The sequence below is a fragment of the Nocardiopsis sp. NPDC006198 genome (assembly GCF_040613895.1).
GTDB lineage: Bacteria > Actinomycetota > Actinomycetes > Streptosporangiales > Streptosporangiaceae > Nocardiopsis > Nocardiopsis tropica.
The window spans coordinates 1-55,102 of record NZ_JBEXSY010000019.1 but is presented as its reverse complement, the minus strand read 5'-3'; the positions used below and the strand labels follow the sequence as shown (position 1 = coordinate 55,102).

Below are 55,102 nucleotides of genomic sequence, written 5' to 3'. Positions count from 1 at the left end.
CCGCGAGGTCGCCCCGCGGTGCGTCGACGCGCCGTGGGGCGGGGGCGCGCTGGGGTGTGGGGGCGGACGGGGCGCCACGGCCCCGTCCGCCCCGTCTCCGGAGGTTCGCGGCGGTCCTTCTGGACCGACTGCTGTTTGTGGGAGGCTTGTGCGGCCCGGAACCGGGCAGGAACCACACATTTCACCAGCAGCATCGGAGACGACAGCAGTTATGGAGAGCTACGGGGTTCAAATCGGCCTCGTCCTGGTCCTCGTCGTGGTCAACGCCCTCTTCGCCGGCAGCGAGATCGCCCTGATCACCCTGCGCGAAGGACAGATCAAGCAGCTGGCGGAGCGGGGGCCCGGCGGCAGGGCCGTGGCCCGCCTGGCCAAGGACCCCAACCGTTTCCTCGCCACCATCCAGATCGGCATCACCCTGGCCGGCTTCCTGGCCTCGGCCACCGCGGCCGTGGCCCTGGCCCAGCCCCTGGTCGAACCGCTCGGCTTCCTCGGCTCCGCGGCCGCTCCGGTCTCGGTCGTCCTGGTCACCATCGTCCTGACCTTCGTCACCCTGGTCTTCGGCGAGCTCGCGCCCAAGCGCATCGCCATGCAGCGCGCCGAGACCTGGGCCCTGGTGGTCTCGCGCCCCCTGGACCTGCTGGCCGCCCTCTCGCGTCCCGTGGTGTGGCTGCTGAGCGCCTCCACCAACCTGGTCGTGCGCCTGACCGGCGGTGACCCCACCGCCGCCAAGGAGGAGATCGGCGAGGAGGAGCTGCGCGAGATGCTCGCCACCCAGCGCGGCATGACCGCCGAGCAGCGCACCATCATCTCGGGCGCCTTCGAGATCGACGACCGGCGGCTGCGCCAGGTCGTCGTCCCGCGGGGCGAGGTCTTCACCATCCCGGCCCGCACCCCGGCCGGGGAGGCCGCCCTCATGCTCGCCGAGCACGGCCACTCCCGCGCCCCCGTCGTCGCCGACGACGACCTCGACGAGGTGCTCGGCGTCGTGCACTGGTCCGACCTGGTCCGCGGGGAGGGCGCGGCCGGTGAGCTGGCGCGGGAGCCGATGCTGCTGCCCGACTCCCTGGTGGTCTCCCTGGCCCTGCGCCGGATGACCGCCGAGCACCAGCAGCTGGCCGTGGTGGTCGACGAGATGGGCGGCATCGACGGCATCGTCAGCCTGGAGGACCTGCTGGAGGAGATCGTCGGGGAGATCTACGACGAGACCGACTCCGACATCCGCACCGTGGTCTCCAACGACGACGGCACCATGACGCTGCCGGGCACCTACCCGGTGCACGACCTGTCCGACCTGGACCTGCCGCTGAACGATCCCCCCGAGGGCGACTACGTCACGGTCGCCGGGCTGCTCATCGCGATCCTGGGCCACATCCCCAGGACGCCCGGGGAGACGGTCTCCTTCGGCTCCTGGGAGGCCGAGGTCGCCGAGACCAGCGGGCGCACCGTCACGGCCGTGAAGGTGCGGCGCACCGCGACCGCCGAGCCCTCCTCCTGACCCGCACGCCCGGCCGCCCGTGTCGGGCGGCCGGGCGGCACCGGTGCTCCCCCGCGCCCCGCCACGCGCGGCTGGCGTGGGAGCCGGGTGCGCACGAGCCCCCTGCGACGGAGCGTTGCGGGGGGCTCGTGCGGTCGCCGTGCCGTAACCGTTCCCGGGCGGCGGCCGGTCCCCGGCCGTGCTCGCCTCAGCCGCCGCTCACCGCCGCGTCCCGGGCCGTGGCACCGCCGGTGCGGACACCGGCCACGACGCCGCCGTCGACGAGCAGGTCGGTGCCGGTGACGTAGGCGGCGTCCGGCCCGATCAGGAACGCCGTCGCCGCGGCGATGTCGCCGGGGGTGCCCGGACGCGGGACGGCGGCCCCGGCCAGCAGGGCGCGCATCTGCGTGCCGGACGCACCGGCCAGTTCCTGCTCGCCCATCGGGGTGGAGATCACCCCGGGGCTGATGCTGTTCACCCTGGCCCCGCGCTCTGCCCAGGCCAGGCTGGCCGCCTGTACCCGGAGCTGGTTGGCGCGCTTGGCCAGGGCGTACGCCGTACCGGGGTCGCCGAGCGCCTCGTCCTGGAACAACGGCAGTAGCGTGAGCCGATCTGTCGGTGTCGTGGCCAGTGCGGCCTCGGTCTCGACCGGCAGACGGCCCGCGGACAGGGTGCCGGCCATGCTCGCGATCACCACGCCCGCGCCGCCGGGTGCGATGACACCGGCGAACGCGTCGAGGAAGTGGGCGACTCCGAGCAGGTCGACGCGCAGGATCGCCTCCGCCGGGGCCTGCACGGGGGAGAGCCCGGCGGTGTGGACCGCCGCGGTGACCGCCCCGCGCTCGGCGGCCGCGACGGCAAGACGCGTCACCGAGGGGGCCGAGGAGACATCGACCGTGTGCGTGGAGACATCGAGCCCCTCCCCCGTCAGGCGTTCGGTGACCTGTGCCAACAGGTCGCGGTCCACGTCCGCGAGCAGCACGTGCCTGCCGGAGGCGCAGCGTCGTGCGATCGCCTCGCCCATGCCTCCGGCGCCGATGATGACCAGGACGTCGTTCATGATGGTTCGTTCTCCTTCTCGCTGCGGGGGCGGGCGGTCTTCGGATGCTCCAGGCGTCCCGCTCGGCGGCGGTGCGCGCGTGGTCGGCGAAGGACCGGGGGGTGTCCCCGTACACGCTCCACACCACCGGTGACGGCCCCGCGCGCCGGAGCGCCCGTGGGGATGCAGGCCGCTGGTCAACCGCACCCCATTCTCGGGCACCCCGCGGGCGTGCTTCTCGGCGGCGTCGTCCTGCGCGCCCAACGGGGGTAGCCGATCCGGCAGCCGGTGGTGCGGGCGATCTCGGCGGCGTGGTCGTCGGTGACAGCGGCACGGTGTGCCCGTGGGCGGGTCAGGACCACTCGTGCGAGGCGATCCCGGCCCCGTGGGCACGGGTCTCTCCACGGGCGTGTGCGCACACCTCCCGCCGACAAGCGCGCACCGCCCACGGCGGCCCGGGGCCCTGCTGCACCGGGTGCGCCTGCACGGGCAGGCGCACGGAACCGGATCCGACGCCGAGTCCGCACCGCGTTCAGGGCACGGTCGTACCTCTGGCGATGCTCATTCCAGAAGCGGACGGCCGCCCGCCACTCCTCGACACGCCCCACCCCGCCGATTTGCCCCTGACACCGGTGTCAGGGCCTAACTTGACCGGGCAACGCGTCTGCCGGCAGGGGCAAGGGCTCCGGTCGGCCACCACGAGGGAGAGGAACCGGCGATGGCGACGACTCTGGGGATCATCGGCAGCGGGAACATCGGGGCGGCGGTCGCGCGCCTGGCGGTCGCGGCGGACATCGACGTGGTGATCGCCAACTCGCGCGGCCCGCAGACGTTGAGCGGCCTGGTCGGGGAGCTCGGGCCCCGCGCGAGCGCCGGCACCGTGGAACAGGCCGCCCGCGCCGGGGAGGCGACCGTGCTCAGCATCCCGCTGACCGCCTACGGCTCCCTGCCCGAGGGGCTGCTGCGCGGGCGGACCGTGCTGGACACCGGCAACTACTACCCCCACCGCGACGGCCGGATCGCCGAACTCGACTCCGAGGAGGCGACCACGACCGAACTGGCCCAACGGCTCCTGCCCGGCGCGGTGCTGGTCAAGGCCTTCAACAACATCATGGCCCACCACATCCCCCAGCTCGCCCGCCCCGCAGACGCAACCGACCGGAGCGCCCTGCCCATCGCCGGTGAGGACACCGGCGCCAAGGAACGGGCCGCGGCCCTGATCGACCGGCTGGGCTTCGACACCGTCGACGCCGGGACCCCTGCCCAGAGCTGGCGTTTCGAGCCCGAGTCCGATGCCTACACCCAGATCTATCTCGCCGACCCCGATGTGCCGCTCGAGCGGATGATGCAGGCCCCGGCCGCCCCGGTGCCGGCCGACGAACTGCGCGCCGCCCTGGAGGGGAGCCGACGGGTGAAGGTGGCCGAGCGCACCTTCTGACGGTTCACACGGAGGCCTTCGCCGTTCGGGAGCGGCGAAGGCCTCCCGGTCCTCCTACCTGTCCTGTTCGATGAGGCCGGGGGTGTCGTGCACCACGACGCTCTCGGCCAGCGGCACCCGCCCCATCCGGTACTCGCCCGAGGGCCCCTTCGGGTCGGCCGACCCGAAGGAGATGCCGAACAGCAGCTTCATCTGCGCCTCGACGCCCAGGGACTCGCGCACGGTGTCGGCGTAGAAGCCCAGCATCGTCTGCGGGATCCCCGCCAGGCCGCGCGCCTCCAGGGCGAGCAGGAAGGTCTGCGCGTACATGCCCACGTCAGCGGCCACGCGCACCCCGTCACCGAACCGGGGCAGGAACAGCAGCGCCACGTGGGGGGCGCCAAAGAACTCCAGGTTGCGCAACGAGGCCTCGCGGCGCCCCTCGGTGTCGGAGCGCTCCACCCCCAGGGACCGGTAGTAGGCCGCGCCCTGTTCCTTGGCGCGCCGGAGGTAGGCGCCCTCGCCGAAGTCGGCGTAGTCGAAGCTGAAGTCGGCCGAGGTACGGCCGGCCCGGTCGGCCTCCAACAGTTCGGCGCTCAAGGCCTTGCGGCGCTCCCCGGAGACGATGTGCACCTGCCAGGGCTGGGTGTTGCAGTTGGAGGGCGCCCTCTGGGCGTCCTGGAGCACCGCACGGATGTCGGCCGCGGGCACCGGGTCGGGCAGGAAGCCCCGGACCGAGCGCCGTGAGTGCACGATGTCGGTGAAGGAGCGGGGACTGGCGGGCACAGCGGTTCCTCTCGAGCGGGGTCGTCTCACACACCCTCCACGCGACCACGTCCCGGTGGTGCCTTGTGGGCGTGGCGCTACCCTAGGACCTGACACCGGTGTCAGGGGCAAATCGGAACGGAGGCATCCCGTGCGAATCGGGGAACTGGCCGAGCGGACCGGGGCCAGCGTGCGCTCCCTGCGCTACTACGAGAAACAGGGCATGCTCTCCAGCGAACGCAGCGCCAGCGGACAGCGCCACTACGACGAGGCGGCCGTGGACCGTGTGCTGCTGATCCGCCAGCTCTTCGCCGTGGGCATGAACAGCACGACCATCGCCGAACTGCTGCCACACGTCGTGCCCTCCGGGCAGAGCTGCCCGCCGCAGGTGCTGCGCCGACTCACCGCCGAGCTCGACCGCATCGACGCCCGGGCCGACGAACTCGCCCGCACACGCCAGACCCTCAACGACATGGTCCAGGCCACCCGACAAGCCATGCGCGACACCTGACCACCACCGCCCCGGCGCCGGGCCACCGCAGCCCCCCGCACCGGGCACCGGGCACCGAGTCTGCGCGTCCTCCTCCGTTCACCCGCACGGATCCTCGGCCCGGACCGCGCGGCGGACGCGGTTCCTCGGCGACAGGATCGGCGGAGAAGAGCCAGAGCCCGACAAGACGACGTGGTCGAACCCAGCGGAGCCGGCCGGGCACACCTCTCGCCGGTGGCGCCGAACCCCTCGGAGCACAGCCGGATCACGACGACGGCGCCGGAGAGGCTGTTCCACAACGGCGTCGGGCTTCGGCCCCGGGGCGCCGAGCTGATCCTCCACGCGAAAACCCCGACTCCCCCGGGTCGAGCGCTCCAGCAACCAGGACACCTCCATCGTTCTTGGTTTTTCTGATGGACAAAATACCTCATATTGGCTAATGTGACCCTGCGGATCCTCCGCGCCCCGCACATCGGTCCCGTGCCCCGTCCTGCGGTTCCCGTCCACGATCCACCCCAGCCGGGGCGATGTCCCCGTGAAAGGCCGACCATCCATGAAAATCCTCGTTCTGCCCGGTGACGGCATCGGCCCGGAGATCACCGAAGCCACCCTGGAGGTCCTGAACGCCGTGGACCGCCGGTTCTCGTTGGGGCTCGCCCTGGAGAGCGCCGACATCGGCTTCGCCGGCCTGGAGTCTCAGGGGACCACGCTCCCCCAGGCCGTCCTGGACCGGGTCCCCGAGGTCGACGGGGTGGTACTGGGCCCCGTCCAGCACTTCGACTACCCCGACAAGGCAGCGGGGGGACTCAACCCCTCCGCCGAACTACGCACCCGCTTCCAGCTCTTCGCCAACATCCGGCCGTGCCGCTCCCACCCGGACTTGAGTATCCTGCGCCACCCCATGGATCTGGTGATCGTGCGGGAGAACACCGAGGGCTTCTACTCCGACCGCAACATGTACGCGGGCGGCGGGGAGTTCATGCCCGACGAGGACACCGCGTTCAGCATCCGCAAGGTGACCGCCGCGGCCTCGCGGCGGGTCGCCCGTACCGCCTTCGAGCTGGCCCGGGGCCGACGCAAGAAGGTCACAGCCGTCCACAAGGCCAACGTCGTCAAGCTCTCCGACGGGCTGTTCCTGCGTGAGGTGCGCAAGGTCGCCGAGGAGTACCCCGACGTGGAGCTCGAGGAACTGATCGTCGACGCCGCCGCGGCGCTGCTCGTCCGGCGCCCGCACACGTTCGACGTGGTGGTCACGACCAACATGTTCGGGGACATCCTCTCCGACGAAGCCTCGGAGCTGTCGGGCAGCCTCGGTCTGGGGGGATCCCTCAACGCGGGGACCGACATAGGCGTGGCCCAGGCCCAGCACGGCTCGGCCCCCGACATCGCGGGCAGGGGAGTGGCCAACCCGACCTCGCTCATTCTGTCGGCCGCGATGCTCCTGGACTGGCGCGGCCACAGGGACGGGAACACGGCCTTGACCGAGGCCGCCGCCACGATCGAGGCCGCGGTACGGGAGAAGCTCTCCGACCCCGCCTCCCGTACCAAGGACATTGGCGGGGACCTGGGGACGGCCGGGTTCACCGCGAGGGTCGTCGAGGTGATCGAGCACTCCACCATCGCTTCCACCGAGCGAGAGAACGGGTGAACACCGTGCCGACCAGTACCAATCCCCACACGGGGGCGGAGTTCGCCACCCACGACTTCCACTCCCCCACCCGGGTGGAGGCCGCGCTGGACGCCGCGGTCGAGGCGCAGCGCCGATGGGCCGCGGTCCCGGTCCGCGAGCGGACCGAACTCCTCGTCTCCGTGGCACGGGTGCTGCGTGAGGGGCGAGAGCACTACGCCCGCACCATCACCCTGGAGATGGGCAAGCCCGTCACCGAGGCGCGGGCCGAGATCGACAAGTCCGCCCGCACACTGGAGTTCTACGCCGACAACGCGGAGCGCTTCCTCGCGTTCGAGGAGATCGCCTCCGACGCCGCGCACAGCGGGGTCCGGTTCGACCCCCTCGGCGTGGTCCTGGCGATCATGCCCTGGAACTACCCCTTCTGGCAGTTCTTCCGCTTCGCGGCGCCGGCCCTGGCCGCGGGCAACGCCGCCGTGCTCAAGCACGCCAACAACGTGCCCGGGTGCGCTCTGCTGCTGCAGGAGGTCATGGACCGCGCCGGCACGCCCCGGGGCCTGTTCTCCTCCCTGCTGGTGGACACCCCGGCGGTGGCGCCGCTCATCGCGGACGACAGGATCGCCGCGGTCACCTTCACCGGGTCGACCCAGGTCGGATCGGTCATCGCCTCCCAGGCCGGGGCTGCCCTGAAGAAGCAGGTGCTGGAGCTGGGAGGGTCGGACCCCTTCATCGTCCTGGCCGACGCCGACCTGGAGGCCGCCGCGGCCACCGCCGCCCGGTCGCGCTTCAACACGGTCGGCCAGAGCTGCGTCAACGCCAAGCGCTTCCTGGTCGTGGAGTCGGTCGCCGACCGCTTCGTGGAGCTCTTCGTCGAGGAGGTGCGCGCGCTCGTGTGCGGCGACCCCCTGGAGGAGGAGACGCAGATCGGCCCGATGGCACGGGCGAACCTCCGCGAGACCCTGCACGAACAGGTCCTGCGCACGGTCGGCGCTGGGGCGAAGCTCCTGGTGGGCGGCGAGCTGCCTCCGGGGCCGGGCTTCCACTACCCGCCCACCGTGCTGGACCACGTCGGCACGGACAGCGCGGCCTTCACCGAGGAGACCTTCGGCCCGGTGGCCGGGGTGACGCGCGTGGCCGACGCCGCGGAGGCGGTCCGTCTGGCCAACGCCAGCGAGTACGGGCTCGGCGCCGCCGTCTGGACGCGCGACCCCGACTTGGGCCGGGAACTGGCGGGCCGGATCGAGGCCGGCGCGGTGTTCGTCAACGGCCAGGTGGCCTCCGACCCCCGGCTGCCCTTCGGCGGCGTCAAGAGATCGGGGTACGGCCGGGAGCTCTCGGTGTACGGCATCCGCGAATTCGTCAACGTCAAGACCCTCTGGATCGGACCGGTGCAGCAGTGACCTCCTCCCCCTCATCCCAGCCGGCGCACGTGCTGCGACCGGACGAGCTGCCCTCCAAGGACCGGGGGGCCGGGGCCAGGACCGTCCCCCTGGTGACGTACGCGCGCGGGGCTACGTCCTTCCTCAACGGCACGACAGTCTTCGAACCGGGCGCCGCGATCGGCCACCACACCCACAACGTGGTGGAGTCGGTCATGGTGATCCAGGGGCGGGCGATCGTCGACATCGACGGCGAGCGCACCGAGCTGCGGACCTTCGACACCACCCTGGTCCCGGCCAACATCCCCCACCACTTCGAGAACGCCTCCGTTACCGAGCCCATGCGCATCCTGTGGACCTACGCCTCCGTGGACGCCACGCGCACCCTTCTGGACTCCGGTGAACACGGACGTATCGACGGCGAGTCCACGGGCGAGAGGGTGTCCGTGCGTGCCGCCGACGCGGTGGTCGAGGTCGCCGACCTGCACGTGGCGCCAGGCCACGAGGGGGCCTTCGAGGAGGCGGTCGCGGAGGCCTCGACCCTCTTCCAGCAGGCCGCAGGCACCCGAAGCCTGGTACTGGAGAGGTCGCACGAGGATCCGTCGCACTACCGGCTGGTCGTGCGGTGGGAGTCCGTCACCGACCACACGGAGGGCTTCCGAGGGTCGTCGGCGTTCACCCGGTGGCGGGAGCTCGTCGGCCCACACCTGTCCACCGACCCCGTCGCGGAGCACTTCCGCCACGTGCTGACGGGTTTCTGACCGGACCGCGCTCCGCCCTGTCTCAGGGTCCGGTCCCCGATGGTGTGCCCCGGGGCCGGGCCCCGCAGGCGGCCGGACAGGGGCCCTCGCGCGACGTGCGAGGCCACGGGCGCCGGGTATGCCCGGCGCTCCCTGGAAGAACGGAAAACCCACGGCACCAGGCCCGGTCACCCGAGTCGTCCGTCCAGTGACGGAAGATCGTCTCGGGGGCGAAGGCTCTCCCGCACCGGCCGCGGAAGAGACCGTGGACCGGGCACGAGAGCAGGCACGACTGCGGATCCGCGGTTACGCCGAGGGGTCGCTCGGCGCGGCCGGGGCCGACGCGGTCCCCGGCCCCGCCACGGCCCGCCTCAGGGGCCGGCCGTCTTCTCCTCGCCCACCGTCTCCAGGTGGCGGCGCAGGTACTCCGAGGCCTCCGGGAGGCGGTCCTCCAGCAGCAGGTCGGCCAGGTGGACGTGCTCGCGACAGCGGATCACGGCCCGCTCGGGGACCAGGGTGCGCCGGTACTCCATCAGCCTGCGGAGGCGGTTGACACGGGCCAGGCTCTCGACGAAGAAGTCGTTGCCGCTGCCCAGGGTGACCGTCTCGTGGAGGCGGGAGTTGAGGTCGAAGAGTTCGGAGCCGGAGACCTCGTGGACCCGCCCGTCCACCAGCTCCTGCTGTTCCCTGCGCCGCTGGAGCAGGGCTGTGCGGTCGACGGCGTAACCGGGTTCGAGAATGGCGGCGGGCTCCACCAGCAGGCGGAAGCGGTAGCTGTCGCGGTAGGCCTCCAGGGAGGTCAGCATGGGCGAGAACTCCCACCCGTACCCCGGCAGGGCCTCGATCCACCCCTCGGTGGAGATCCGACGCAGGACCGGGGTGAGCTGGCCGCGGGTGGCGTCGTACCGCCGCAGCAGCGCGTTCTCGGTCACCTGCCGGGGCAGCTCCCCCTGGAGCAGGTCCTCGGCGATGCGTGTGTACAACTTCTCGCTCTGTGCGTCGTGGGCTGGCGGGACGGGAGGGGGCGTCGCTCCGGCAGCGCCGGAGACGACGTAACCGCCCCGGTCGGTGCGGGCGACCATGCCCTCCCGCTCCAGCTCCTGGAGGGCGCGCCGCACCGGGGAGCGGGAGACCCTGAACCTCTCGGCCAGGGACCTCTCCACCAGGCGGGCGCCCTCGGCGAGTCCCTCGTCGCTGATGTGGGAGAGCAGTTGTCGGCGGATGAGGCCGATGAGGGGGGTGGAGCCCTTGTCCTCGGTGTCCGCCATCGGCCTCTCTCCTTGCCACGTCACACGCCGTCAGTCCTTGCGCTCCCCGGTGGGCGCGGGGGTGGGCCGTTCCTCGGCGGAGACGGTGGGTGTGGAGCGGTTGCGCCGCAGGGCCAGAACCCCCACCACCGCCATCCCCGCCACGAGGACGGAGTAGAGCCCGATGGTGAGCGGGCTGCTGACGAAGAACAGGGGATCGCCCTGCCCGGCACTGACGGACCTGCGGAACTCGGTCTCGGCCAGGGGACCGAGGATGACACCGATGAGGACCGGTGCCAGCGGCAGGTCGAAGCGGCGCATCATGAACCCCAGGAGCCCGAGGCTGAGCAGGAGCACCAGGTCGGCCACGGAGGAGCTGATCGAGTATACCCCCAGCACCGCTAGAACCCCGATGCCCGCGTACAGGTAGGGGGCGGGCACCTTGAGCAGGTTGGCCCACAGGGGCGCGAAGGGCAGGTTCAGCGCCAGCAGGATGAACAGGCCGAGGAACAGGCTGGCGATGAGCGCCCAGACGATGTCGCCGCTGCGCTCGAAGAGGAGGGGGCCGGGCTGCATCCCGTACTGCCGGAACGCGGCGAGCATGATGGCGGCGGTCGCCGAGGTGGGGAGGCCGATGGCCAGGAGGGCTCCCATCGCGCTGGCGGCGGTGGCGTTCCCTGAGGCTTCGGGGCCCGCCACGCCCTGGATGGCTCCGCGGGTGCCGAAGTCGGTGTCGCCGCGGCGTCGGGCCAGGCGCTTCTCGACCGTGTAGGCCAGGAACGAGGGCACTTCCGCCCCGCCGGCGGGGATCGTGCCGAAGGGGACGCCGATCGCGGTGCCGCGCAGCCAGGCGGGCAGCGCCTGGCGGATCTCGGTGCGGGTCAGCCAGGGACGCCCCGAGCCGATGACGCGATCCCGGTCCTTGCGCCGGTGGATCCGGGAGGCCAGGAAGAACACCTCGCCCAGGGCGAGGAGTCCGACGGTGACCACGACGATGGAGATCCCGTCGAAGAGGTAGGGCACGCCCAGGGTGAAGCGGGAGGTCCCCGAGACGCCGTCGACGCCCACCAGCGCGATGAGCAGCCCGATCGACAGGGACGCGACGCCCTTGACGAAGGACTCGGCCACGACCCAGGAGATGGCGACGAAGGCGAACAGGGCCAGGGCGAAGTACTCGGCCGGGCCGAACATCGCCGCCATGCGGATGATGTACGGGGCCAGGACGACGACGAGCGCGGTCGCGATCAGTCCGCCGGAGAAGGCGCCCAGGGCGGAGGCGGCCAGGGCCTTGGCGCCCCGGCCGTCCAGGGCCATGCGGTGCCCCTCGATCGACCCGGCGATCGCGGTGGCGTTGCCCGGGGTGTTGAGCAGGATTCCCGCGATGGAGTCGCCGAACAGGCCGCCGTAGTAGACGCCGGCGAACATGATCAGGGCCCCGGTGGGTTCCAGGGCGAAGGTGACCGGCAGCAGCAGGGCGACGGCCATGGCCGAGCCCAGGCCGGGGAGGACGCCCACGGCGGTTCCCAGGACGGCGCCGAGGAAGAGCCAGAGCAGGTTCACAGGTGTCAGGGCGGCGGCGAAACCGCCGAGGAGGTCGTTCAGCTGATCCATGGGAGAAGGCCTCCGATGACGCCCGAGGGCAGGTTCAGTCCGAGGCCGATGGAGAAGGCGATCTGGACGGTGCAGGAGAAGACGAGGGCCACGGAGGCGTTCAGGAGGTGGTTGCGTGTGCCCAGGGCGCAACTGACCGCCCAGAACAGGGCCGCGGCGCTGAGGATCCAGCCCACGGGCCGCAGCAGGAGGACGAAGGCGACGAAGGCGGACGCCACGAGGAGGAAGGTGCGCCAGTCCACCCGGGGGTCCTCCCCCGGCTCCGGCTCGGCCTCGGTCCGCGCGGTGGCGGGGAGGCCGGGCCGGCGCCGCTCCCGCGCCACGACGCGCACGGTCACGCCGATGCCGCTGACGAGCAGCATGACCGCGACGATCGAGGGGAAGACCTGGGGACCGGGGCTGGAGTCGCCGATGACCTCCATGGTCGCGGTGTTGTAGGCACAGAAGGCCGCCAGGGCGTAGAGGAGGGCCGCCACCCCCAGTTCGGCGTAGTCGCGCTTGTGGGCGGGCGGGGCCGCTTGTTCGGGCTCGGTGTGCGAGACGGCGGTCACTGTGCCCCTCCGGAGAGAAGTCGTCGGGTGGTCTCGACCTCTTCGTCGATGAAGTCGGTGTAGTCCTGGCCTGTCAGGACGGTCTCCTGCCACTGGTTGCGTTCGAGTGCGCTCCGCCACTCCTCGGTCCGGACGAGGTCGGCGACGACCTGTTCCAGCTCGGCGGCCTGGTCCGCGGAGATGCCGGGTGGCGCGACGAAGCCGCGCCAGTTCGACGTCACCGTCTCGATGCCCTGCTCGCGGAAGGTCGACAGGTCGATGCCGGCGACCGCTTCGGGGGCGGTGATGCCGATGCCGTTCATGGTTCCGGCCCGGATCTGGTCGCTGAGCTCGGCGTATCCGGAGACGCCGGCCGCGGCGGTGCCCGAGAGCAGGGCTCCCAGGACCTCTCCGCCTCCGGAGTAGGCGAGGTAGTTGACGTCGTTCGCCGGGATGCCGACCTCCTGGGCCAGCGCGAGGATCGCGAGGTGGTCGGTGTTGCCCAGCGCGCCTCCGGCGATGGGGTGGCCCCGGGGGTCCTCCTTCCACGCCCGGAGGAACTCGGCCGCCCCCGTGGGGTCGTAGGGAGAGTCACCGGGTGTGACGATCACGGGGTAGTCCGTGGTCACCGCGCTGATCGGGGTGACGTCGTCCAGGGTGGCCGTGCTGTCGGCGACCTCCACGCCGCCGACCATGGCCGAGCCGACGACGAGGAGCACGTCGTCGCGGTCCTCCATCTCGACCAGCGTCTGCAGTCCCACCGTGCCCGAGGCTCCGGGGATGTTGAGGACCTGGACGTTGCCGGAGATGCCGTTGGAGCGCAGTGTCTGCTGTGCCTCACGGGCCAGGAGGTCGTAGCCTCCGCCCGCGGAGCCGGGGACGATGAGCGTCAGACTGCTTCTGGGGCCTCCGCTGCCCTGGGTGGTCGCCGCGTCGACGAGCGCGACGGGGACTGTCACTGCGAGCGCGACGGCAAGGGCCACGCTCTGGATTCTCAGCTTCATCGTGGGTGGAGTCTCCCGGTCAAACGAACAGGTCAGGTGAAGGTTGGCGTCGAGCCCCCGATCATTTTTGGTACTATGTCACCACGAAATGCCAAAAGCAAGCTTCTTGTGTGATTCTCGGAACACGCCCGTATCACGTAGGACACAAGGGGAGGCCCCGCCCCCGCCGGCGGTCACGCCGTGGCGCGCCCGCCCCGCACGGTTCCCGCACCGGTCGCGCCCCGGCTTGGTATACAGGTCGACATACCCGGCAGGACCGACCGTCTCCGCACGCCGGTGGTCGACGCACCGCGCGCGGTGCCGTCTCGACCCGGGGCGGGGAGCCCACACGAGCGGCAGGAAGACATGGCAAGCAAGACCGAGAGCGTCTACCAGCGCCTCAAGGACGAGATCGAGGCGTTGACGCTCCCTCCCGGGGCACGCCTGAGCGAGCTGACGGTGGCCGAACGCTTCGGGGCCTCGCGAACGCCCGTGCGCGAGGCGCTCCGGCGCCTGGCCCGCGAGGGGCTCGTGGACTTCGTTCCCGGCGAGGTCGCCAGGGTCTCCCCCATCTCGTTGAACGGCGTCCGCGAGCTGTTCGAGTTCCGCATGATCCTCGAGCCCTCCGCGGCCCGCATGGTGACCCTCGACGGGATGTCCGACCCGGAACGGGTGTCGGCCTTCCGGCCGCTGGCGGCCGAGTTCGAGACGATGCGCCGGCGGGCCGGGGACGAGGCGTGGGAGGACCTGCACAGCCGCTTCTACGAACTCACCGAGAGGTTCGACCAGCACCTGGTCGCGGCCACGCGCAACCCGTTGCTGGCTGAAGCCGTCGTGCAGTACAGGGGACAGAGCAAACGGCTGCGCAAGATCGCCCACAACGACCCCGAGCACCTGGCGGAGTCGGCACGGGAGCACCTGCGCATGTGCACGGCCGTCGTCGAGGGCAGGCCGGAGGCCGCGGCGGAGGAGGTCGGCCGCCATCTGGCCGAGACCCTGCGCGTCATCATCGACGAGCTGGTGCGGAGCCACGGCCGCCCGCGGACCGACATCCACCTGTGAAGGGACGGGCCCTCGCGCCCGGGCCTGTCCGGGACGCCTGAGACCGGGGGCCTCCGGCCATGCCCCCGAGGGGTGTGCGGCGGGCCCTCGCGTCCCGCCGCACACCCGTCGGCGTGAGCAGCCCGCGACCCCGCCCGGACGCGACCGCGTTCCGCGCTCGCCGCCCGTGCTCGCCTCCCCGTGCGGGCCGGGGATGCGGGCCCCGGACACACCGCTCCGGGACTGCGATGTACAAGCCTGTATACTGGTCGATATACAGAGCTGACGTGAGGAACGAACATGCCCGCAAGCCGCCTGGTCACCGCAGGCCCGTACACGGATTTCGGTGAACGCGTACTCCTGGCCCACGGCGTTCCCGCCGCGGACGCCCGCCTGCTCTCGGACAGCCTCGTCAGGGCGGAGCTGTGGGGGCACTCCTCGCACGGCATGCTCCGCCTCCCCTGGTACACCGCACGACTGCGCAGCGGCGCGATGAGAGCGGTCACCGAACCCGAGGTCGTCTCCGACTCGGGGACGATGCTCGTGCTCGACGGCCGGGACGGCATCGGCCAGGTCCTGACCGCGAACGCGGTGGAGGAAGGGGTTCGACGGGCACGCGAGCACACGCTCTCGGGTGTGGCCGTGCGCAACTCCAACCACTTCGGCACCGCCGCCTACTTCACCCGCCGCGCGGCCGAGCAGGGGTGCGTGGCGATCCTGGCGACCAACGCCAGCCCCGCCATGGCCCCCTGGGGCGGCAAGGAGAAGAGCATCGGCACCAACCCGTGGTCGCTGGCCGCCCCCGGGGGGCGCTACGGCCCGGTGGTGATGGACATCGCCAACACGGCCGTGGCCCGGGGCAAGATCTACCTGGCCGGGGAACGCGAGGAACCCATCCCCGAGGGGTGGGCGGCGGACTCCGAGGGACGGCCCACCACCGACCCGCGCAAGGCGGTCGACGGACTCATCCTGCCCATGGCCGGCCACAAGGGGTACGTCATCTCCTTCATGTTCGACGTCCTGGCCGGGGTGTTGACGGGCAGCGCGTTCGGGAGCTCCGTCGTGGGCCCCTACTCCCCCGAGGGGCGCAGCGGCTGCGGCCACCTGCTGCTGACCATCGACGTGGCCTCGATGGCGGACACCGGGGAGTTCACCCGCCGGGTCGAGGCCTTGGTGGAGGAGACCAAGGCCGTCCCGCTGGCCGCCGACGCCACGGAGATCCTCTACCCCGGAGAACTCGAGGAGCGCAACGAGCGGGAGCGGTTGCGCACCGGCATCCCCGTGGCCGACCAGACCTGGGCCGCCCTGGAGCGCCTGGCCCGGGAGACCTCCGTGCCCCTGCCCGAGCCGCTCGCCCCGTGAACCGTCCCGCCCCCGGATCAGAGAAGGACACAGCCATGATCGCCCTCATCGTCTCCCTCCAGGTCAGGCCAGGAGAACTGGACGCGTTCACCGCGGCCATCACCGAGAACGCCCTGCGCTCCTTCACCGACGAGCCCGGATGCCTGTACTTCGACGTCACCGTGGACGAGGCCGACGACCACCACTTCCTCTTCTACGAGCTCTACCGGGACCAGGCCGCGCTGGAGGCCCACCGGGGCGCCCCCCACTTCAAGCGGTGGCGCGAGGCGGTGGCCCGCCACGTCGTCGAGGGGAGCCAGCGCAACACCGTGGCCACACGCCTGCTGCACCACGCCTGACACCCGCCCACCACAGCCGAGGAGCCCCATGCCCAGCACACCCCGAGACCCCAACCTGCTGATCGATCCCGAGCGCGTCACGGTCTTCGACCGCGGCAACGGCGTCTCCACCACGCCCTACGTCGGCAAGTGGAACTCCGGGCAGGCCACGGTGACCACAGGCGTCACCGCGTTCGCGGTGGGCACCGGCCTGCCCCTGCACAGCCACAACTGCGAGGAGTCGGTCCTGATCCTGGAGGGGTTGGCCACCGCCGAGATCGACGGCGAGTACTTCGACCTGGAACCGGGCCAGGCGACCTGGGTCCCCGCCGGGGTCCCGCACCGCTTCCTCAACCGGGGCGGGTCGGTCATGCGCATCTACTGGCTCTACGGGGCCAGGGACGTCACCCGCACCATCACCGCCACCGGCGAGACCTTCGAGCACCTCTCGGAGAACGACAGGGGCGGACAGAGCTCGCAGTGACCCCGTCACGGCAACCGAAGGAGAAACCCGCCATGACCACCCCGACCATCACCACGGTCGACCCCGCCACGGGCCGGCCCGTGGGCGCCTACGACACCTACGACGACGCGCGCATCGACGCCGTCGTCGCGCGCAGCGCCGAACAGGCGCGGCGCTGGGCGGCCCGCCCCGTGGCGGAGCGGGCCGTCGTACTGCGACGGATCGCGGACCTGCTGCGCGAGGGGCGCGAGGACTACGCCGCCCTCATGACCCGCGAGATGGGCAAGCCCCTGGCCGAGTCCCTCGGCGAGGTCGACAAGTGCGCCCTGACCGCCGACTACTACGCCGACCACGCCGAGGCCTTCCTCGCCGAGGAACCCGTCGACGTCGCACCGGCCCGCGCGTGGGTGGCCCACGAGCCCCTGGGCGTCGTGCTGGCCGTCATGCCGTGGAACTTCCCCTTCTGGCAGGTCATGCGCGCCGGCCTTCCCGCACTGGCCGCGGGTAACGGGATGGTCCTCAAGCACGCCGCCAACTCCACCGGCAGCGCCCTGGCCCTGGAGGAGCTGCTGGGAAGGGCCGGGGCCCCGCAGGGGCTGCTCGGCGCCCTGGTGGTCGAGGAGCCCCGTGTCCCCGGGGTCATCGCCTCCCTGGTCGCCGACGACCGGGTCCAGGCTGTCACCCTGACCGGGAGCAACCGCGCCGGCTCGGCGGTCGGCGCGCTGGCCGGCCGCGAGGTCAAGAAGTCGGTCCTGGAACTGGGGGGCTCCGACCCCTTCGTGGTGCTCGCCGACGCCGACCTGGACCTGGCCGTCCCCGCCGCGGTCCGCGCCCGGTTCACCAACGCCGGCCAGAGCTGCGTGTGCGCCAAGAGGTTCATCGTCGAGCGGACGGCTTACGAGGAGTTCGTGCGGCGCTTCGTCGCCGCGGCGGAGTCCCTGCGGGTGGGCGATCCGACCGATCCCGCGACCCAGATGGGCCCCCTCGCCCGGGAGGACCTGCGCCACGCGCTGCACGACCAGGTGGAGCGGTCGGTGGCGGCGGGGGCCGAACTGCGCACCGGCGGCGGCCCGTTGGACCGCGACGGCTACTTCTACGCGCCGACGGTCCTGACGAACACGGGTCCGGGTGTGCCGGCCTTCGACGAGGAGACCTTCGGACCGGTTGCGGCCGTCGCCGTGGCCGAGGACGAGGACCACGCGGTCGAGCTGGCGAACGCCACCGTGTACGGGCTCGGCGCGAGCGTGTGGACCGCCGACGCGGAACGGGGCGCGGCCGTGGCCCGGAGGCTGCGGTCGGGAGCCGTGTTCGTCAACGCGGTCGTGGCCTCCGACCCCCGGGTCCCGTTCGGCGGTGTGGGCAGGAGCGGCCACGGGCGCGAGCTGGGTCTGGCCGGCATCCGGGAGTTCACCAACACCCGCACCTACTGGAGCGCCGCCTGACCGTGTCCGGCGGGGCGGGGCGGTGGAGCACGGACGCGCTCCACCGCCCCACCCCGGCACCGCTCCTCGGATCCCACACCGCCCACCGACACAGATTGGTTAACCAATATTGCCTCTACAATGGGTGAGGTCGACCTGACGCCCTCCCGCCCGCAGCGCCCGGCGGGCCGGGGCCGACGGCCGAACCGCCGCTCGCCCATCGCTCTTCACAGGAGGCTGCGTGTCCGACGGTCTCGTCATCCCCGGCGACCCGGGCGGGGACAACGACGCCGCCTCCGTGACGAGGAAGCTGATCAGGCTGCTGTCCTCGGGCCAGGTCAGCCCGGGCCAGCGCCTTCCCGCGGAACGCGTGCTCGCGGACGAACTCGGCGTCAACCGCCCCACGGTGCGCGAGGCGATCCGCTCCCTGGCGTTCCTCGGACTGGTCGAGGTCAGGCGGGGCAGCGGCACCTACTACCTCGGACCGTCCAACGACCTCCTGTACAGGCTGTTCGAAACCGGCCTCATCACCGGCGAGCGCAAGGCCCGGGACATGCTCCAGGCGCGCGCGCACCTGGAGGTCCTGCTGGCGGGCCTGGCCGCGGAGCAGGCCAACGACAACGACGTCGCGGTCCTGGCGGACCGCCTGGAACAGATGCGCGTGAGCTCCCCGGAGGGCTTCCCCGAGGCCGACGTGCGCTTCCACCTGGCCATCGCCGAAGCCGCGCGCAACTCCACCCTGCGCGACATGCTGCGGGGACTGCGGACGATCATGCAGCACGGCTGGGTGGGCCGCACCGTGCAGGCCGCGGCCACCATACGCATCGCCTACCAGGACCACGTGCCGATCTTCGAGGCCATCGAGCGCCGCGACCCGGCGGCGGCCCGCGAGGCGATGTCCCAGCACATGAAGGGCGCCACGTCGCGCCTGCTCTCCGCCCTGGAGGGCCAGACCGACTAGGGCGCCGCCCGCATCCCTGCCCCCGCTGCTCGCGGAGGGCCGCGGCGCCCACGGGCCGCCGGCTCCGACCGCGGGCACGTGCCGCCATGCCTTCGAGGAACTCCTCCGGCACTCCGCGCGCCCGGGCTGTCACCGCGCTGAACAGGCACGTCTCACTTTGCTCACATTTGGTTAACCAAAAAAACACCCTCTTCGAGCAGCATAGCCCCTCCGGCGAAGCACGGCTCGTTCCCAGGTGGGCCAGAAAACCCCTCCCACCGGGCTTTTCTTCCGCACCATGAGCCGACGACACCTCCGAGTGACGATCGGTACACACCATCGTGACTCTTGACATGCGCAAGAGAGACACTAGCCTCACCTTATTGGTAAACCAATTAACGCGTTGTTGTCATCGTCGACATCTCACGCAACCAACCTCCCCCGGCCCCGGCAGGTGGACGGAACCCCAGGAGCCCCGCCCCTCACGCCGCGCGAACCGCCACAGCGAGGACGGCAGGGGCGGCCCGCGGCCGCTGCGTACGGGCCCGCGAGCCGGTCGGACCAGGATTCCTCCGCCCCGTTCCCCCTGGGCCGAGACCGCTTCAAAGGAGTGACAATGCTCGTAGCGCTGGGCTTCGCGATGGTGGCGCTCTTCATGTACTTGGTCATGGCCAAGAAGGCGACGCCGATCGTGGTACTGATCCTGGTGCCCGTGGTCTTCGGCCTGTTCGCCGGAGCGGGCCTCGGTATCAGTGACATGATCATGGAGGGCCTCCTCAACCTCGCCCCCACCGCGGGGATGATGTTCTTCGTCATCATCTACTTCGGCATGATGATCGACGTCGGGCTCTTCGATCCGCCGGTCCGCTGGATCCTGAGATTCGTCGGCCACGACCCCGTGCGACTCGTGATCGGCACGTCCCTGCTCACGTCGGTCATCTCGCTCGACGGGGACGGCTCCACGACCTTCATGATCGTCACCGCCGCCCTGCTCCCCCTGTACCTGAGGCTGGGCCTGAGCCCGGTCACCCTCACCGTGGTCGCGGCGCTCTCCAACGGCGTCCTCAACACCCTGCCCTGGGGTGGTTCGACCTCGCGGGCGGCGGCGGCCCTGGGCCTGACCCCGACCGAGATCTTCGTGCCGATGATCCCCGCCGTCATCGCCGGCCTGATGGCGACGCTCGTGCTCGCCTGGATGCTCGGACGGGCCGAGCGCAAGCGCATCGGATCCCTCAGCCTGGGCCGCGAGGACGACACGGATACCTCCGCCGGCCCGACCGGCGGTTCCCCGGCCGGCGCTCCCGCGACGGACGCCGGTCCGCAGGTTTCCACCGCGACCTCCCTGGCCGGCGTGATCGACCGGCCCAACGCCAGGCCCCGGCTCCTCCTGGTGAACCTGCTGCTGACCGTCACGGTCATGACCGTCCTGGTCGCCGACGTCGTCGAGCCGGCCGCGCTGTTCATGGTGGCCACCGCCCTGGCCCTGGTGATCAACTTCCGCCGTGTCGAGTCACAGCTGGAGCAGATCCAGGCCCACTCCTCCAGCGTCATCGCCGTGGTCGGGATGATCTTCGCCGCCTCGGTCCTCACCGGGGTCATGAACGGCACCGGGATGATCTCGGCCATGGCCGAGTGGCTGGTCGGCGTCATCCCCGCCTCCTGGGGGCCGTTCATGGCCACCATCGCGGGAGTGCTGAGCATCCCGCTGACCTTCGTGCTGACCAACGACGCCTTCTACTTCGGCATCCTGCCGATCCTCGCCGAGACGGCGGGCCACTACGGCATCAGCCCCGTGGAGGTGGCCCGGGCCTCCCTCGTGGGGCAGGCCCTGCACCAGTCGAGTCCGCTGGTGGCGTCCTTCCTGCTCCTGATCGGGTTCGCCAAGGTGAACATGGGCCAGCACCTGCGCATGGCCCTCTGGCGGGGCTCGGCCGTCGCGCTCGTCATGCTCGTCACCGGCGGCCTCGTCGGGGTCTACCCGCTGCTGTGAGGTCCCCGCACGCACCGGCCGCGGCGGGGCCACGGGTCCCGGGTGGTCCGTGGTCGCCGCGCCGGCCGGTGCGTGCGGCCGGGCGGCGCCCGCTCAGCTGATCTTGCGCCGGTAGGTGGCCATGGCGAAGGCGTACGCGACGACGAGGATGCCGACGCACCAGGCCAGGGCGGTCCAGACGTCGTCGCCGACCGGTCGGCCGGTGAGCAGGTCGCGGATCGTGTTGACGATGGACGTCACCGGCTGGTGTTCGGCGAACCAGCGCACCGGGCCGGGCATGGTGTCGGTGGGCACGAACGCCGAGCTGAGGAACGGCAGGAAGATGAGCGGGTAGGAGAAGGCGCTCGCGCCCTCCACCGAGGTCGCGGAGAGGCCGGGGATCACGGCGATCCAGGTCAGCGCCAGGGTGAACAGGATCAGGATGCCGGCGACCGCGAGCCACGCCCCCACCCCGGCCCCCGACCGGAAGCCCATGAGCAGGGCGACGCCCACGACGACCACGAGGGAGAGGACGTTGGCGACGAGCGAGGTCAGGACATGGGCCCACAGCACGCCCGACCGGGCGATCGGCATGGACTGGAAGCGCTCGAAGATCCCGCCCTGCATGTCGGTGAAGAGGCGGAACGCGGTGTAGGCGATCCCTGAGGCGATGGTGATGAGCAGGATGCCGGGCAGCATGTAGTTCACATAGGAGACCGACCCGGTGTCGATCGCGCCGCCGAACACGTAGACGAACATCAGCATCATGGCGATGGGCATGACGGCGGTCGTGATGATGGTGTCCGGGCTGCGCGTGACGTGGCGCAGGGTCCGTCCGGTGAGCGCGGCGGTGTCGCCGAGGAAGTGCGTTGCCATGGTCGGTCCCCTACTTCTTCTCTAATGCGGTCCGGCGGTCTTCGCCGTCCGTGTCGGAGCCGCCGGTGACCGCGAAGAAGACGTCCTCCAGGGTCGGCTGCTTCTCGACGTATTCGACCTCGGCGGGCGGCAGCATCGCCCTGAGCTCGGCGAGGGTGCCGTTGACGATGATCCGGCCCCGGTGGAGGATCGCGATCCGGTCGGCGAGCTGTTCGGCCTCGTCCAGGTACTGCGTGGTCAACAGGACCGTCGTGCCGCTCCCGGCGAGGTTCTTCACCGCCTCCCACACCTCGACGCGCGCCTGGGGGTCGAGCCCGGTCGTGGGTTCGTCCAGGAAGACGACCGGCGGGTTCCCGATGAGGCTCATGGCGATGTCCAGGCGGCGGCGCATGCCGCCCGAGTAGGTCGACACCCTCCGCCCGCCCGCCTCCGTCAGCGAGAAGCGGGAGAGCAGGTCGTCGGCGATCGCGCCCGGCTCCTCCATGTGGCGCAGCCTGGCGACGAGCACGAGGTTCTCCCGACCGCTGAGGATCTCGTCGACGGCGGCGAACTGTCCGGTGAGGCTGATGGACTCCCGCACGTTCGCCGACTGCGCGGCGACGTCGAAGCCGTTGACCGCGGCGGTTCCCCTGTCGGCCTTGAGCAGGGTGGACAGGATTCTCACGACCGTGGTCTTGCCCGCCCCGTTGGATCCCAGCAGGGCGAAGATGCTGCCCGGCGCGACGTCGAAGTCCACCCCGCGCAGCACGCGCAGGTCCTTGTAGGACTTCTCCAGGCCCCGCAGACGGATCGCCGGCTGCTTCTGTGTCCTCGTCACAGGGATCCCTCTTCCTTTCCGGTGTCTTCTCCGGCGGCGCGTTCGATGGCCCCGGCCAGGCGTTCGCGCTCCTTCTTGATCCACTGGCCCTCCGAGTAGTTCGCCAGGAACGTCTCGGCGAATTCCACGGGGTCCTCCCCGACGATCTCCCGGATCGGTGTTCCGGCCGCGGCGCTCTGCTCGAAAAGGTCGATGAGGTCGTCCAGCATCTCCATCAGGATGTCCCCCTTCGTGATCGAGCCGAAGTACATCAGGTAGCGGTCGAGCGCCTCGACCGCCGTGCGGTAGTTCCCGGGAAGCTGTTTCGTGCGCGCCTTGTACTGCCGGTACCGCTTCTTGTCCTCGAACGATCCCGTGACCTGTTCGATCCAACTCGGGGCCATTTTCACTTTCCTCCTTCTCGGAGCTGTTCAAGTCGTTCTGTGAGGAAGCTCCAGGTCCTCCAGAACTCTTCGAGGTATGCACGCCCCTGGGAATTGAGCGAGTACACCTTGCGCGGCGGCCCCTTCTCGGACGGGACCTTCTCGACGTCGACGAGGCCGCGCCGCTCGACCCTGACGAGCAGCGCGTAGACGGTGCCCTCGGCGATGTCGGAGAAGCCCTGGTCCCGCAGCCACGCCGTGATCTCGTAGCCGTAGGCCGGTCGGCCGGACAGGATCGCGAGGACGATGCCCTCCAGGACCCCCTTGAGCATCTCCGTCGCCTGCTTGCCCACGGAACGCCTCCTCTGGCTACTCATCAACACTGACTACTGGTGCATAGTAATACTGACTACCGGTACATAGCAACACCGAATACCGATGAGGGTTGTCCGCGCTGCGAGCACGTGGTGGGGCGCGGCGCGGCCCTGGTGGCCCACCCGAGGCGACGCCGGTGGCCCCTGGCCGGGGCGTCCGCCCCCGCGGCCGGATGCCGGCGGGCGGATCCCCCGGACGGGCTCCGCCCGCCGGTCGGCCCGTTTGCCCCGGGCAACTTCGCCACGTTCAAGGCGCTGGTCTCCGGGCAGCCCTGCCCTCCGGCAGGAGGACGTCCCCCGGTACGGCCCCGGCGGCACCGTCCACGAGGGGCCTTCTCCCTGTGCGGAGAGGCCGCGACGTGCCGAGCGCGACTACTCCGCGGGCAGGACGTCGAACTCGTTGCCCTCGGGGTCGGCCATCGTCACCCAGTCCTGGACGCGGGCCTTCCTGGTGGCGCCCAGCCGGACGAGCCGTTCGGCCTCGGCCCCGACGTCCTCGGCCCACAGGTCCATGTGCACCCGGTTCTTGCCGCTCTTCGGTTCGGGGACCTTGTTGAAGAACAAGCGGGGCGCTGCTCCCGAAACCGGCTGGACGAGCACCGAGGGATCGTCCTCGGGGTCCTCGATCCCCTCTCGTCGCAGTCGTCCGAGTTCCTCTTCGTCGTAGGAGGCCACCTCGTACCCGTCGAGCGCCGCCGCCCAGAAACGGGCCAGGGAGGCGGGGTGGGAGCAGTCGAACACGACGTCGCGCAACACGGCCATGGCGCCAAGGTAGTCGGCGTTCCGCCCGAGGGAGCGTCAGGCCGAGGGCCCCGTGTGAACGGGGTTCGAGCTCGCCCGCGTGGCCTCCGAGCTCTTATCCTGGAGGGGATGAGTTCCTTCTCCGATACTCGATCCCCCTCTCCCTTCGATGTCGAAGCCTTCCTGGAACGTCCCCTTGTCGCCAGGGCGGCCACGGTCAACTCCGCCGGTGCGCCTGCGGTCAGACCGGTCTGGTTCCTGTGGGAGCAGAACGCCCTGTGGTGGCTCACAGGCTCCTACTCGGTCGTGGCCAAGCACCTGGAACGTGACGCGCGCACCTCCGTGGTGGTGGACACCTGCGATCTGGAGCGTATGGAATTCCTCCAGGTGACCATGCACGGCAAAGCCGAGGTGGCGCCCTTCGACCAGGTTCTGGCCAGACGTCTGCTGCGCCGCTACCTGGGTGAGGACGAGGAGGCCTGGCATCCGGACTTCCGGCACTACGCGGATGACGGCCGCCTGGTCCGCTTCACACCCGACCGCACCGTCGTCAAGGACCTGTCCAAGAACGGCGAGACGTAGCCCTCGGGCACGGCAGGGCGGGGAACACCCCGGAGCACGAGATCCCGGCCGGAGGCGGGAACGGCGTCGACCCCGTCCCCGCCTCCGGAGCACCGGGCCGGGAGGGAGCGCGGCCCCTCCCGACCGCCCCGGCTCAGACGGTGGTCGAGGAGCGCCCGCCCAGGTGCCGGGCCAGGAAGCGTTCGAGCGTGCGGTACAGCTCGATGTTGCTGTCCGTGTTGACGAACCAGTGGCCCTCGTTCTCGTTCAGCAGGTACTCGACCTCGGCGCCGCGGGCGCGGAGCGCTTCGAAGACGCGGTCGGAGTTGCGGCGGTGGACGCGGACGTCGTTGGCGCCGTGGATGAGCAGCACCGGCGCGGTGATGTCGTCGACCCGGCCGATGGGTGAGCGGGCGAGCATGTCGGCCTCCTGGCGGGGGTCGTCCGGGTCGCCGATGTAGCGCAGGTAGCTGTTCTCGACGGCGCGGCGGGCGAAGGGGACGACCGACCGGACGAGGTCGACGAGGTCGGACATCCCGGTGTAGCTGACCGCGGCGGCGAACCGGTCCGGGGTGAACGCGGCCCCGACGAGTGCGGCGTAGCCGCCGTAGGAGCAACCGTAGATCGCGACCCGGTCCGGGTCCGTGATCCCCTGCTCGACCACCCGGTCGAGGGCGTCGAGCAGGTCGTCGTGCATCTTGCCCGCGAACTCGCCGATCGCGGCCCGGGTGTGGGCCTTGCCGTAACCGGTGGAACCGCGCATGTTGACCTGGAGTACCGCGTAGCCGCGGTTGGCCAGCAGCTGCACCTCCGGGTCGTAGCCCCAGCTGTCGCGGTACCACGGTCCGCCGTGCACCAACAGCACGGTCGGCAGGCCGCGCGGCTCTACCCCGACCGGCAGGGTGAGGTGGCAGGGCAGGGACAGGCCGTCGCGGGCGGTGACGGTGATCGGGGTGACCGGTGCGAGCCGGGCCGGGTCCAGGTGCGGGAACGGCCGGAACAGGCGGCGGGCCCGACCCGTGGCGTGGTCGTAGAACCAGGTGACGCCGGGATCGCGGTCGTGGGTGAAGTCCACCACCCAGCGTTGCGCCGCGGCGTCGCAGGACACGTGGGCCAGGTCGCCGTCGGACAGCTCGGCCAGCCGCGGCAGCACCGCGGCGAAGTGCGTGTCGAGCGCGTGGATCTCCTGCCTGGCCCCGAGGTAGCGGGCGCCCAGGAGTTCTCCGGTGGCCGGGTGCAGGATCAGCGAGGACGGGAAGCGCGGATCGGCCTCGGGACGGGGGGTGTCCAGGTCGAACACGGGGTGGCTGTCCACCCCGGTCTGCTCGCCGGTGTCCAGGTCGACCCGGACCAGGTGGGTGCGGTCCGAGCCGCGCGAGGAACCGATCCACAGTCCTCCCCCGTCCGGGGTGGGCGCGGCCGGAAGGACCCCGAAGAGGGCGTCCGCGCCGGGGAACCGCGCGATCGGGCGCCGCTCACCCGCGTCCCACTCCGACAGCACGTGGTCGCCCCCCTCCTCCATGGTGAAGGCCAGCAGCCGGTCGGGGGTGCGCAGCCAGGAGAGGACGTCGCCGGGGTTCTCCGCGGCCGTGGTCAGGCGGCCGGTGGCCAGGTCGAGCTCGAAGAGGTCGATCAGGTCGGGGCGGCGCATGTTGAGCTGCACGAACGCGGTGCCCGGCCGGTCCGGCGGGAGCTGCGCGCCGAGCAGCCGCACTCCCTCGAAGGGGGTCAGGTCGACCACGGGCTCGTCGGGCCGGTACGGGTCGGCGCGGTGCAGGTGCCAGTTCTCGTCGCCGTCGGTGTCCTGCTGGAACAGCAGGTAGCGGCCGTCCGTGGTCCAGAAGAAGGCGTCGATGTCGCGCCGGGTGTCGGAGGTGACACGCCGGACGTCCGGGGCGTCGGCGTCGTGTGCGTCGTCGGGGGCGGACCAATCCGAGTCCAGGTCGCGGACGAACACGTTGAGCCGCCCGTGCCACGGGGCGAGGTAGGCGACCTTCTCACCGTCCGGGGACAGCAGGGCCCGGCTGCGGGTGGGAGGGCCGAAGAACTCTTCGACGGAGATCGGCTTCGACGGAGCGGTCATGGCGGTTCCTCGGGGTCGTTGGATGCGGTGCCCCTGAGTCAAGACCCCGACGTCGCGTCGTACGCAAGCCCGCGGGAGATGTCCTGGGTCACGGTGCGTCTCGGAGCAGGGACCGGCGCGGGGACGCGGCACCGGGTCAGGCCCCGCCGGGCCGGGCCAGCCGCTGCTGGACGCGGCGCAGGACGCGGTGTTGCACGGGCCGGAGGTTCTGCCGGTTCAGTTCGTCCATCAGCTCTTCGGCCCGCACGCCGAGCGGGGGCAGGCCGACCATCCGCTCTGTCAGCGGTTCGAGGTGCGCGACCAACTCGTCGACCAGGGAGGAGACCTCCTCGTCCGGGGTGTCGGGCCCGAGTGCGTAGAAGCGCGCCGTCAGCGGCGCGAAGGCGGCCATGCCGCTGTCCGCCCCGCCGAACAGGGCGGCGAACCCCGCCGCGCCGTCCTCGCCGAGCAGGTGGCCGACCAGGACCAGCTGTTCGTGCTCGTAGCGGGCCATGTCCTCCGGCACCTCCGCGGCGGGGCCGGAGCGCCATGCCGAGACTTCCGGCGGCAGGTCGGGCGGGGCGCCGGTTCGGCGCAGCGCGGCGATCCCGGCCCGGCGGGCGAGAAGCCGTTCGATCTCGGCGGCGGCCTGGCGGTCGAGCTCGTCGAGCAGCTCCTCGGCGGCCTGCGGATCGTCCAGCACCGCGGGGAGCGCGGACAGCGGTACGCCGAGTGCGGCCATCCTCGTGATGCGCAGGAGACGGACGAGGTGGCCCACGCCGTAGTTCCGGTAGCCCCCGGCCGAGCGCGGCGGCTCGGGCAGCAGCCCGATCTGGTGGTAGTGGCGCAGCGTGCGGACGGTGACGCCAGCCAGTTCCGCGAGCTCACCGCTGAGCATGGGACAGCTCCTTCGGCTCCAGGTCGCGCAGGGCACGCGACATGACCACGGCCGGCAGCACGAGGTTCCGCACGCCGGCCCCGGCCAGGACCGGGGGCCCGTGGTCCGCCGTCACCCCGGCGGGACCGGTCCCGGCCGGTGCGGCGATCATCAACGGGGCGGTCTTCACGCCGAACACCCTCCCACGTACAGCGCCGGCGGTCCGTTCGACCTGCGGCACGATCAGCGGCAGCGCCACCGCCGCGATGCCGTTGCCGTTGCCGAGCAGGCTCAGCGAGAGTGGGGCGGGACAGGGGACGGCGACCAGGGACTGTTTGAGCGGCATGCGACCAGGAAAGACCCGGACGCTGCGTCGGGGTCAAGGCGGTCACAACCGACGGGGCGGTGATCCCGGCCACCGGATCTCCCGGCCGGGACGGACGCCGCCCCGGTCCCGCCACGACGGCGGAGAGCGCCCTCGCCGCGTGACACGGGAGACGGACCACGTCTGCCGGAGGCCTCCGGGAAGGACGGTTGAGTGCGCGTACTCATGCCGTCGCGGGCCCCGGCCCGCACGATGGCCCCATGACCTTCCGGCAGAAGCACACCCCCCTCTCCCCCGCCCTCGCCATGGCCCTCGGCGCCGTGGCCGTCATGGTCGCCACCACCGCGTGCGGAACCGCCCAGGCGGTGGAGCCCAGCTCCTCCTCGGAGGAGGCACTCCCCGAGTTGAACCCGGACGGCAGCGCGCCCTCCGAGCGCATGTCCCTGGAGGAGGCCGCACCGTTCCTGGAGGCACAGGGCTACCTCCCCGCCGAGGGCGACCTCAGCGGTTACGAGATCGGATACCTGCCCGACGCCGTGGAGGGCACCCCCTACGACCACGACGTCAACGCCTGGATGTCCCGGCAGCAGCAGGGGCAGGAGGAGGTCGTCCTGCCCGACGCCGAGGAGGTCGAGCGGTCCTGGCTGCCCGACACCGTGGACGTGGACCACCTCGTCGACGACGACGGCCGGGTCCTTCCCGAGCGCGAGGTGTTCGCCCCCTCCGACGTGTACGTCACGGTTCACCGGCACGCGGACTTCACGGACGTGGACGCCTACCTGGAGCCGGAGGCCGGGGGCGGCACCCCCCTCGAGGAGGTCCTGCCCGGAGGCGGCGTCCGGGAGCTCCCGGACGGCACCGGCCACTACAACGGGGCCGGGGCGCTCTTCTCCCCCGAACCCGGTGTGGTGGTCGAGGTCTCCTACATGGACGACACCGTCATGGACGAGTTCCTGGAGGACCCCGACGGCGCCGTGGAGGGCCACCCCGAGGAGGTCCTGCTCATCATGGAGGGCATCGGGCCCGTCTAGTAGTACTTCGTTGAGTACCTGATTTCTCGGCTCGGTTCCGCCATCATGGACGCGTGGATCCGGCCGCTGCAGAAGAGCTGCGCGAGGACCTCGATGCGTTCTGCGCCGAGGTCTTCGCGTCCATCCCCCGCAAGGACCCCCGGCCTGGGGCAACTGCTACCTGCGCGGTCTGATGCTGGACGGGCGGCGCAAGTCCATCCAGCCCATAACCGAGCGCCTCCCGGACGGCAACATGCAGGCCCTGCAGCAGTTCGTGGACCAGTCCCCGTGGGAGTACACCCCCGTCCAACGACGCCTGGCCACCAAGGTGAGTGAGGCGATCACCCCGGATGCGTGGGTGATCGACGGCTCGGGCCTGCCCAAAGCCGGCACCGAGTCGGTGGGGCGGCCCACCAGTGGTGCCGCGCCCTGGGCAAGCAGGCGGTGTGCCAGAGCGCGGTGAGCCTGCACGCGGTCACCGATGCCGCCTCCGTCCCCCTGGCATAGAGGCTCTACCTGCCCAAGGACTGGGCGGACCCCCAAGAGCCGCGTCGGGCCAAGACCGGAGTGCCCGACCAGGTCGACCACCGGGAGAAATGGCGGCTGGCCCTGGACATGGTCGATGAGGCCCGCTCCTGGGGGCTGGCCGACCAGGTGGTGGTGGCCGATGCCGGCTACGGGCAGTTCCACGGCTTGCGCCACGGGTTGGCCGAGCGGGGCCTGGACTACGTGGTCGTGGTGCGCGGTGATCTGAATGCCCATCCCGGTGGGGCAGTGCCCCAGGCGCCCGAGCGGTCCGGGCCGGGACCGCGTCTGCCGTGCTACCGGACCCCGGCCCGCTCGTTGAAGGACCTGGCCCTGGAACAGGGACGCACCGCGTTGCGTCGGTGCACGTGGCGGCAGGGGTCTCGTGGGGCGATGCAGGGCCGTTTCCTGGTCATGGACGTGCGCTTGGCGGGTAAGTCCGCCCGCCAAGCGGCTCTGGACCGTGCGGGCGGGCGCTCGACGTGGGACGGGGTGCTGCCGGTCGAGACGCTGATCGCCGAGTGGCCGCCCCATGGGGAGGAGCCCATGGGCTACTGGCTGTCCAGCCTGCCTGACCCTGCGAAGACTCGACCTGAAAGGGTCGACGTCGGTCTGAGTCTGTACCAGGTGTTGGAGGAGCTCCAACGGGTGCTGCTGTGCTGGACCGGCGTGTGTCACACCTGCCGTAGGCCCCTTGCGCAGCAGCACCCACCCGACACGGGTTAACGAAGTACTACTAGAAAGGAGGTCGTTGCTCGGCAGGCGCAGGCATGACACCGGCATGAAGGGCGAGGATCACGGCATGCACACGGTCACGCGCACCGATCTTCGTGAAGATGCGCCCCACGTTGCTCTTGACGGTCGACTCTGCGAGATGAAGCCGCGCAGCGATCTCGGCGTTCGTCGCACCCCGCGCGATCTCGACGAAGATCTCATGCTCGCGGGAGCTGAGCCTCGCGACGGCGGTACGCGCCGACGAACTCGACGCCGCTTGCTGGGAGACTCCGCTGGTGAGCCGTGTGAGCAGGCGGCGCGTGGCGCTCGGCGCGATCACCGCGTCACCGGCGGCGACGGCGCGGATGGCGGAGAGGATGTCGCCGGGCTCGGCGTCTTTGGTCAGGAACCCGCTCGCTCCCGCCTCCAACCCCTCGATCACATACTCGTCGAGGTCGAAGGTGGTGAGCAGCAGTACCCGAACCTCCGGAGCGGCCTCGACGATCCGCCTCGTCGCTTCGATGCCGTCGGTGCCGGGCATCCGCACGTCCATCACGACGACGTCAGGGCGTAGGTTCAGTGCGTGGCGGACGGCATCACCGCCGTCCGCTGCCTCGCCCACAATCTGGAGACCGTCCTGGCCCGCGAGGAACATGCGCATGCCCATCCGGTGCAGCGCCTGGTCGTCGACGAGGAGCACCTTCATCCGACACGACCTTCCCTGGGGATCACGGCCCGCACGAGCCACCCGGCGGCCGTCGGGCCGGCTTCCAGCGCGCCGCCGAGTGCATCGACTCGTTCCCTCATGCCGATGATGCCGTGCCCATCGCCCAAGACAGCCGGCCGGTCGGTCTGCGGAACAGCACCACGGTCGGCGATCAAGACGGCCACAGCACGCGCATCGACGACGATCCGCACCGTCACGGCTGTCCCTTCTCCACCGTGGCGCAGCGTGTTGGTAAGGGCTTCCTGCACGAGACGGTACACCGCGAGCTGGTGTCCGGGCGGCAGCCCCTGGAGATCACCATGACGCTCGTCGTCGATGCGCAGCCCCGCGCCGCGCACTGCGTCGATCAGGGCACCCAGTTGCGACAGGTCGGGCTGCGGTGCGAGCGGAAGGAGGGACTCGTCATCCGCGGCGCGCAGGAGACGGAGCACGTGCCGCAACTGACCAACCGATGTCCGGCTCACCTCGCCGATGGCTGCGAAGGCGCGTTCGGCGTCTTCCGGTGATGAGCGCACCACGTTCCCACCGCCCGCGGCCAGCGAGGCGATGACGGAGAGGTCGTGCCCGATGAGGTCGTGCATCTCCCGTGAGATCCGCGACCGTTCGGCGGCCACCGCCGCCCGCGTCGCTTCGTCGCGATGCCGTTGCTCCGCCTCCCGGGCGCCGCGCAGCTGCGATCCGGCGAGAAGAGCGGCCGCGCTCATGGCCGCGACCGGAAGCAGCGCCGCCCCGCGTTCATCGAGTGCGGGCACGCCGGACTCCGCCGCACCGGCGAACGCCGCGAGCGCCACCGCGCCCGCGAGGGTGGCGGCGGGCACGAGCGCTCTCCCCTGCCGCAGCCCCACATGGAAGAGCAGGATCCATATCGCGAGATGACCCCATGGTGGAGTCTCCCCGAGAAGTCCGCACACCATGATGCCCGTGCTGAGTGCGATGGTCGCGGTGACCAGCGCAAGCAGCGGCACCCGGCGGCGGAACGCGACCGCGCCGCACGCGATGAGCAGGAACGGCGCTCCGACCGGCCAGAGGTCGGCCGAAGCGCTCGTGCATGCGAGTGCGACAAGGAGAGCGAGCCCGATGTCCCACGGCAACGGGTGGGAGGCGTCGAACGCCTGCACACGTGTCCATCGTCCTTCCACGCCCGCCTCCTCCTCGTCTCAGCCGTCGAACTTCTTCAGACGCCACCACGCGATCCCGCCGAGCGCCGCCAACCAGGCCACCAAGATGATGCTCGCGGTGACGATCCCGTACGGCTCGGTGCTCAGGCCGCCCGATCGCATGACGTTGATCGCCGCGAGGGGCATGTAGTCGATCACTCCCGCCAGCGGTTCGGGGAGGAAGGCCGGAAGGATCTGCGGCCCCATCTGGAACAGGCCGAAGTACAAGCAGATCGCGCCTGCGGCGTTGCGCAGCAGCCACCCCAGCAGCACACCGAACAGTGCCCCGTACGGCAGCATGAGCGTGCCGCCGAGCGCTCCCCAGAACATGTCGGGAGCGAACAGGGACATCCCCACGGCGGAAGGGACCGTGCCCATGGCCTGGAGCAGCAGATACAGCACGACGGTCGTGGCGGCCGCGAGGTTCGCGGAGACGCCCGTGGCGACCGCGGCCTTCGCGAGCATCACGCCCGTGCGGCGAGGCGCGACGGTAAGGCTCGTACGGATCGAGCCGCTCGCATACTCGGTGCTGACACTCAGCACGCCGAAGACGACGAGCACCAACATCCCGACCGGGTAGATCCCCGTCCACCCGAACGGGATATGGCCCGCGTCGGAGCCGCCGAGCGTCGTGCCGTCGATGATCATGTATGCGCACAGCACGATCGTCAGCGCGAAGGCGGCCGCCAGGGTCATCCACAGAGAGCGGACCGACCAGAGCTTGCGCCACTCCGAGCGCAGCAGCCCGTCGGCGGTGATGCGCTCGCGGCCACGCGGCGCGGCGAGGGAGGGAACGGTGAGTGCGGTGCTCATACGGCGGCCTCCTCATGAGATGTGTATTCGACGGCGTTTCGGGTGATGTGCATGAACGCCTCCTCGAGGGAAGCGCGTTCGGTGGCGAGCTCGTAGAGCGTGATGCCCTGGGCCCCCGCGATGACGCCGACCTCGCGAGCGGTGCACGCGGTGACCAAGAGAGTGCACTCATCGGCCCGTCGCACCTCGACGCCCGATGCCTGGATCACATCGGCGAGGCGTGCCGCGTCGGGTGTCACGACGCGGGTCGTCTTCGGTGCGACCGACTCGATGACGTCGTCGACGGTTCCCGTGGCGAGCAGTCGTCCCTGGCCGATGACGACGAGGTCTTCCGCGATCAACGACAGCTCGCTCATGAGGTGCGAGGAGAGGAAGACGGTTCTCCCCTCGGCAGCGAGCCGCACGAGAAGATGGCGGAGCCACAGCACCCCGTCGGGATCGAGTCCGTTGACCGGTTCGTCCAGCACGAGCGCGGCGGGGTCGCCGATGAGTGCGGTCGCGATGCCGAGCCGTTGGCTCATACCGAGCGAGAAGCCGCCCGCATGCTTGTCGGCGACGGCTCCGAGGCCCACCATCTCGAGCGCCTCGTGAGCTCGGGCACGGGAGATGCCATGGGTCTCGCCCACGACGAGGAGGTGGTTGAGAGCGGTGCGGCCGGGGTTCACCGACCGCGCATCGAGCATGACGCCGAGATGCCGTACCGGGTCGGGGAGATCGTGATACCGGCGGCCACCGATGGTGATGTCGCCGTGGGTCGGCCTGTCGAGGCCGACGAGCATGCGCATGGTCGTGGACTTGCCTGCGCCGTTCGGCCCGAGGAATCCGGTGACGACGCCCGGGCGGACGGTGAAGGTGAGGTCGTCGACGACGGTCGTCTCACCGTACCGTTTCGTGAGGTTCTGACTGACGATCATGTCTTCCATCCTGGAGTTCACCGGTCTGCGGGACATCGGACTGCGGTACCGCGCACTACCGACCGTGGTACCGCTCGCCGTCGTCGGCGGTATCCCTCTCGACGAGCACCCGCCCCGCACGCAGATGCGCCACGGCATCAGCGGCGGTGAGCGCCATCGCGAGCGCCCCGTCGACCGCCGCGCCCTCGGCCGCGGGGCCGATCGCATCGCCGGTGAACTCGGGAGTGTGCGGAGCTGAGGAGCAGCCCTCGATGGCGATGAGCGGATGGATCGAGGGAAGGACATGAGAGACATTGCCCATGTCCGTCGAGCCGCCCGGCGACCCCGCATACGGTCGCGGCGAACGCCCGAGGGCGGCGAGGTTGCGGTCCCACGCATGGGCGAGCACCGGGTTCTGCACGACATCGGCATACGTGGGTTCGGCGTCTTCCCAGCTCCACGAGCATCCGGTCGCGATCGCGCCGCCCTCGAAACAGGCGAGGATACGGCGCCGCGCCGTCTCCACGGCCTCCAGCGTGTCGGCGCGCACCTCGGCACGTACACGGGTCGATGACGGGATGATGTTCGTCGCCTCTCCTCCCTCCGCGACGAAGGCGTTGGCCCGCACGCCGTCGGGGAGGTGCTGGCGGAGGAGCCCCATCGCGACGAGCCCGACCGTCGCGGCGTTCGCCGCGTTGACCCCCTCCGGGCTGGGGGCGCCCGCATGACCGGGGAGCCCCTGGAACGACACGTCGAATCGCGCCACGGCCTGCGTGCGCACATCGGCGCAGCGCAGGTCCTGGCCGGGCCCGCCGTGCACCATGAGGGAGAAGTCGACGTCGTCCCACGCCCCTGCCTCGAGCATGAGGATCTTGCCGCCGCCGTGCTCCTCCGCCGGGGTCCCCAGCAGTTTCACCCGGATGCCGAGGGTGTCGGCGACGCTCGCCAGCGCGATCGCCGCACCGACGCCTGCCGCGGCGATGATGTTGTGTCCGCATGCGTGGCCGATGCCGGGAAGAGCGTCGTACTCGGCGCAGATCGCGACCGCGATGTCCCCCGCGCCGAAGGTGGCCTCGACCGCCGTGTCGAGCCCGAAGGCCCCCACGCGCACCGCGAATCCCGCGGCGCGCAGCGTACCGGCCACGCGTGCGGCCGCACGGTGTTCGGCGAACGCAAGTTCGGGCCGCCGGTGGATCTCGGCACTCAGGGCGAGGATCTGCTCCCTCCAGCCCACGCGCGAGGCGAACAGGGCATCACGGACCTCGTCGGTCGCGGAGTGGGGCGGTTGCGGTGGGGCGATGGTCATCGTTCCTCGATCGGTTCGGCGGCAGGCCGGTCGGAGACCTCGTGCGACGGTTCAGCGGAGGCGGCCACCCGGATGCGCCGCCCATGCTCACTCGACACGGCGACCTCGCTCCCTACAATGAAGTTTCATGAACGAGGATGGTGCCTCAACGCAGATTGCGAGTCTCGACGAGACCGATAGACGACTGATCCAGGCGCTCCAAATCAACCCGCGAGCCCGATGGTCCGCCATTGCGCCGATCATCGGCGTCGACCCGGTCACGCTCGCCCGTCGCTGGGAGCGGCTGTCGGGGCACGGTCTGGCGTGGGTGGCGGGTCACCCCGGCGCCGAGGCGCGCGGACCATCGGCCATCGTCGAGGTCGAGGCCGATCCCGGCGCCACCTCGGAGATCGCGAGCGCGCTCGCCGCGGACGCCGAGGCGTTCACGATCGATCACACCGCCGGAGGGCGCGACCTGCTGGTGATCGTCGGCGCAGCCGACCCGGACGCACTGAGCGAGTACATCATGGGCAGGATGCGCCGACTCACCGGCGTACGGGCGACGCGCACGCTCTTGCTCTCCTCACCGTTCACCGACGCCGGCCAGTGGCGCCTGCGCTCCCTGGCAGCAGAAGAGGTCGCATCGGTCGAGCGCACGATCGCCGCACCGGTGGCCGCGCGCGGACACGTCGAACCGCAGCTGGAGCACGATCTGCTGCAGATCCTCGGGCACGACGGTCGTGCCACCGTGACGACCATCGCCAGGGAACTGGGCGTCGGACAACGCCGGATCCGTGAGGCGTTCGCGACGCTCAGCGCCCAGGGACGTTTGGTCGTGCGCACCGAGGTCGCACGCGCCCACTCGGGGTGGCCGGTGCACGCCTGGTACTTCCTGCGGGTGCCGGCGAACAAGGCCGAGCGGGTGGGTTCCGCCATCGCGCGACCCAACGAGGTCCGGATGGCCGTGTCGACGATCGGCCCCTACAACCTCGTGCTGTCGGTGTGGATGAGGACCCTCGCCGAGGTGCAGCGGCTCGAGGCCGCCATCGAGGAGAGCATCCCCGGCGTGTCCATCGCCGATCGATCGGTGGTGTTGCGCAGCCTGAAGAAGGAGGGGCGCTACTTGCAGGCGGGAGGTCTGGCAACCGGCACCATCGTGCCACTCCAGACCGCATTACTGCATAACTAGCAGTTTCCTAGCACTGAAACGGCACATTGCCGACTCCTGCGGCCTCGGAATCTAACGTAACGGTCCATGACGCATGCGCAGCCGACCGCCGGGGTCTTCGACCTGTTCACGGTCGGGATCGGCCCATCGAGCTCTCACACCGTCGGACCGATGAAGGCCGCCGCCGAGTTCGCCGCCTCGCTCGACGAACATGGCGTCATCGAGCGCGTGGCGAGGGTGCGCGTCGAGATCTTCGGATCCCTCGCCGCCACGGGCGCGGGGCACGGCACGTTCACAGCCGTGCTGCTCGGATTGACAGGAGCGCGCTCGGACGAGATCACCCCCGAGGAGTTCACCGCGCGGCTCGACGAGGTCACACGCACCGGGACTGTCGAGCTCGGCGGACGTCACCCCGTCCCGTGCCGGGTCGAGGACTTCGTCCTACGTCCGCTGACCGTGCACCCCTGCCACCCCAATGCCCTGTCGTTCACTGCGGTCGATTCCGCCGGCGACGACCTCTCGGCGCAGACGTACTTCTCGGTCGGCGGCGGGTTCATCGTGCGCGAGGGCGATGACTCCTTCCCCGGCTCGGCGGAACCGCAGACCTCACCTTTGCCGTTCCGCTCAGGAGCAGAGCTCCTCGCCGTGTGCGAGGGGACCGGACTCACGGTGAGCGAGGTGATGCGCGAGAACGAGCGCGCCCGCCGCCCGGACGACGAGCTCCGGACGGGCCTTCGGCGCATCTGGGACGTGATGGAGTCGAGCGTGCGCTCCTCGCTCGGGCGGGCAGGCGTGCTGCCCGGCGGCTTGGGGGTACGACGTCGTGCGGGTGCGTGGGCGGCGCGTTTGGAGGCTGAGGACCCCGACCACGACAGCGAGCACTGGCAGCAGAGGGTGAACCTCATCGCCCTCGCTGTCAACGAGGAGAACGCGAGCGGCGGACGCGTGGTGACGGCCCCGACGAACGGAGCGGCCGGCATCGTTCCCGCGGTGCTGTACTACGCGCTGCACCACACCCCCGCGGGCCGAGCGGGCGGCGAAGGCGCGCGCGAGGACATCATAGAGAGGTTCCTCCTCGCCGCGGCGGCGATCGGCGCGCTCTACAAGGCCAACGCCTCGATCTCGGGTGCCGAGGTGGGGTGCCAGGGCGAGGTCGGGTCGGCGTCGTCGATGGCCGCAGCGGGGTTGGCCGAGATCCTGGGAGGCAGCCCTCGTCAGGTCGAGAACGCGGCCGAAATCGCGATGGAGCACAACCTGGGTCTCACCTGCGACCCGATCGGCGGGCTTGTGCAGATCCCATGCATCGAACGCAATGCGATCGCGGCGTCAAAGGCCGTCAACGCCGCACGGATGGCCCTGTGGGGCGACGGGGACCACCGAGTCTCGCTCGATCAGGTGATCGCGACGATGCGCGATACCGGCGCAGACATGAGCGACAAGTACAAGGAAACGGCGCTGGGAGGCCTCGCCGTCAACGTGGTCGAGTGCTGACCCGGGGGAAGACGGCATGCGGAAACGCACCGTGTTCACCGAGGATGAGTATTCGACGGCGCGTCGACCTCACAGGCCGACGCGCCGTCGATGTGGGCGTGGGGCTGTACGGCGGCAACGCCGTCGACCGCACGGGGATATCGATTGTCCCCGGCCTCTTCGACCGCCGTGTGCACGTCATGGTGCGCGACCACGATGTCGCCCCACAGCGAACAGGAACCGTTCTCCCTCCGTACACCACCAGGCGCTGCGCAACCTGTCGCTCCTGCTCGACCAGGGCTTCACATCAGCGCGCGATGCGGCCGGGGCGGACGCGGGCGTCGAACGGGCGATCGAGCAGAACCTCATCGAGGGGCCGCGTCTGCAGGCCGCTCTCGTCATGCTCTCCCGGACGGTGGTCACGGCGACCCACATCTCCGCCTCGGGCAGCAGCCGCTCGATGCCGGTGATGATGCCGTACCCGGGGCGGCCGCGCTCGGTGCGCGACGGAACGGACGATGCATGACGGAGCCGAGGCGACCAAGGTCGCGACCACGGGTGGAGTCGTGTCGCCCGGCGACAACCCGCAGCACGCGCACATCCGTGACAACGAGCTCGCGGTGATCACCGCCGACTGGAAAGGGGTGTGCGCCGACCTCGCGTTCGCGCCGGGACCCCGCCCACCCGGACGGGGAGACCGCCTCCGCCGGACAGACGCAGGCATGGCTCCCGTGCGGCAGGTCGCTGACATCCACCGGTTCGTCGACGGACAGGAACTGGCCGCGGTGGCCGAGGCCACCCGCCTGGACCCGACCGACCTGCCGGGCTATGCGGGCCGGGTACACGACTACTTCGCCGCCCACCCCGAGCGCTACCGCCTGATGATGTGGGGCCAGTTGGAGCTGGACCTGACCCAGGCCTCCGCCGACGGTCCGGTGCGCCAGTCCATGGAGTACAAGACCGAGCAGCTGCGGTCGGCCCAGGAGGCCGGGGACCTGGACCCCTCCTGGGTTCCGTTCGACGTGCTCGTGCTGGTCAACCAGATCGCCATGTCCTGGGCCGGAGCGACCGGTCCCGGCCGACGGCACCGGTTGGCCGGACCGCGAGGGTTTCCTGGCCCGGCGCAGGGCAGCGATCGTCGCGGCGGTCCAACGCTTCTTCCCCGCGGCGGGCGACCGTTGACATCTGCGGTGCGCTCCACATCCCGGCCGAGAGCCGCGCGCTCGCCCAGGAGGCTCTCGACGCGCACCGGGCGAGCTTCGCTCGAACGGTCGACGCGGGCGTCCAGGTGGCGATGGGCGCCGGTTCCCCGCTGTACGGCCATCCCTCTGCGAACGACCTTGCCGAGCTGCTGATGGCCCAGGCGTCGTCGACGACCCCGGAGGACGCTCGGCGATCCGCCACCGCGGATGCCGCAGTGCTGCTCCGGCAGGACGCCCTCGGCACCCTCGCACCGGGGAAGATCGCCCCGCTGATCTGAGAGGACCGGGTCATCGCGTCCGGCACCTCACCACCGAAGGGCGGCGCGTGCAGTGAGAGTCGGGGGAGGACGCACGCGGCGTCGCCCCGCCTTCAGCGTGCTCCGGTGAGAAACGCGACGATCGCCGCCGCCGCACGGGCGGGCCGCTCGTTCTCCCAGGTGTGACCGCACTCGGCGAGCACCAGCGCATCGGCACGGGGGATCTCGCCTGTCATCGACAACGCGTCCGCCACGGGCACCACGGCGTCGTCGCGCCCGTGCACAATGAGCGTTGCGGTGGCGATCTCCCCAAGGCGGCCGCGAGTGTCGAACGAGCGCGTCGCGGCGAAGCGCCGCATGAGCGCGTCGTTACGGTCCGGCGGCACCGGCGCACCACGCTCCGTCGGCACGGGTACCGCGGCCGGGGCCATCCGCGCGAGGAGAGCCCCGGCGCGCTCCTCATCGCCGTTCTCGAGCGCGCCAAGAAGCTCTGCCACAGGGCCCGCGATCCGCCCGGTGCGGAACGGGGCCTGCGACGTCGCGCCGAGCACCAGGCCGTCCAGAAGGTCAGCGTGCCGCAACGCGAAGGCCTGTGCCACCATCCCTCCGAACGACGTTCCCAGCACGTGCGCCCGGACGAAGCCGAGTGCCTCGATCAGCGCGGCGAGGTCGTCGGCCAGATCGTCGGTCGTGTACGCCGACGGCTCGAACACGGTGTCCCCACGATCACGCTGGTCGTAGGTGATCACGGTGAAAGAGGACTCCAGGTGCACACGGAGCTCGTCGAAGAGCTCCTGCCCGACCTGCAGACCGTGGAGGAGGACGAGGGGAGGCCCGGCGCCTTCGGCGCGGAACGAGGTGAGGCCCGCGCCGGTGCGGACGAGCGACGCCGTGCCTCCCGTCATCCGCGTCACCAGACCTTGCGCTCGCGGGCGTCGGCGACCAGCTCGGGGTCGGGAATGAGCGCCTTCGAGGCCACGGTCGCCAGCGACTGCTGCGAGAAGTGGAAGCCGAAGTCCTCCGTCACGAGCTTGCGCCACGGCCGGTTGAGGATGTTGTGCGTCGACCAACGCGCGAACCGCGGTCGCTTCATGATGTCGCGTGCGAGCTGCCATGCCTTGGGCATGAGCTCTTCGCGGGGCAGCACATCACTGACGAGACCGTATTCCAACGCCTTGGGTGCGGGGATCCCGGCCCCGCTGTAGATGGCGTAGGCGGCACGCTTGGTGCCCATCAGGTGTTGCAGCGCGAGTGCGAGGCCGTCGCCGGGCGCCGTGCCGACCATGAAGTGCGGGTCCATGAAGTCGGCGTCCTCGGCGGCGAGCGTCACGTCGCACATCAGCGCGAACTCGGTGTGGATCCCGGGACCGTTCACCGCCGCGATGGTGGGGATGTCGATGTTGTTCACGAAGTTCTCGATCAGCTTCCAGGCATCGATCGTCTGCTGGAAGATGTAGTCCGGCGTCTCTTCGACGAGCGGCTTCGGCCAGGTCTGACGCGGGTCTCCCCGGAACCAGGTGTCGCCCGTTCCCGTGATGATCAGCACGTGGTTCTCGGGGTCGTTGCCGACGTCCTGCCACACGCGACTCCAGGCGTTGTGCGCCGCCCAGTTGTGCACGTACGGGCCGCCGTCCGTGTGCAGGCGCAGCTCGAGGATGCCATCCTCCCGGTGCATCTCGAAGAAGCCGGCATAGCGCTTCGAGTACTCCTCCAACGGCGTGGGTGCAACGTGACCGTCCCATCCGAAGCTCGACGTGTCCACCATGGTGAGTCCCCTCGTCGGAGCGAGCCGTTCCCGCCCGTTAATGAGACACGTTATCTCTCTAAGGGGGAATGGTGATCACCTGCGCGAATGACTGCAGGAAATGCACACCTAACAGCCAGCCAACGAAGTTTCATGCACCTATTCGGTGTGATTTCGCCACAAACCAGCCACCACGAGTTCAACGATCTCGCGCGCATCGCTTAGCGTGAAGGGGCGCGCTCGACGCAGGACGAACCACTGCACGGGGCCCGCGAGCATCATGTTGATGAAGGCCGCCTCCGTCGGCGGCAGCTGCCCGGCCTCGGTCGCCCGGTCGAGGCGTCGCTGCAGATCGTCGGTACGACGATCCAGGAGCTCCAGCCCCATGCGGTGCAGCCCATCGGCCTTATCGGCACGGCGCAGGAGGATCTGCAGCACCGCACGACCGGTCGGGGTCGCCGACGCCTCGGCGAACGAGTGCAGAAAGGCCGTGAGATCGCGGACGACATCGCCGGTGTCGTCGATCGGCACCGATATCTCGGCGAATCGCGCAAGCACGTCGCGAAAGAGGTCGTCGCGATTCGGCCACCGTCGATAGACCGTGGCGCGACCGACGTGCGCGCGGGAAGCGAGCTCCTCGTACTGCAGGCCATCGACCCCCTGCTCAGCGAGGATGTCGAGCGCCGCCGCCCACAGCCGCTCCGTGACCTGACGCGTGCGCCCACCGGGGCGACGCGCCCGTGAGGGGTCCACTGTCATGTGCCCTGGCCTCCCATCCGATGTCTCTCGACTTCCGTCGCCGCACAACGGCGGCGAGCCGAGTTCAGCTGATGATCGCCGTTTCACTCACTCACGCCGCCATCGATCAGGTTTACTGCACCGAGAGAGCTCTCAGCACATATTTCCTGCATCTTCGCAGGGGCGCCACACCATCCTCTCAGCTTGAGATTTAACCTCGGCAGGATTGCTTCCTGCCGAGGTTAAATCTCAAGCTCAGGCACGGGCGGTGACAGATGGAAGGGGGCCCGACACGCCGACCCCGGTACGACACGTCGAGGCCCCTCCCAACTACTCACGGGTTACTTGTCCTGTTGCTGGGGTTCAGGAGAACCAGGCTGCGAGCACGCGCCGGAACTGTCCGGCGGACGAGCCACGAGCCAGACCATGTAGCTGCTGACGGGTTGCTCTGCGACTCGCCGTGGCTTCGGTTGCGAGAACAGGACCTTCTCAGGTGAGGGCGAGCCACACGAACCCCGCCAGCGACACCGCGAAGGCCAGGGCCGTGAAGAGGATCGTCATCCGCTGGGCGTCCCTGAACTCGGGCGCGGGACGGGTGGAGACGAGCAGCGTGTCCTCCTCGGTGGAGCGGATCACGGTCCTGCCGTCCCTGCGCGCGACCGTCCCGTGCACCAGCAGCCGGGTCCCCGGGACGATGGCCCACTCCAGGAAGACTCGCCCGCTGTCGGGGGCGACGTGTTCGGCGCTCGGGGTCCCGCCCCCGCCCCCTTCCCCCGGCTCGAAGGACTCGTGGGTGAGGGGCAGCCGGTCCCCCGCGGCGCGGTCCGGCTCGCACAGCACCGCGCCGGTCCGGTCGCGCAGGGCGAACGGCGTGCGGCTCTGCCTGGAGTAGAGCAGGGTGTGGCGGATCCTCTCGTGGTAGGTGTCGGGGTTGGGGCTGCGGTCCCACACCTCGATGCGGAACCACACGCAGGTGACCCCCGAGTACGGCGCGGTCAGCGGGCCGTCGGGGCCCGTCTCGGCGTTGCCGTCGACCGCGACCTCGGTCCCGGGCGCGGGCAGGTCGCGCAGGGGCGGGGCGTGCGCCTGCTCCAGGGTGCGCAGCCGGGTGTGGGCCCGGTGCGCGAGCCGGAGCAGCAGCCCGGTGACCGCCGTGGCCACGAGGGCGAGGACCTGCAGCGAGGTGCGGACCTCGCCCACCAGCATGTCGTCCATGAGTGTCCTCCCTCCCCCGCCCCGGCGGTGGGCCGCCGGGGCGGGGCGGTCCCGGTCAGTCCTGTTCGCGGTGCGGCGCCCTGTCGGCCTCGGCGAGGGCGTCGCGCCGGGTGTGCGGGGCGGCGGGGGTGCCGGCCAGGTAGCCGGCGCGGGCCAGGGCGTTGCCTCCGACGGCCGCGGTGGCCAGCTGCACGAGCAGGGCCAGGCCGATCTTGACGGCGTTCTCCACCGTGGGGAACCACAGCAGGAGTCCGAGCAGGAGCAGCGGTGTGCCCAGCCCGGCCGCGATCGAGACCCCGTGCAGGCGGGCGTAGAAGTCGTCCAGGCGCACAAGGCCCCAGGCTCCGACGGCGAAGACGGCCGCGCCGGCCAGGACGCAGAGGAGGGCGAGTCCTTCGAGGGGGGTCATCGTTTGCCTCCGGAGACGAGTCGGGCCAGGGACAGTGCGGCGAGGAACCCGATGAGGGCGCACACCAGGACGAGGTCGACCACCGCGGCGGAGTCCAGGCGCAGGCCCAGGACGATGACGATGCCGACGAACCCGAGGAAGACGATGTCGGATCCGGCGGCCCGGTCGGCCTGGTGGGGGCCGGTGAGGATCCGGTGGACGGCGGCCACCATGGCGGCTCCGAGGAGCAGCAGGGCGATGTCGAGCGGGTTCAACGGTGCTCCTCTCCCGCGGTGGTGCGCGGGTGCGTGTCCCGGGGGCGGGTGATGGCCAGCAGGTAGTCCTCCATCTGGCGGATGTCGTCGTGGAAGGCCTGTTCGTCGGCGGTGTACAGGCCGTGGACCCACAGCGTGGGCGGGTCCGTGCGCGTGGCCACGGTGACGGTGCCGGGGGTCAGGGAGACCATGTTGGCGATGGCGGTGATCTCCGTGTCGGTGCGGCAGCGCAGCGGCACCTCCAGGAAGGCGGGCGTCGCCGAGCTGCCGGGGGTGAGGATGTCCCGGGCGACCTGGAACGAGGAGGTCACCACCCGGGTTCCGTAGAAGAAGGGGAACCACGCGATGCGCGCGGCCCTGCGCAGCAGGCCGTTCATCGGCTCGTCACCGCCTCGACGTAGGCAGAGGTGTCCAGCAGGTGGGCGGCGGCCTGTGCGCTCAGGTCGAGCAGGACCTGGGCGCCGAGGCCGACGCACAGGGTCACCGCGGTCAGGGCCACGGCCGGCAGGACCAGTCCGGTCCTGATCCGGGCCGGGGCCCGGGTGGCGGCCGGGGCGGCGGTGGCGGTGGCGGTGCCGCCGGCGGCTTCGGGCGCCTGCCCCGGTCCGGGTTCCGGTGCGGGCCCGGTCCCGGGCGGTGGGCCCCAGAAGACCGAGCCCCAGATCTTGAGCATCGACATCAGCGTGATGAGGCTGACGGCGACGGCGATCGCGGCGACGGTCCACTGCCCGGCGTCCAGGGCCGCGGCGACCAGGGTCAGCTTGGCGACGAACCCGGAGAAGGGCGGCAGTCCGGCCAGGGACAGGGCCGCGCCCAGGAAGGCCAGGGCCAGCAGCGGTTGCCCGCGGGCCGCGCCGCGCAGCCGTTCGAGGTCCCCGGTGCCGTGGACGTGCTCGATCGCGCCGGTGGACAGGAACAGGGAGGCCTTGACCACCATGTGGTGGACGAGGTAGAAGATCCCGGCCATGAGGCCGAGCTCGGTGAACAGGGCGACGCCGAGCAGGATGTAGCCGATCTGGCTGACCATGTGGAAGACCAGGATCGAGCGGGTGGTGGTCTCGCCGACCGCGCCCAGGACGCCGACGGCCATGGTCGCGGTGAACACGACCAGGCCGATCCACAGCAGTGAGGCCTCGCCGTCGAAGACGAGGGCGTACAGGCGGTAGATCACGTAGATGGCGACCTTGGTGTGCAGGCCGGAGAACAGGGCGGTCACGGCCGGGGAGGGCGCGGTGTAGGTGCGCACCAGCCATCCGTGCACCGGGACGACGGCGGCCTTGACCATCATCGCCAGCAGGACCAGTCCCATGGCGACGGCGACCACGGGCGAGTCCTGGGCGGCGCCGGCGAGTTCGCCCAGGTGGACGGTTCCGGCGGTGCCGTACACCAGGGCGACGCCGGCGAGGAAGACGGTGGAGGTGAGCAGGTTGGCGGTGACGTAGGTGCGTCCGCCGCGCAGGCCGTGCAGGGTTCCGGCGATGGCCATCAGCCCGTAGGAGGGCAGCAGCATCACCTCGACGAAGACGAACAGGTTGAACAGGTCGGCGGTGAGCAGGGCCCCGTACACGCCGCCCGAGAGCACCAGGACCAGCGGGGCGAAGAAGCGGCGTTCGGCCTCGCCGGTGGCGACGGCGAAGGCCGAGCACACCAGGACGAGCAGGGCCGTGGTGGTGACCATCAGGGCGCTGAAGGTGTCGGCGACGAACGGGATGGCCACCCCGGCGGGCCACAGGCCCACCTGGTGGGCGTACACCTGTCCGTCCCGGGTGGCCGCGAGCAGGGCCAGTCCGGCGGCGAGCGCGCCGGCGCTGGTGCCCAGGAGCAGGAACCGGGCGACCGGTCCGGTGGGCAGGACCGTCAGCAGGGCGGCGCCGAGCAGGGGCGCCGCGACCAGGAGCGGGAGGAGCACGGTGTTCATGAGGCGTCCTCGGTGTCGTCGCCCTTGCCGGTGGCGGCGAGGGTGAGCATGTAGATGGTGATGGAGAAGGCGATGACGATGGCGGTCAGGACGAACGCCTGCGGCAGCGGGTCGGCCAGGGCTTCCCCGCCTCCCCCGGCGAGGAGGGGCGCCTCCCTTCGGGAGACACCGCCGGCAGACATCAGCAGGAGGTTGACGCCGTGGCTGAGCAGGACGAAGCCCAGGACGATGCGGACCATGCCGCGTTGCAGGACGAGGTAGACGGCTCCGGCGATCAGGACGCCGATGGTGATGGCCAGGGTCATCGGGTGCCTCCGGTGGCCGTGTCGTGTCGTTCGGGAACGGCGGTGCGTTCGGGCGCGGCTCCGGCGCGCGGCAGGCCCAGCTGGTTGAGGGCGGTCAGGATCACGCCGACCACGGCCAGGTAGACGCCGACGTCGAAGACGAGCGCGCTGGTGAAGTGGTAGTGGCCGCCCCACGGCAGCGGGATGTCCGCGTGCAGGGGCCGCAGGAAGGAGCCGTCGGCGAGGCCGAGCAGCCCGGAGGCCACGGCGGTGACCACCCCCGCGGCGATGAAGGCCGGGTAGGCCAGGCGGATGCGCGCCACGGAGGCGCTGGGCGCCACCAGGTAGGCCAGGGCGAAGGCCGAGCCGCCGACCAGTCCGCCGATGAACCCGCCTCCGGGCGCGTTGTGTCCGCGCAGGAGCAGGTAGGCGGACCAGACCAGGAGCAGCGGGATCAGCACGCGGGCGACGGTGCGCATGATGACGGTGTTGGCGTCGGCGTCCCGGACCGGGTTGGTGCGGGCCACCGTCGGCCGGGGCCCGCCGTTGGCGGTGAGCCCCGAGGAGTGCAGGACGGCGATGATGATGAGCCCGGCCACGCCCAGGACGGTGAGCTCGCCCAGGGTGTCCAGGGCCCGGTAGTCGACCAGGATGGTGTTGACGACGTTGGTGCCGCCGGTGTCGGCAGGCGCGTTCTCCAACAGGTGGGTGCTCACCGCCGAGGGTTCCCGGCGTCCGGTGAGCAGGTAGGCGCCCAGTCCCGCGGCCGTGCCGGCGGCGACGGCGATCAGCGCGGTGGCGGCGGTGCGCGAGGGGCGGGCGCGGTGGAACCGGGCCGGCAGCCGGCGCAGGACCAGGACGGCCACGACCACGGTCAGGATCTCCACCAGGAGCTGGGTGAGGGCCACGTCGACGGCGCCCAGGAACAGGAACCAGAGGGCGACGGCGAACCCCGCCACACCAGTCAGGGCCAGGGCCGCCAGCCGGGACCGGGTCACCACGGCGGTGAGCACCGAGACGGCCACGAGGGCGACCATCATCCAGTCGAGGGGCCGGGCGGTCCCGTCCGCCGGCGTCCCGTAGTCCGGGCCCAGGACGGCCACCGCGGCGGCGAACACGATGATCAGGACGAACGGCACGGCCAGGTGCCGGGCCGGTGCGTCGCTGCGGGTCGGGTCGCCGGTGCGCGCGCCCAGGGCGATGAGCCCGGCGTGGACGCGCTCGAAGACGCCCGTGCCCGTCACCGGGAGCCGCAGCCGGGAGGACGCGGGGTCCCGCACGGTGGCGCCCCAGGCCACGAGGGCTCCGAGGAGCAGGGCGGCCGCCGACATCGCCAGGGCCGGGTTGACGCCGTGCCACAGGGCCAGGTGCGCCTGCGCCTGTTCGCCTGTGGCGTCGGCCGCGGCGCGTTCGGCCATGGGGTTCAGCAGCGGCGCTGCCGGGCCCAGGGCCAGGCCGGCCAGGGCGGCGGCGGCCGGGGCGGCCAGGAAGAGGGCGCCCGCCTCCCGGGGCCGGCGCGGACCGGGGTGGCGCACCCGGGCTCCGCCGAAGGTCCCGTACACGAACCGGAAGGCGTAGGCGACGGTCAGCGCCGCGGCCAGGACCGCCGCGACGGCGGCGAGCGGGCCGAGCCAGGCGGGGCCGGGCGTGTGCAGCAGGGCCTCGAAGAGGTTCTCCTTGCTGACGAACCCCAGCAGGGGCGGCACCCCCGCCATGGACAGCGCGGCCAGCGCGCTGACCGTCGCGGTCACGGGCATGGCACGCCGGAGGCCGCCGAGTTCGCGCAGGTCCCGGGTTCCGGTCTGGTGGTCGACGACGCCGACCGCCATGAACAGCGTCGCCTTGAACAGGGCGTGGGCCAGGGTGTGGACGGCGGCGGCGATGAGCGCCTGGGTGGTGCCCACGCCGATGACGGCGATGAGGAAGCCGAGCTGGCTGACGGTGGAGTAGGCGGTCAGCTTCTTGAGGTCGTGGCTGCGCAGGGCGAGCGCTGCTCCCAGGAGGGCGGTGGCCAGGCCCGTGACGATCAGGGTGGTGCCCCACACGGCCGTGTCGGCGAAGGCCGGGGAGAACCGCATCGCCAGGTAGACGCCGGCCTTGACCATGGCGGCGGCGTGCAGGTAGGCGCTGACCGGGGTGCTGGCGGCCATGGCGTCGGGGAGCCAGTAGTGGAAGGGGAACTGGGCGGACTTGGTGAACACCGCGACGATGACCAGCACCGCGACCGCGGTGGTGAAGCCGGTGTCCTGGGTCCAGGAGAGGTCGCCCAGGATGGTGCTGAGCCGGGTGGTGCCGGTGCGCACCCACAGCAGCACGACCGCCGCGAGCAGGGCGAGTCCGCCCAGTGCGGTGAGCAGGAAGGTGCGCACCGCGGGCCGGGACGCCGAGGGGCCCGACAGGCCGATCAGGTAGAAGGAGCAGATCGTGGTCAGCTCCCAGAAGACGAACAGCAGGACGATGTCGTCGGCCAGCACCAGCCCCGTCATCGCCAGGGCGAAGGTGCTCATCAGCACGTAGAAACCGGTGCGGCGCCCGGGCGGGAAGTAGCGGGCGGAGTAGGCCGTGACGAGCGCGCCCACGCCCAGGACCAGGACGCAGAACAGCCAGGCCAGGCCGTCCATGCGCAGGGACAGTCCGATGCCCAGGGCGGGCATCCAGGGCAGGGAGGCCTCCAGCGCTGGGCCCCCGTCCCAGAGGTCGGGGCCGCGGGCCAGGACGGCGGCGGTGAGCAGGGCGAGCACCGCGGCCAGGGGCCACCCGGTGCCACGGCCCAGCAGGCGGTCGAGCACGGGAACGGACAGGACGGTCACTGTGAGTACAGCAAGGAGGAGGAACAGCGGCACGCCGCGTCCTTTCACGGTTCCTCGCCGGTCCCCGGGCATGCCGACGCACACCGGGGGGCGGTCGTGCCCACGGGCACGGGACCACCGGCGATCAGGGAGCGAGGATGGTGTGGGGCACTCCGGGAGTGCCGCGCGCACGACCGGGACGGGGCAGGCCCGTCCTACCCGCTACGGGTGTGCGCTGCCCGGGTACGCCGAAGCGGCCCGTGCGCGCACGTGCGGCGGGAGAGGTCGTTGCGTGAAAGAGAGAGCCCTCTGGCGAGGGAACGGGTCAGCTGCGTCCGGGCGGGCAGGCGCTGAGCTCACCGTGGGCGTTGGTGCCCCACGAGGTGGAGTATCCGTTGGTGCCCAGGGGACGGGGGTTGCGGACCGAGATCTTGTGGCGCTCGGCGAAGCGCATCCGCCCGGTGGCTGCGAGAGAGGGCCGCGCGCAGAAGGGCGGCCGAGAGGAACGACGGCTCGGCGAGGACGACGTGAACGGGGAAGGCGACGACTGCACGGCCAACTCCCCTCCCGTCTTACGCAAAACCGACAACGGCACAGACCCTACCAGCTGCTGTTCCGTGAAAAGGGGCGGGGTGCCCCACGACACACCCGCGCCTCCGGGAGGGCACCCCGTGCGGCGGATCTGGTCCGTAGGGGTACCGGGGTCGGGTCTGCGGCGGCTCCACCGGGAGCCGAGGCGGAGTCGGTGAACTGTGGGAAGGCCGGGAAGGCGCTGCAGGATGCGGCTGGACGGCTCGATGGCAGACGGGCACGCGAAGCTCCTGGCGGACCGGTCATGTGGTCGTGAATCCGTCTACCAGGAGCTTTCTTCATGTCCGCCGCCGGGGGCGCCAGCCCGGCCACCCGTCGGGGTGGAGGGGGTCCAGCGGTCGGCCCGCCGTCGCGTCGGCCGCTCCGCACCCTTCGGGAGACGAACGCTGATCGTCGATCAGCCCTTCGCCTCGCGGACGTCCTTTCCCTGCTCCGCGAAGGCTTTGAAGTCCTGCATGTGCTGGTGCGACTGCTTGCGGAAGGCACCGGGCATCAGGAGCCCCACCAGCCGCATCATCACACCGCTGAACCGGTACTCGCTCTCGCTCGCCCAGAGAGTCGCCTCCGGACCGGCTTCGGTCAGCCGGTCGCGCACCGCGCTCCACATGCCCTCGCCGACGATCTCGCGGTCGAAGTGAACGACCTGCCCTTTCGGGATCCCGCGCAGGTCTGCCGGTTCCCGGCGCGTGACGGTCTCGGTGCACTCCATCTTCTGCTTCCCCGCCTGCATCACGACCCGCGAGGTGGTGCCGACCTGCCCGTGCACCCCGCTCAGCGGCTCGTGCAGCACCAGACCCCGCAGCCACTTCGACATGTGTGCCGGGTCCGCGAGCAGCTGTGCCACCCTCTCCCTCGGTAGGGCGACCTCGATCGAGACGGTGTACTTCATGGCCGAGTGCTCCGGGTTCTCGAGTGGTGTGGCATGCGCGTGCAGTCTCGCCTCATGTTGTTCAGCCACGACGTGTGCCGGCTCCCCCGGTCCGCGTGGCCATGGCGCCTGCCGCCCTGTCAGCGGAGGGCGCGCGCCGGGGCCGACGCGGGACAGGGGCGCCCAGCCGCTTCCCGCGTACCTGACCTCTTGGGTCAGTACACCTGGCCCTGCGCCTGGCCGATCTTCTCCCTGAGCCAGTCGGAAAGCGCGTCGTCGTCCCGGGGGTACTTAGCCAGCTCGAAGACATAGCTGTCCGGCGACGGAGGAATCGGGTGGACCCCCAGCTCCCTGTCGTAATGGAACTCCGCCTTGAACTTCTCCGGACGGGTCACCAGAATCGACATGGCCAGCCATGTCCCCTTGCCCTCCTCGTACATCTCACCCTTGAGGAACTTGGCCTTCTGGCTGACGGAATACGGGTGACGCTTCCTCTTTGTTTCTCCGCTCTCGAAGGTCACGAGGTTCTCGCTCGCCGCAGCACCCCCGATGTATTCATACCTGTAATTCATCGAGGTCCAGCCGCCCGGAGCGGCCCCGACCAGCTCAAGGGCCATTTCGCGCACCAACTCCTGCTGCCGGACAAGATCCATCGAACTTCCTTCCGCTAATTCCTCGGAGTCCGCGTGGCATGGTTGCCATACCTCAACCCTGCCTACTCCTCGCCGTTGAGCGACCGGTTCCCCTCGGCAAGTTACTCACTCCACGCGTCCGGGTCACGTACATACAGAGGTTCCCCTGCCAACGCATCACCGCTCATGGTGCACCCCTCCATCGCCGGGCGTGGTCGCGAAGCTCGATCCCGGTTCTCGTCTACATCGCAGCATCAGCCCGCGCAGGTAGCAGTGGCCCCAGGCGCGAGAGTCCCTGCGGAGTTCTTCCCCAGCGGCCAGGTCCACGCGCCTATCGTCGCAGACCCACGTCGAGAAATCAGGCACTCAACGAAGTACTACTGGCCCTGCGCCTGGCCGATCTTCTCCCTGAGCCAGTCGGAGAGCGCATCCTCGTCTCGCGGGAACTTGGACAGCTCGAAGACATAGCTGTCCGGCGACGGAGGAATCGGATGGACCCCCAACTCCCTGTCGTAATGGAACTCCGCCTTGAACTTCTCCGGACGGGTCACCAGAATCGACATGGCCAGCCATGTCCCCTTGCCCTCCTCGTACATCTCGCCCTTGAGGAACTTGGCCTTCTGGCTGACGGAATACGGGTGACGCTTCCTCTTCGTCTCTCCGCTCTCGAAGGTCACGAGATTCTCGCTCGCCGCAGCACCCCCGATGTAGTCATACCTGTAATTCATCGAGGTCCAGCCGACCGGGGCGGCCCCGACCAGCTCAAGGGCCATGTCGCGCACCAGCTCCTGCTGCTTGGCAAGATCCATCGAATTTCCCTCCACTAATTCACCGGAGTCCGCGTGGGATGGTTGTCATATACCAACATCGCCTGGTCCTCGCCATTAAGCGACCAGTCTACCACGATTTCCCCAGGTGGGGCTCCCAGAGTATCCATTTCCGTAGGCCGGTCTCTGTCATACCGATCCGCATAGCTATTGAGGTTTTCCTGCCTCGCCTGAAATTCACCCCGGTCGAAATCCGGAAGCGAGTCATCGTATTTGAGTTCCACCCGGAACGTGATCGAGGGATTGTCACCCGCGAGGTCGCGCCAGTGGTCGATGAGGTCCTGCTTTCCTCCCGGGTGGCTCTCCGCGTAGTCGGTGCTGTACGCCCGGCCCAGGCGCCCGTCGTCCCCCGAGAGGATCCCGTTCCAGAGGTATTCGAGGCGCCCCCAGTTCTGGACGAAGGTCGCACCCCCACCGGTGTGGTTCAGGGATTTGAGCATGGGGATGATGTTGATGCGCTCCCCGGGGCCGGCGAAGAGGTTGCTCGCGACGACGTGCCCGCCCTGCCAGGTGGAAGTGTCGTAGACGTACTCCGCGTCGTCGCGCGCGTTGTACTCCTCGAAGTAGTTCCTGCCCTCGTGGCCGATGGCGGTCTGCTCGTTGTTGCGCGACTCCCTCCCCGGCCTGAGCTCGCCTTCGATGGAGACCGTCCTGGACTTGGCGTCGGTCTCGTAGACGAGCTGCCCGCCCGTCCTGGGGCTGTCGACGTAGTACGTGGCGTTCGGCCTGGGGTAGACGAGTTCGGGGTTGCCCTGGGTGTCCGTCCCGGCCCGGGTCTCGACGTGGGTGATCCTGCCCTCGGAGTCGGTGATGAAGACCCCCCGGCCCTCCACCCGGTAGAGGGTGTCGGGATCCAGGCGGACCTCGGCCCCGTCCGCCCCTGTTCCGAACCGCTGCTTCTCCCCGGGAAAACGCGGGTCCCCCGCGTCGATCCTCTGGGTGTGCTCGAAGGAGGGCCGGTTCGCCGCGCCGTCGTAGGGGTTGCGGTCGCGCCACCAGTCCAGCGCCGAGTCGACGTACCCGTCCAGGTTGGACAGGTCGTCGGAGATCCGGAAGTCCGGGTCGGGTGAGGGGATGCCCCACTTCTCCCACAGGTTGAAGGCGTTGGGGCCGCCCTCCCGGGACGCGATGTCGTGCGCGCCGTTCCGGTCCGGGTCCGGCGTGTAGGTGTCGTCGCTCCACAGCTGCGGATCGCGCGAACGGTAGGGGACGCCCTCGTCCATCAGCCGGGCCTCGACGTACTCGTGCATGACCAGACGGCGGAAATGGGCCGCCTCCGAGGCGTCCAGGGTGCCCGCCTCGGCCTTGCGCCACAGGTCGGCGATGTGGTCCATGGGGGCGAACCGGCCGCTGCGCTGGGTCGTCCCGTCCGGCGGCACCGGGACGTCCGGGTGCTCGCGGAAGAACAGGTGCTGCTTGATCTCGTCGATGACGTCCGAGTCGAAGCCGGTGTTCTCGGAGATGCGGTCGACGTCGCCGTCGGCGGCGCGGATCTCGTTGTAGCGCTCCAGGGCCTCGGCGCTCTCCGGCACGTCGATGTACCGGTTGCCCTCGTCGTCGAAGTAGGTGCCGGTCTCGTCCCGGCGCCCCACCTCGATGTGTTCGCCCTGGCTGTCGAAGAAGCCCGGCCCCTCCTCCAGGTTGGCCGCGGGGTTGTTGTCGCCCTCGGACCCTCCGGCCCGCTGGACGTGCTCTGGGCGCTCCCCGTCCGGGCCGTCGGTGCGGTCCGGGGCGAGGTCGCCATCCGGACGCTCCGGCAGACCGCCGTCCGCTCCCTGGTGGCCGCGGTCCGACACGTCGGACCCGCCGTTGCCACCCCGACCCGGCCCGGTGTCCGCGTCCACCACGGTCGTGCCGCCCCGCGGGCCGTCCAGCCCCGTGGAGCCGTCCACGCTGTTGTCGAACGTGCCGTCGTCGCGGGCGTCGATCTCGTTGCCCGCGCTGTCGACCTCGACCCTCTCGTGGTCGGCCTCGAAGCGGTCCACCGGCGTGTCGTCGAGCGAGGACGCGTCGTCCGGCACCTGGGAGGCGACCCAGCGGTCCTGCTCCCCGTCCAGCCCCTCCGCGAGGTCGCGGCGCGACTCCGGGTCCACGCCGTCCAGGAAGTCCGCGCCCGCGTCGAGCTGGTCGGCGGTCGGGTCGACGGTCTCCTCGGAGCCGGGGTCCCCGTTCCGGCGGTTGTCGTTCTCCGGCTCCGGATCCGTGTTCGTGTTCGTCGTCCCGCGCGGCACGGACCCCGTGTCCCCGGTGGGCTCGGTGTCGGACCCCGTGTCCCCGTCGGAGCCGTCGCCCGTGGTGCGCCGCCCGTCGCCGTCCGGGAGGTCCGGGGTGCTAGAGGCGTTGAGCCGCTCCAGCGCCTCGGTCATCCGTCCGAGGTCCGCGGGGCTGAGGTCCAGGTCGGCCAGGTCGCTCAGGTCCACCGGGGTGATGGACCCGTCGCCGAACCGGGGCACCCGGGCCAGCACCGACGGGTCGATGCCGCCGGGGAACTCCGACAGGTCCGGCACGTCCGGGGTGCGGCTGCCGCCGACCGCGTTGACGATGTTGGCGCCGCGCCAGGCCATGAGCGGCACGCCCACGACCGCGCCCACACCGGTGGCGGTGAGCAGTGCGCCGCCCACCGTCGCGCCGATGTTGAGGGCCGCCGTGCCGATGACGTACCAGGGCCGCTCGCCCCACTCCTCCCACGGCACGACCGCGTGGGCCGCCTCCTTCCAGGCGTTGCCCGCGGTCTCCCAGGAGAAGCCCCACTCGCCGTTCTCGTCCTTGCCGACGCCCACCAGCGCGCCCAGGCCCTCGACGGTGCCGCCCCAGTACTCCCAGAGGTTGTCGCCCCAGTTCCCGGCGAACCACCCGTCCGGGCCGTGCGCGCCGACCATCCCGCCGACGTCCTCGGCGATGCCCACGAAGAAGTCGCCGACGGCGTCGCCGACGTCGTTGTACCAGGCGTGGTCGGTCGTCTGCGGCGCCCCCCACTCCATGGCGATGCCCTCCAGGGGCGCGTCGAAGCCGTACACGAACTCGCCGTCGCCCGCCGTGACCGACCCGTCGGCCCTCTGGGCGATGAACGTGGTGCCGCCGAACAGCCCGGTGATGGCGTTGGCGCAGGTCCGCTCCGCCTCCTCGAACTCGTGCATCAGGCCCGCGGCCCGGTCGAGGAGGTCGTTGTGCTTGGTGACGTTCTCGCTCTCCTCCTTCCACCAGAGGAAGCCGCTGCCCTCGTCCCAGTCCTCCTTGTTCCCGTAGTCGATGCTGCTGAGGAACGCGTAGGAGTCGGTCTTGAGGGTGGCCCAGCGCGCCTTGATGTCGCGGACCTTCTCGGCGAAGTCGATGAGCGCCCCGGAGGCGCTGGACAGCGCGCCGGACACGTCCTCGGCGTCGCCGGTGAGCGGGTTGAGGACGGTGAAGAGGTCCTGGTCCTCGGGGGCGGTGTAGATGCCCTGCAGCCCGCCCCAGGCGCCGGTGATGTCGGCGGTGGTGTCGGTGAGGTCGGTGCCGTCGGTCTTCAGCTTCGCGGCCACGGCGTCGAGGGCATACGTGAGGGTCTCGGGGACGGGAAAGCCGCTCGGATCGATCAGGTCGGACAAGGGGGACCACCGTTACCAGTGCCGGGGGAAGGTCGCGGGCGGTGCGGGGCCGCGGTGCTTCCCGGGTTCCGTACGTGTCTGCGCGGGGCGGATCCGCGTCCCGGTCCGAGGGGGTCGGGCGGAGCGGGTCCGGGCGGCCGGTGGGGGCTGGCACCGGTGGGAGGGGGCGGGGGGAGGGTTCAGCGGCGGTGGGGGGGGGCGGGGGGCGCGCCGCC

At 70.8% G+C, this 55,102-nt stretch carries 54 protein-coding genes and 1 pseudogene; 21 read left to right on the top strand and 34 right to left on the bottom strand.

Going from position 1 to position 55,102, the window contains the following annotated elements; genetic code table 11:
* Nucleotides 1-211: 211 nt before the first annotated feature.
* Nucleotides 212-1,495, top strand: a complete 1,284-nt coding sequence (locus ABZ234_RS15360) for a hemolysin family protein (protein WP_355012462.1) — start codon at nucleotides 212-214, stop codon at nucleotides 1,493-1,495.
* Between the two features lie 187 nt (nucleotides 1,496-1,682).
* On the opposite strand, the gene ABZ234_RS15355 is transcribed toward ABZ234_RS15360, so the two are convergent.
* A complete protein-coding gene (locus ABZ234_RS15355; protein ID WP_355012461.1) occupies nucleotides 1,683-2,534 on the bottom strand; it encodes an SDR family oxidoreductase in 852 nt (283 codons plus the stop codon).
* A gap of 697 nt (nucleotides 2,535-3,231) precedes the next feature.
* Between ABZ234_RS15355 and ABZ234_RS15350 the strand changes: the two genes are divergently transcribed.
* A complete protein-coding gene (locus ABZ234_RS15350) occupies nucleotides 3,232-3,951 on the top strand; it encodes an NAD(P)-binding domain-containing protein (protein WP_355012460.1) in 720 nt (239 codons plus the stop codon).
* 54 nt (nucleotides 3,952-4,005) lie between these two features.
* Here ABZ234_RS15350 and ABZ234_RS15345 read toward each other — a convergent pair whose 3' ends face one another.
* Complete coding sequence (locus ABZ234_RS15345) at nucleotides 4,006-4,716, bottom strand: nitroreductase (RefSeq protein WP_355012459.1); 711 nt, start codon at nucleotides 4,714-4,716, stop codon at nucleotides 4,006-4,008.
* Between the two features lie 130 nt (nucleotides 4,717-4,846).
* Between ABZ234_RS15345 and ABZ234_RS15340 the strand changes: the two genes are divergently transcribed.
* From ABZ234_RS15340 to ABZ234_RS15325, 4 genes are all read left to right on the top strand, one after another.
* Complete coding sequence (locus ABZ234_RS15340; protein ID WP_355012458.1) at nucleotides 4,847-5,206, top strand: MerR family transcriptional regulator; 360 nt, start codon at nucleotides 4,847-4,849, stop codon at nucleotides 5,204-5,206.
* A gap of 532 nt (nucleotides 5,207-5,738) precedes the next feature.
* Nucleotides 5,739-6,833, top strand: a complete 1,095-nt coding sequence (locus ABZ234_RS15335; RefSeq protein WP_355012457.1) for an isocitrate/isopropylmalate family dehydrogenase — start codon at nucleotides 5,739-5,741, stop codon at nucleotides 6,831-6,833.
* 5 nt (nucleotides 6,834-6,838) lie between these two features.
* Nucleotides 6,839-8,212 carry an NAD-dependent succinate-semialdehyde dehydrogenase gene (locus tag ABZ234_RS15330; RefSeq protein ID WP_355012456.1) on the top strand — a complete coding sequence of 458 codons (1,374 nt, stop codon included), beginning with the start codon at nucleotides 6,839-6,841 and terminating at the stop codon, nucleotides 8,210-8,212.
* A gap of 29 nt (nucleotides 8,213-8,241) precedes the next feature.
* Complete coding sequence (locus ABZ234_RS15325; protein WP_355012455.1) at nucleotides 8,242-8,952, top strand: cupin domain-containing protein; 711 nt, start codon at nucleotides 8,242-8,244, stop codon at nucleotides 8,950-8,952.
* Nucleotides 8,953-9,302: 350 nt separating this feature from the next.
* Here ABZ234_RS15325 and ABZ234_RS15320 read toward each other — a convergent pair whose 3' ends face one another.
* Genes ABZ234_RS15320 through ABZ234_RS15305 form a run of 4 tightly spaced genes read right to left on the bottom strand, consistent with a single transcriptional unit; the run spans nucleotide 9,303 to nucleotide 13,323 of the window.
* Nucleotides 9,303-10,199 (bottom strand): GntR family transcriptional regulator, encoded by an 897-nt coding sequence (locus tag ABZ234_RS15320; RefSeq protein ID WP_355012454.1) that lies wholly within the window; start codon nucleotides 10,197-10,199, stop codon nucleotides 9,303-9,305.
* A gap of 30 nt (nucleotides 10,200-10,229) precedes the next feature.
* Nucleotides 10,230-11,789, bottom strand: coding sequence for a tripartite tricarboxylate transporter permease (locus ABZ234_RS15315; protein WP_355012453.1), 1,560 nt, complete (start codon nucleotides 11,787-11,789; stop codon nucleotides 10,230-10,232).
* On the bottom strand, nucleotides 11,777-12,340 hold the full coding sequence (locus ABZ234_RS15310; RefSeq protein ID WP_355012452.1) for a tripartite tricarboxylate transporter TctB family protein: 564 nt from the start codon (nucleotides 12,338-12,340) through the stop codon (nucleotides 11,777-11,779). Before ABZ234_RS15310 ends, ABZ234_RS15315 begins: the two co-directional genes overlap by 13 nt.
* Nucleotides 12,337-13,323 (bottom strand): tripartite tricarboxylate transporter substrate-binding protein, encoded by a 987-nt coding sequence (locus ABZ234_RS15305; protein WP_355012451.1) that lies wholly within the window; start codon nucleotides 13,321-13,323, stop codon nucleotides 12,337-12,339. Before ABZ234_RS15305 ends, ABZ234_RS15310 begins: the two co-directional genes overlap by 4 nt.
* Before the next feature lie 345 nt (nucleotides 13,324-13,668).
* Between ABZ234_RS15305 and ABZ234_RS15300 the strand changes: the two genes are divergently transcribed.
* The 7 genes from ABZ234_RS15300 (at nucleotide 13,669) to ABZ234_RS15270 (ending at nucleotide 20,836) form a co-directional block, all read left to right on the top strand.
* Nucleotides 13,669-14,364, top strand: coding sequence for a GntR family transcriptional regulator (locus ABZ234_RS15300; RefSeq protein ID WP_355012450.1), 696 nt, complete (start codon nucleotides 13,669-13,671; stop codon nucleotides 14,362-14,364).
* A 279-nt stretch (nucleotides 14,365-14,643) separates the two neighbouring features.
* Entirely contained in the window at nucleotides 14,644-15,705 is a 1,062-nt protein-coding gene (locus tag ABZ234_RS15295; protein WP_355012449.1) for an Ldh family oxidoreductase, read from the top strand.
* Between the two features lie 35 nt (nucleotides 15,706-15,740).
* Complete coding sequence (locus tag ABZ234_RS15290; protein WP_355012448.1) at nucleotides 15,741-16,043, top strand: putative quinol monooxygenase; 303 nt, start codon at nucleotides 15,741-15,743, stop codon at nucleotides 16,041-16,043.
* Nucleotides 16,044-16,071: 28 nt separating this feature from the next.
* Nucleotides 16,072-16,506: a cupin domain-containing protein gene (locus tag ABZ234_RS15285; protein WP_355012447.1), complete on the top strand. Its 435-nt coding sequence runs from the start codon at nucleotides 16,072-16,074 to the stop codon at nucleotides 16,504-16,506.
* A gap of 32 nt (nucleotides 16,507-16,538) precedes the next feature.
* Complete coding sequence (locus ABZ234_RS15280) at nucleotides 16,539-17,927, top strand: NAD-dependent succinate-semialdehyde dehydrogenase (protein ID WP_355012446.1); 1,389 nt, start codon at nucleotides 16,539-16,541, stop codon at nucleotides 17,925-17,927.
* A 220-nt stretch (nucleotides 17,928-18,147) separates the two neighbouring features.
* Complete coding sequence (locus ABZ234_RS15275) at nucleotides 18,148-18,867, top strand: FadR/GntR family transcriptional regulator (RefSeq protein ID WP_355012445.1); 720 nt, start codon at nucleotides 18,148-18,150, stop codon at nucleotides 18,865-18,867.
* Between the two features lie 595 nt (nucleotides 18,868-19,462).
* Nucleotides 19,463-20,836 (top strand): citrate:proton symporter, encoded by a 1,374-nt coding sequence (locus ABZ234_RS15270; protein WP_355012444.1) that lies wholly within the window; start codon nucleotides 19,463-19,465, stop codon nucleotides 20,834-20,836.
* Between the two features lie 93 nt (nucleotides 20,837-20,929).
* Here the strand turns inward: ABZ234_RS15270 and ABZ234_RS15265 are convergent, their stop codons facing one another.
* From ABZ234_RS15265 to ABZ234_RS15245, 5 genes are all read right to left on the bottom strand, one after another.
* A complete protein-coding gene (locus ABZ234_RS15265; RefSeq protein WP_355012443.1) occupies nucleotides 20,930-21,691 on the bottom strand; it encodes an ABC transporter permease in 762 nt (253 codons plus the stop codon).
* A 10-nt stretch (nucleotides 21,692-21,701) separates the two neighbouring features.
* On the bottom strand, nucleotides 21,702-22,508 hold the full coding sequence (locus ABZ234_RS15260) for an ABC transporter ATP-binding protein (RefSeq protein WP_355012442.1): 807 nt from the start codon (nucleotides 22,506-22,508) through the stop codon (nucleotides 21,702-21,704).
* Nucleotides 22,505-22,891 carry a DUF1048 domain-containing protein gene (locus ABZ234_RS15255; RefSeq protein ID WP_355012441.1) on the bottom strand — a complete coding sequence of 129 codons (387 nt, stop codon included), beginning with the start codon at nucleotides 22,889-22,891 and terminating at the stop codon, nucleotides 22,505-22,507. Before ABZ234_RS15255 ends, ABZ234_RS15260 begins: the two co-directional genes overlap by 4 nt.
* A 2-nt stretch (nucleotides 22,892-22,893) precedes the next feature.
* On the bottom strand, nucleotides 22,894-23,223 hold the full coding sequence (locus ABZ234_RS15250) for a PadR family transcriptional regulator (RefSeq protein WP_355012527.1): 330 nt from the start codon (nucleotides 23,221-23,223) through the stop codon (nucleotides 22,894-22,896).
* A gap of 393 nt (nucleotides 23,224-23,616) precedes the next feature.
* Complete coding sequence (locus tag ABZ234_RS15245) at nucleotides 23,617-24,006, bottom strand: VOC family protein (RefSeq protein WP_355012440.1); 390 nt, start codon at nucleotides 24,004-24,006, stop codon at nucleotides 23,617-23,619.
* Nucleotides 24,007-24,114: 108 nt separating this feature from the next.
* Here ABZ234_RS15245 and ABZ234_RS15240 point away from each other — a divergent pair, with 108 nt between their 5' ends.
* A complete protein-coding gene (locus ABZ234_RS15240) occupies nucleotides 24,115-24,567 on the top strand; it encodes a pyridoxamine 5'-phosphate oxidase family protein (RefSeq protein WP_355012439.1) in 453 nt (150 codons plus the stop codon).
* A 133-nt stretch (nucleotides 24,568-24,700) separates the two neighbouring features.
* Here ABZ234_RS15240 and ABZ234_RS15235 read toward each other — a convergent pair whose 3' ends face one another.
* The 3 genes from ABZ234_RS15235 to ABZ234_RS15225 form a co-directional block, all read right to left on the bottom strand.
* Complete coding sequence (locus ABZ234_RS15235) at nucleotides 24,701-26,629, bottom strand: S9 family peptidase (RefSeq protein WP_355012438.1); 1,929 nt, start codon at nucleotides 26,627-26,629, stop codon at nucleotides 24,701-24,703.
* Nucleotides 26,630-26,765: 136 nt separating this feature from the next.
* A complete protein-coding gene (locus ABZ234_RS15230; RefSeq protein ID WP_355012437.1) occupies nucleotides 26,766-27,506 on the bottom strand; it encodes a MerR family transcriptional regulator in 741 nt (246 codons plus the stop codon).
* On the bottom strand, nucleotides 27,493-27,831 hold the full coding sequence (locus ABZ234_RS15225) for a hypothetical protein (RefSeq protein ID WP_355012436.1): 339 nt from the start codon (nucleotides 27,829-27,831) through the stop codon (nucleotides 27,493-27,495). Before ABZ234_RS15225 ends, ABZ234_RS15230 begins: the two co-directional genes overlap by 14 nt.
* A 239-nt stretch (nucleotides 27,832-28,070) precedes the next feature.
* On the opposite strand from ABZ234_RS15225, the gene ABZ234_RS15220 reads away from it, so the two are divergent.
* From ABZ234_RS15220 to ABZ234_RS15210, 3 genes and pseudogenes are all read left to right on the top strand, one after another.
* Nucleotides 28,071-28,841, top strand: coding sequence for a hypothetical protein (locus ABZ234_RS15220; RefSeq protein ID WP_355012435.1), 771 nt, complete (start codon nucleotides 28,071-28,073; stop codon nucleotides 28,839-28,841).
* Between the two features lie 172 nt (nucleotides 28,842-29,013).
* On the top strand, nucleotides 29,014-29,283 hold the full coding sequence (locus tag ABZ234_RS15215; RefSeq protein WP_355012434.1) for a transposase: 270 nt from the start codon (nucleotides 29,014-29,016) through the stop codon (nucleotides 29,281-29,283).
* Nucleotides 29,175-30,071: pseudogene (locus ABZ234_RS15210) on the top strand (transposase). The gene ABZ234_RS15215 and the pseudogene ABZ234_RS15210 overlap by 109 nt, the downstream one beginning before the upstream one ends.
* A 10-nt stretch (nucleotides 30,072-30,081) precedes the next feature.
* On the opposite strand, the gene ABZ234_RS15205 reads toward ABZ234_RS15210, so the two are convergent.
* Genes ABZ234_RS15205 through ABZ234_RS15185 form a run of 5 tightly spaced genes read right to left on the bottom strand, consistent with a single transcriptional unit; the run spans nucleotide 30,082 to nucleotide 34,955 of the window.
* Nucleotides 30,082-30,765 (bottom strand): response regulator transcription factor, encoded by a 684-nt coding sequence (locus ABZ234_RS15205; protein WP_355012433.1) that lies wholly within the window; start codon nucleotides 30,763-30,765, stop codon nucleotides 30,082-30,084.
* The gene (locus ABZ234_RS15200; RefSeq protein ID WP_355012432.1) at nucleotides 30,762-31,904 is read right to left on the bottom strand and encodes a histidine kinase; all 1,143 of its coding nucleotides are present in this window, start codon (nucleotides 31,902-31,904) and stop codon (nucleotides 30,762-30,764) included. The genes ABZ234_RS15205 and ABZ234_RS15200 overlap by 4 nt, the downstream gene beginning before the upstream one ends.
* A 39-nt stretch (nucleotides 31,905-31,943) precedes the next feature.
* A complete protein-coding gene (locus tag ABZ234_RS15195; RefSeq protein ID WP_355012431.1) occupies nucleotides 31,944-32,756 on the bottom strand; it encodes an ABC transporter permease in 813 nt (270 codons plus the stop codon).
* Entirely contained in the window at nucleotides 32,753-33,670 is a 918-nt protein-coding gene (locus ABZ234_RS15190) for an ATP-binding cassette domain-containing protein (protein ID WP_355012430.1), read from the bottom strand. Before ABZ234_RS15190 ends, ABZ234_RS15195 begins: the two co-directional genes overlap by 4 nt.
* 55 nt (nucleotides 33,671-33,725) lie before the next feature.
* On the bottom strand, nucleotides 33,726-34,955 hold the full coding sequence (locus ABZ234_RS15185) for an amidohydrolase (protein ID WP_355012429.1): 1,230 nt from the start codon (nucleotides 34,953-34,955) through the stop codon (nucleotides 33,726-33,728).
* A gap of 127 nt (nucleotides 34,956-35,082) precedes the next feature.
* On the opposite strand from ABZ234_RS15185, the gene ABZ234_RS15180 reads away from it, so the two are divergent.
* The 4 genes from ABZ234_RS15180 (at nucleotide 35,083) to ABZ234_RS15165 (ending at nucleotide 39,052) form a co-directional block, all read left to right on the top strand.
* Nucleotides 35,083-36,123 (top strand): Lrp/AsnC family transcriptional regulator, encoded by a 1,041-nt coding sequence (locus tag ABZ234_RS15180; RefSeq protein WP_355012428.1) that lies wholly within the window; start codon nucleotides 35,083-35,085, stop codon nucleotides 36,121-36,123.
* Between the two features lie 66 nt (nucleotides 36,124-36,189).
* Nucleotides 36,190-37,593: an L-serine ammonia-lyase gene (locus ABZ234_RS15175; protein ID WP_355012427.1), complete on the top strand. Its 1,404-nt coding sequence runs from the start codon at nucleotides 36,190-36,192 to the stop codon at nucleotides 37,591-37,593.
* 497 nt (nucleotides 37,594-38,090) lie between these two features.
* Nucleotides 38,091-38,927: a hypothetical protein gene (locus ABZ234_RS15170; protein ID WP_355012426.1), complete on the top strand. Its 837-nt coding sequence runs from the start codon at nucleotides 38,091-38,093 to the stop codon at nucleotides 38,925-38,927.
* Entirely contained in the window at nucleotides 38,927-39,052 is a 126-nt protein-coding gene (locus tag ABZ234_RS15165) for a hypothetical protein (RefSeq protein WP_355012425.1), read from the top strand. Before ABZ234_RS15170 ends, ABZ234_RS15165 begins: the two co-directional genes overlap by 1 nt.
* A gap of 92 nt (nucleotides 39,053-39,144) precedes the next feature.
* Here ABZ234_RS15165 and ABZ234_RS15160 read toward each other — a convergent pair whose 3' ends face one another.
* The 15 genes from ABZ234_RS15160 to ABZ234_RS15090 all read right to left on the bottom strand — a co-directional run bounded on the left by ABZ234_RS15160 (nucleotide 39,145) and on the right by ABZ234_RS15090 (nucleotide 54,887).
* Nucleotides 39,145-39,936, bottom strand: a complete 792-nt coding sequence (locus ABZ234_RS15160) for an alpha/beta hydrolase (protein WP_355012526.1) — start codon at nucleotides 39,934-39,936, stop codon at nucleotides 39,145-39,147.
* Between the two features lie 5 nt (nucleotides 39,937-39,941).
* Nucleotides 39,942-40,706 carry an enoyl-CoA hydratase/isomerase family protein gene (locus ABZ234_RS15155; protein ID WP_355012424.1) on the bottom strand — a complete coding sequence of 255 codons (765 nt, stop codon included), beginning with the start codon at nucleotides 40,704-40,706 and terminating at the stop codon, nucleotides 39,942-39,944.
* Between the two features lie 228 nt (nucleotides 40,707-40,934).
* Entirely contained in the window at nucleotides 40,935-41,534 is a 600-nt protein-coding gene (locus ABZ234_RS15150) for a TetR/AcrR family transcriptional regulator (RefSeq protein WP_355012423.1), read from the bottom strand.
* 468 nt (nucleotides 41,535-42,002) lie between these two features.
* On the bottom strand, nucleotides 42,003-42,728 hold the full coding sequence (locus tag ABZ234_RS15145) for a GIDE domain-containing protein (protein ID WP_355012422.1): 726 nt from the start codon (nucleotides 42,726-42,728) through the stop codon (nucleotides 42,003-42,005).
* Between the two features lie 55 nt (nucleotides 42,729-42,783).
* The gene (gene mnhG, locus ABZ234_RS15140) at nucleotides 42,784-43,137 is read right to left on the bottom strand and encodes a monovalent cation/H(+) antiporter subunit G (protein WP_355012421.1); all 354 of its coding nucleotides are present in this window, start codon (nucleotides 43,135-43,137) and stop codon (nucleotides 42,784-42,786) included.
* The gene (locus ABZ234_RS15135) at nucleotides 43,134-43,391 is read right to left on the bottom strand and encodes a monovalent cation/H+ antiporter complex subunit F (protein WP_267944781.1); all 258 of its coding nucleotides are present in this window, start codon (nucleotides 43,389-43,391) and stop codon (nucleotides 43,134-43,136) included. The genes mnhG and ABZ234_RS15135 overlap by 4 nt, the downstream gene beginning before the upstream one ends.
* Complete coding sequence (locus ABZ234_RS15130) at nucleotides 43,388-43,768, bottom strand: Na+/H+ antiporter subunit E (RefSeq protein WP_355012420.1); 381 nt, start codon at nucleotides 43,766-43,768, stop codon at nucleotides 43,388-43,390. The genes ABZ234_RS15135 and ABZ234_RS15130 overlap by 4 nt, the downstream gene beginning before the upstream one ends.
* Nucleotides 43,765-45,309, bottom strand: coding sequence for a monovalent cation/H+ antiporter subunit D family protein (locus ABZ234_RS15125; protein ID WP_355012419.1), 1,545 nt, complete (start codon nucleotides 45,307-45,309; stop codon nucleotides 43,765-43,767). Before ABZ234_RS15125 ends, ABZ234_RS15130 begins: the two co-directional genes overlap by 4 nt.
* Nucleotides 45,306-45,614: a cation:proton antiporter subunit C gene (locus ABZ234_RS15120; RefSeq protein WP_267944784.1), complete on the bottom strand. Its 309-nt coding sequence runs from the start codon at nucleotides 45,612-45,614 to the stop codon at nucleotides 45,306-45,308. Before ABZ234_RS15120 ends, ABZ234_RS15125 begins: the two co-directional genes overlap by 4 nt.
* On the bottom strand, nucleotides 45,611-48,436 hold the full coding sequence (locus ABZ234_RS15115; protein ID WP_355012418.1) for a DUF4040 family protein: 2,826 nt from the start codon (nucleotides 48,434-48,436) through the stop codon (nucleotides 45,611-45,613). Before ABZ234_RS15115 ends, ABZ234_RS15120 begins: the two co-directional genes overlap by 4 nt.
* Before the next feature lie 271 nt (nucleotides 48,437-48,707).
* Nucleotides 48,708-48,836, bottom strand: a complete 129-nt coding sequence (locus tag ABZ234_RS15110) for a hypothetical protein (protein WP_344182696.1) — start codon at nucleotides 48,834-48,836, stop codon at nucleotides 48,708-48,710.
* Between the two features lie 534 nt (nucleotides 48,837-49,370).
* Nucleotides 49,371-49,862 (bottom strand): SRPBCC family protein, encoded by a 492-nt coding sequence (locus ABZ234_RS15105; protein WP_355012417.1) that lies wholly within the window; start codon nucleotides 49,860-49,862, stop codon nucleotides 49,371-49,373.
* A gap of 194 nt (nucleotides 49,863-50,056) precedes the next feature.
* Complete coding sequence (locus tag ABZ234_RS15100; protein WP_355012416.1) at nucleotides 50,057-50,494, bottom strand: hypothetical protein; 438 nt, start codon at nucleotides 50,492-50,494, stop codon at nucleotides 50,057-50,059.
* 356 nt (nucleotides 50,495-50,850) lie between these two features.
* Nucleotides 50,851-51,282, bottom strand: coding sequence for a hypothetical protein (locus tag ABZ234_RS15095; protein WP_355012415.1), 432 nt, complete (start codon nucleotides 51,280-51,282; stop codon nucleotides 50,851-50,853).
* Between the two features lie 14 nt (nucleotides 51,283-51,296).
* Nucleotides 51,297-54,887, bottom strand: a complete 3,591-nt coding sequence (locus ABZ234_RS15090) for a hypothetical protein (protein WP_355012414.1) — start codon at nucleotides 54,885-54,887, stop codon at nucleotides 51,297-51,299.
* Nucleotides 54,888-55,102: the final 215 nt, after the last annotated feature.

What these genes read in the sequence shown, in the direction of transcription:
- ABZ234_RS15360 (WP_355012462.1), top strand. Translation starts at nt 212, where the DNA reads ATGGAGAGCTACGGGGTTCAAATCGGCCTCGTCCTGGTCCTCGTCGTG.
- ABZ234_RS15355 (WP_355012461.1), bottom strand. Translation starts at nt 2,534, where the DNA reads ATGAACGACGTCCTGGTCATCATCGGCGCCGGAGGCATGGGCGAGGCG.
- ABZ234_RS15350 (WP_355012460.1), top strand. Translation starts at nt 3,232, where the DNA reads ATGGCGACGACTCTGGGGATCATCGGCAGCGGGAACATCGGGGCGGCG.
- ABZ234_RS15335 (WP_355012457.1), top strand. Translation starts at nt 5,739, where the DNA reads ATGAAAATCCTCGTTCTGCCCGGTGACGGCATCGGCCCGGAGATCACC.
- ABZ234_RS15320 (WP_355012454.1), bottom strand. Translation starts at nt 10,199, where the DNA reads ATGGCGGACACCGAGGACAAGGGCTCCACCCCCCTCATCGGCCTCATC.
- ABZ234_RS15315 (WP_355012453.1), bottom strand. Translation starts at nt 11,789, where the DNA reads ATGGATCAGCTGAACGACCTCCTCGGCGGTTTCGCCGCCGCCCTGACA.
- ABZ234_RS15305 (WP_355012451.1), bottom strand. Translation starts at nt 13,323, where the DNA reads ATGAAGCTGAGAATCCAGAGCGTGGCCCTTGCCGTCGCGCTCGCAGTG.
- ABZ234_RS15300 (WP_355012450.1), top strand. Translation starts at nt 13,669, where the DNA reads ATGGCAAGCAAGACCGAGAGCGTCTACCAGCGCCTCAAGGACGAGATC.
- ABZ234_RS15295 (WP_355012449.1), top strand. Translation starts at nt 14,644, where the DNA reads ATGCCCGCAAGCCGCCTGGTCACCGCAGGCCCGTACACGGATTTCGGT.
- ABZ234_RS15290 (WP_355012448.1), top strand. Translation starts at nt 15,741, where the DNA reads ATGATCGCCCTCATCGTCTCCCTCCAGGTCAGGCCAGGAGAACTGGAC.
- ABZ234_RS15285 (WP_355012447.1), top strand. Translation starts at nt 16,072, where the DNA reads ATGCCCAGCACACCCCGAGACCCCAACCTGCTGATCGATCCCGAGCGC.
- ABZ234_RS15280 (WP_355012446.1), top strand. Translation starts at nt 16,539, where the DNA reads ATGACCACCCCGACCATCACCACGGTCGACCCCGCCACGGGCCGGCCC.
- ABZ234_RS15270 (WP_355012444.1), top strand. Translation starts at nt 19,463, where the DNA reads ATGCTCGTAGCGCTGGGCTTCGCGATGGTGGCGCTCTTCATGTACTTG.
- ABZ234_RS15265 (WP_355012443.1), bottom strand. Translation starts at nt 21,691, where the DNA reads ATGGCAACGCACTTCCTCGGCGACACCGCCGCGCTCACCGGACGGACC.
- ABZ234_RS15255 (WP_355012441.1), bottom strand. Translation starts at nt 22,891, where the DNA reads ATGGCCCCGAGTTGGATCGAACAGGTCACGGGATCGTTCGAGGACAAG.
- ABZ234_RS15245 (WP_355012440.1), bottom strand. Translation starts at nt 24,006, where the DNA reads ATGGCCGTGTTGCGCGACGTCGTGTTCGACTGCTCCCACCCCGCCTCC.
- ABZ234_RS15240 (WP_355012439.1), top strand. Translation starts at nt 24,115, where the DNA reads ATGAGTTCCTTCTCCGATACTCGATCCCCCTCTCCCTTCGATGTCGAA.
- ABZ234_RS15235 (WP_355012438.1), bottom strand. Translation starts at nt 26,629, where the DNA reads ATGACCGCTCCGTCGAAGCCGATCTCCGTCGAAGAGTTCTTCGGCCCT.
- ABZ234_RS15230 (WP_355012437.1), bottom strand. Translation starts at nt 27,506, where the DNA reads ATGCTCAGCGGTGAGCTCGCGGAACTGGCTGGCGTCACCGTCCGCACG.
- ABZ234_RS15225 (WP_355012436.1), bottom strand. Translation starts at nt 27,831, where the DNA reads ATGCCGCTCAAACAGTCCCTGGTCGCCGTCCCCTGTCCCGCCCCACTC.
- ABZ234_RS15220 (WP_355012435.1), top strand. Translation starts at nt 28,071, where the DNA reads ATGACCTTCCGGCAGAAGCACACCCCCCTCTCCCCCGCCCTCGCCATG.
- ABZ234_RS15215 (WP_355012434.1), top strand. Translation starts at nt 29,014, where the DNA reads ATGCTGGACGGGCGGCGCAAGTCCATCCAGCCCATAACCGAGCGCCTC.
- ABZ234_RS15205 (WP_355012433.1), bottom strand. Translation starts at nt 30,765, where the DNA reads ATGAAGGTGCTCCTCGTCGACGACCAGGCGCTGCACCGGATGGGCATG.
- ABZ234_RS15195 (WP_355012431.1), bottom strand. Translation starts at nt 32,756, where the DNA reads ATGAGCACCGCACTCACCGTTCCCTCCCTCGCCGCGCCGCGTGGCCGC.
- ABZ234_RS15190 (WP_355012430.1), bottom strand. Translation starts at nt 33,670, where the DNA reads ATGATCGTCAGTCAGAACCTCACGAAACGGTACGGTGAGACGACCGTC.
- ABZ234_RS15185 (WP_355012429.1), bottom strand. Translation starts at nt 34,955, where the DNA reads ATGACCATCGCCCCACCGCAACCGCCCCACTCCGCGACCGACGAGGTC.
- ABZ234_RS15180 (WP_355012428.1), top strand. Translation starts at nt 35,083, where the DNA reads ATGAACGAGGATGGTGCCTCAACGCAGATTGCGAGTCTCGACGAGACC.
- ABZ234_RS15175 (WP_355012427.1), top strand. Translation starts at nt 36,190, where the DNA reads ATGACGCATGCGCAGCCGACCGCCGGGGTCTTCGACCTGTTCACGGTC.
- ABZ234_RS15170 (WP_355012426.1), top strand. Translation starts at nt 38,091, where the DNA reads ATGCATGACGGAGCCGAGGCGACCAAGGTCGCGACCACGGGTGGAGTC.
- ABZ234_RS15165 (WP_355012425.1), top strand. Translation starts at nt 38,927, where the DNA reads ATGGCCCAGGCGTCGTCGACGACCCCGGAGGACGCTCGGCGATCCGCC.
- ABZ234_RS15160 (WP_355012526.1), bottom strand. Translation starts at nt 39,936, where the DNA reads ATGACGGGAGGCACGGCGTCGCTCGTCCGCACCGGCGCGGGCCTCACC.
- ABZ234_RS15155 (WP_355012424.1), bottom strand. Translation starts at nt 40,706, where the DNA reads ATGCACCGGGAGGATGGCATCCTCGAGCTGCGCCTGCACACGGACGGC.
- ABZ234_RS15150 (WP_355012423.1), bottom strand. Translation starts at nt 41,534, where the DNA reads ATGACAGTGGACCCCTCACGGGCGCGTCGCCCCGGTGGGCGCACGCGT.
- ABZ234_RS15145 (WP_355012422.1), bottom strand. Translation starts at nt 42,728, where the DNA reads ATGGACGACATGCTGGTGGGCGAGGTCCGCACCTCGCTGCAGGTCCTC.
- mnhG (WP_355012421.1), bottom strand. Translation starts at nt 43,137, where the DNA reads ATGACCCCCCTCGAAGGACTCGCCCTCCTCTGCGTCCTGGCCGGCGCG.
- ABZ234_RS15130 (WP_355012420.1), bottom strand. Translation starts at nt 43,768, where the DNA reads ATGAACGGCCTGCTGCGCAGGGCCGCGCGCATCGCGTGGTTCCCCTTC.
- ABZ234_RS15125 (WP_355012419.1), bottom strand. Translation starts at nt 45,309, where the DNA reads ATGAACACCGTGCTCCTCCCGCTCCTGGTCGCGGCGCCCCTGCTCGGC.
- ABZ234_RS15120 (WP_267944784.1), bottom strand. Translation starts at nt 45,614, where the DNA reads ATGACCCTGGCCATCACCATCGGCGTCCTGATCGCCGGAGCCGTCTAC.
- ABZ234_RS15110 (WP_344182696.1), bottom strand. Translation starts at nt 48,836, where the DNA reads ATGCGCTTCGCCGAGCGCCACAAGATCTCGGTCCGCAACCCCCGTCCC.
- ABZ234_RS15105 (WP_355012417.1), bottom strand. Translation starts at nt 49,862, where the DNA reads ATGAAGTACACCGTCTCGATCGAGGTCGCCCTACCGAGGGAGAGGGTG.
- ABZ234_RS15100 (WP_355012416.1), bottom strand. Translation starts at nt 50,494, where the DNA reads ATGGATCTTGTCCGGCAGCAGGAGTTGGTGCGCGAAATGGCCCTTGAG.
- ABZ234_RS15095 (WP_355012415.1), bottom strand. Translation starts at nt 51,282, where the DNA reads ATGGATCTTGCCAAGCAGCAGGAGCTGGTGCGCGACATGGCCCTTGAG.